Origin of the sequence: uncultured Mesonia sp., assembly GCA_947499595.1 — a bacterium.
Taxonomy (GTDB): Bacteria; Bacteroidota; Bacteroidia; order Flavobacteriales; family Flavobacteriaceae; genus Mesonia; species Mesonia sediminis.
Genome location: CANMOY010000005.1, coordinates 57,672 through 115,342 on the forward strand (window position 1 = coordinate 57,672; position 57,671 = coordinate 115,342).

Genomic DNA, 57,671 nt, shown 5'->3' on the forward strand with positions numbered 1-57,671 from the left:
GACATTGATCAAAAACAAGTATATTAAGGCAATTAGTCTTCTATGCTTTTTGATTCTAATGGTTATCCTATTTCATGAAAGTCTCTACGATTGATTCACGTGGTTGTTCTTCACTTTAATGCTGTCGATATATTTATCACCTAATTTTAAAGCAAAATATTCTGCTAATTTTCAAATCGCAATCTTCGCCTTAATCAATAGCCTTTTATTTGCATTTCTTCATTTTGCTGATGACATTTTGAATTGGGAGAATTTATTTATTAGCTACAGTTTTTTTGCTTAGTTGGTTAACCCTTAATTATTCTATTACTCTTGCTATTTTATTTAACATATTAAACAATATAAAAGCCACCTTAAGTGATGTTTCCTTTACAAATCATGAAGTAAAAGCAAGAGAGTATAAAAACAACACCTCGGTAAAATGGCGTGAAAAATCACTTTTTAATATCGATTACCCCTAGGCTAAGGTTAACGATACAAGCTATATTTATAATGCTGCAGAGATTAATTCTTTTACCCAAGAAGATTCTTTGAAAAAATACATTCCACCAAAAGAATTAGGTAAATATAAAATTGAAATTACAAGTGACACCCTTATTGCCAATGAGCTTTTCTTTGAAGTTATGACTGATCTTAATATACTTAAAAAAATAAAAGATTAACTAAAAATGGTTTGGTTTTCCCCTAGCGGATTTCCTAAAATAACCCATAAGCAAAGAATTTTCTTTCTTAAAGTCAAAATTTTAATACAACTTATAGCGAATTAAGATTGGTCTGGAAAGAGCACATTCGCTTAAATACCTTTACTGCAAAGCACTAATTTATTCAACCCATTTTATTGCCCAGTCGGCTTGATTTGGTTAACTTTACGGCTACCAAAAAAACAAAATAAACCTATGAAACCCGATTTATTTCAAGCCCCTGATTATTACCAAATAGATGATTTGCTTAGCGACGAACACAAAATGGTACGTACTGCCGCCCGAGACTGGGTTAAAAAAGAGGTGTCGCCAATTATAGAAGATGCCGCTCAAAAGGCAGAATTCCCAAAATCAATTATTAAAGGTCTAGCCGAAATTGGTGCTTTTGGTCCTTATATTCCGGCTGAGTATGGCGGTGCGGGCTTAGATCAAATTTCATACGGCTTAATCATGCAAGAAATTGAACGAGGAGACAGTGGTGTGCGTTCTACGGCCTCGGTGCAATCTTCTTTGGTGATGTACCCTATTTTTAAATACGGTACCGAAGAGCAACGTCAAAAGTATTTACCCAAATTGGCCAGTGGCGAATGGATGGGAAGTTTTGGTCTTACTGAACCTGACCACGGATCTAACCCTGGAGGGATGACTACCAACTACAAAGATATGGGCGACCATTATTTATTAAATGGAGCCAAAATGTGGATTTCTAACTCGCCATTTTGTGACGTAGCCGTAGTATGGGCTAAAAATGAAGAAGGCCGCATTCACGGACTTATAGTAGAGCGTGGTATGGAAGGCTTTAGTACTCCCGAAACACATAATAAATGGTCGCTTCGTGCATCTGCCACCGGAGAGCTTATATTTCAAGACGTAAAAGTACCTAAAGAGAATTTATTACCCAATAAATCTGGTTTAGGGGCTCCACTTGGTTGTTTAGATTCTGCTCGATACGGAATTTCGTGGGGCGCAATTGGTGCCGCAATGGATTGCTATGATACGGCTTTGCGCTATGCCAAAGAGCGTATACAATTTGGTAAACCTATTGCCAGCTTTCAGTTGCAACAAAAGAAGCTTGCCGAAATGATTACCGAAATTACCAAGGCTCAACTAATGGCTTTGCGTTTGGGACAACTTAAAAACGAAGATCGAGCGACTACAGCGCAAATATCAATGGCCAAAAGAAACAATGTTGAAATGGCTATTAATATTGCACGTGAAGCTAGACAAATGCTAGGTGGCATGGGAATAACAGGAGAATACAGCATAATGCGTCATATGATGAATTTAGAAAGTGTTATCACCTACGAAGGAACGCACGATATTCACCTTTTAATTACCGGTGCCGATATAACAGGAATCCCAGCTTTTAAATAGTCGAATCTTACATAAAACCTAAATAAAGAGGCAAGGCTGAAACCCTTGCCTCTTGTTTATGTGCTTATTGGTGGAAATATAATTTAATAGAGCAGCTGATAAAATATAGAAGAATCACTTTTTAGGTCTCCATAAAATAAAAAGGTCGTTATTTTTTAATAACGACCTTTATAAAATTCCATATTTATTTCAGTCAATCACCAACAAAAGTGGTAGTTAAGACTCTGGTGCTAATTCTATTTCTAATCCCTCCATCTCTGGAGTAAGTTGTATTTGACAACCCAAACGGCTGTTTTCTTTCGTATAAAATGCTTCCGAGAGCATGGCTTCTTCATCATCCTGCATATCTGGCAACTCAATTTGAGGCGTTAAAATATAGCATTGGCAAGAGGCACACATGGCCATTCCTCCGCAAACACCAATAGTACCTTCAGGAGCCAACTCATACGAACGAACTAGCTCCATAATGTTCATATTCATATCGGTTGGGGCTACCACTTCGTGTTTTTGACCCTCACGATCTGTAATAATTATATTTATATCTGGATTCATAACTTAATTTATTGCCTTTACTACAGCTTTGGGGGCTTCTTTTTTGCTACCATCAAAACCAGTAACTCCTCCTACAGTTGTATATTTCATTACGTATTTTTTATCGGGAAAAATACGTTGGTATGCACTTTGGCACATTAGAGTAGCTTCGTGAAAACCACAAAGAATCAGTTTTAATTTACCAGGATAGGTATTTACATCGCCAATAGCGTATATACCAGGAATATTGGTTTGGTAATCGAGGCTATTGTCAACCTTAATCGCATTTTTCTCTATTTCTAATCCCCAATCAGCTATAGGTCCAAGTTTTGGAGACAAGCCAAAGAGAGGAATAAACTCATCTACTGGCAACCAAAATTCTTCTTTCGCCTCGTTGCTTTTTCTTATAAGTACCGCCTCGAGATGGTTTTCACCTTCCAACTGTACAATTTCGGCTGGGGTAATCAAATTGATTTTTCCCAAATCTTTTAATTCCTTCACCTTATCAACAGAATCTAAAGCCCCTCTAAATTCATTTCTTCGGTGCACTAAAGTCACCTCTTCTGCCACATCGGCTAAGAAGATACACCAATCTAAAGCCGAATCGCCACCCCCTGCGATGACTACTTTTTTATCACGGTAAAACTCGGGGTCTTTAATCATATAGCGAACGCCTTTATCTTCGTAATGCCCTAAATTTTCAATCAAGGGTTTACGAGGCTCAAAACTACCTAGACCACCTGCAATAGCCACCACGGGAGCGTGGTGTTTTGTACCTTTATTGGTTGTTACGATAAAAGTACCATCGTCTAATTTTTCGATGGTATCTGCACGTTCTCCCAGCGTAAAACCGGGTTCAAAAGGTTTGATTTGCTCCATCAAGTTATCTACTAAATCTCCGGCTAAAACCTCGGGAAAAGCTGGAATATCGTAAATAGGTTTTTTGGGATATATTTCTGCACATTGCCCGCCAGGCTGTGGCAAAGCATCTATCAAGTGGCATTTTAATTTGAGTAAACCGGCTTCAAATACGGTAAAAAGTCCGGTTGGACCTGCACCGATTATAAGAATATCTGTTTTAATCATAGCTTATTTAATCGCTTAGTACTTTATACAAAATTAGCGGTTATAGATTTGACAAAGAATGACAATTATCAATTTGATAATTCGGGAGCAACGTTGATTACTTTATCAATTTGCGGAGCATATTTTTTGATGGTCATTTCTACTCCAGATTTTAAAGTCATTTGATTTACACTACAACCCACGCAAGCTCCTTCAAGTTGCACGCGCACTATATTTTCTTTTTCGTCGATATCAAGCAAAGAAATATCTCCCCCGTCATTCTTTAAGAAAGGTCTAATTTCTTCTAGTGCCTTTTCTACCTTTTTCCTAAGTTCTAAATTCATTCTCTTTCCTATTTTTTTACAGCACTGCAACCTGCCATAGTGGTTATTTTGATAGCTTCGGTAGGTGGCAATCCTTCGTTTCTTGCTACGGTTTCTTGCACTACCTGCTTGGTAATAGCCTCAATTGCTTGAGCGCTTGGCGTTTCTTTCTGTAACGCAGCCGGTCTACCTATGTCGCCAGCTTCACGAATACTTTGCACCAACGGAAGTTCTCCTAAAAAAGGAATTTCTAGGTCTTCTGCTAAGTTTTTAGCTCCGTGTTTTCCGAAGATGTAATATTTATTGTCTGGTAATTCTTCAGGCGTAAAATAGGCCATATTTTCAACTATACCGATAACAGGAACATTGATACTTTCTTGTCTGAACATCGCCACACCCTTTTTTGCATCGGCCAATGCTACATTTTGCGGTGTGCTTACCATTACTGCTCCTGTAATAGGTAAAGATTGCATGATAGACAAGTGGATATCTCCTGTACCTGGAGGCAAATCGATTAAAAGAAAATCAAGCTCACCCCAATCGGCATCAAAGATCATTTGGTTTAAAGCTTTCGCCGCCATAGGTCCGCGCCAGATTACCGCTTGGTTGGGTTGGGTAAAAAATCCTATTGAAAGAATTTTTACTCCGTGATTTTCAACTGGCTTCATCTTAGATTTACCATTGACTTGTACAGACAGCGGTCTTTCGCGTTCTACGTCAAACATAATGGTTGCCGAAGGGCCATAAATATCCGCGTCAAGCAGACCCACTTTAAATCCTTTACTGGCTAAACTAACCGCTAGGTTAGCGGTAACAGTAGATTTACCTACCCCACCTTTACCAGATGCCACCGCAACAATATTTTTAATACCGGGTATAGGTTTACCTTTAATTTCATTTTTTGGTTTAGAAGGAGCGTTTACTTTCACGTTCACTTTTACCTTAGCTTTGGCATACACATGTTCATGAATTGCCTTCATCACATCTACCTCTGCTCGTTTTTTTATGTGCAAAGCCGGTGTGGTCAACTCAAGATCGACCACAACCTCATCACCAAAAGTAACGATGTTCTTTACTGCACCACTCTCTACCATATTTTGGCCTTCACCAGAAACGCTTATTTTTTCTAGGGCCTTATAAATATCTTGTTTATTTAATTTCATGAAGTATATCTATTTTATAATGAGCACTTAATTTGGATTAAGTCTAAATGCAAATATAAGATTTAAGCTTCTAACTATAAAGCCCTTTAAGAGGCATTTATTAATTATCTAAAGACAACATAGGAGGCTGCCAAAAATACTTTTGAAAGTTATGCACTTGGTTGTTTTTAACGCTAATTCCTTCTGCTTCAAGCTGGGCTTGCATGGCTTGAGAACCCATAAAATGAGCTTTACCTGTGAGCATTCCGTTTCTATTGACTACACGATGAGCTGGAATATCTATATTGCCGGCACTGGCATTTAAAGCATAACCTACCACCCGAGCACTTTTAGGCGAACCAATAGCTTTGGCTATGGCGCCATAGGAGGTTACTCGCCCGTAGGGTATTTGACGAGTCATATGGTAAACGCGTTCATAAAAATCGCTTTGCGCCATAGTTTTTTACTTAATAAAAAATTCGGAGTAAAGTAATTACGACCAAAATAAACATTAATCCAGCCATAAAGTAATTGCTGTATTTAGAGAAAGACTGATTGTGTTTTTCTATTTTCATAAAAGAAACCACATACATATACAAAGTAGTGAAAGTTCCTAAACTGGCAGCTAAAGCAAAAAGAACTATGGTCGTACGGCTAAAATTAAAATCATCTGCGTGAAAGGCGGCACTTATGGTTACAAAATAGGGTATAGGAAACACGTTTACAGCAGCAATCATCATACCTTTTACCAGATTGCGGGTTGATTCTTGTTTTTTAAGGGCTACCTTTTTATTGGGTTTGCGTGCGGCTATAAAAAAATAAACGCCCATAATCAAGAAAACCACTAGACCTGCTCGCAAAATCATCTTTTGAACATAAGGATGATTAAATATGTATTTGGCCATTAGAATGGCTACCAAAGCTTGAAAAAAAACAACTAAGGAAGCTCCCACAGCTACCCGTAAACCACTGCGTTTACCTTTGTTAACACAAGTTTTTGCCACCGTCATATTAACTAATCCCGGAGGAATAACGCCCACCATGGCAGCAAAATAAGTGATTACAATAAATTGGGCCGTGTCTAACAAATCTTAGTTTATCTTAAATCGAATATACGTAATTGGTTTGTTTTTTTCAAGATATTGTTTTTCATAGAAGGTCTGTATACCTACCACTTCTGGTGCACTGTATTCATTTTTATACACATCGTGATTGGCTTCGATAATCTCGTGCCCTTCTCCGTGTAGTAGACCTAAAGTATAGCCGTGCATAAACTCACTATCTGTTTTAAGGTTTACAACGCCATCTTCTTTTAAAATTCCTTTATATTTCTGCAGAAATTCTGTATTGGTTAAGCGGTGCTTAGTACGCTTGTATTTTATTTGCGGATCTGGAAAGGTAATCCAAATTTCATCAACCTCTCCGGGTGCAAAAATTTGATCTATTAATTCGATTTGCGTACGTAAAAAACCAACCCGTGTGTTGTTTTCCGTTAAGGCGGTTTTGGCCCCACGCCAAAAACGCGCGCCTTTAATATCAATACCCAAGAAGTTTTTTTCGGGATACATCGCCGAGAGTCCTAAACAATATTCTCCTTTTCCACAACCTAATTCCAGCACTAAGGGTAAATCATTTTTAAAGAAATCTGATTTCCAATTGCCTTGGTATTTAAAGTTACCCGAGGTAATCTCTTCTCGACTTGGTTGTATTACATTTTCAAAACTTTCGTTTTCTCTAAATCTTTTTAATTTATTTTTGCTTCCCACTGCTGCATTAATTTTTGGCAAAATTAAACAAATTATACGCAGCTTTAAGAATTGTTTTCAATATTGCAGGATGTTGTATTTTTAAGCGATGCAAAAACCAAAAATTTTAGTAGTTGTTTTAAATTGGGGGCTGGGGCATGCCAGCCGCTGTATACCCTTAATCGCAGCACTCGAACAACAAGGTTTTGAACCTATTGTGGCTTCAGATGGCTTGGCTTTAGCTTTGCTCACAAAAAACTTTCCGCATCTTAAGTCTTATCGCTTGCAAGCTTACGAAGTACGCTATAGCCGAAAACCTGCCTTTTTAAAAGCCATCTTGGCTTTCCAGGTGTTTAGTTGGATTAAGAATAATTATTTTGATAAAAAACAGATTCTAGCCATACACAAAAAAGAAAAACTTTCTGGAGTAATTAGTGATAACCGACCCGGAGCGGTGCTATTGGGCATACCCAGTGTTTACCTCACCCATCAAACCAGTATTTTGGGCGCTGGCCAATCTATTGCCAATATGCTACACTGGCACGTCATTCGAGCACATTCGCATTGTTGGATTCCGGACTTCACGCATAAGTTGGCTTTTGCAGGAAAGCTGAGTCAACACAAAACCTCAAAACAAGTTAAGATAAAAAAAATCGGTTTATTAAGTCAGCTTAAAGCGGATACTCACCCCGTTGCGAAAAAACACATTTGCATACTATTGTCTGGCCCAGAGCCGCAGCGTAGTGAGTTAGAAGTCATTTTACTTAAGGCGATTGAATTTAGCAAAATACCCGTTGTTCTTATCCGCGGAAGCGATAAAAAATTAAAACTAGATAAAGTTCCTAACCACCTAGAAATAATTGATTTTGCTACTAGAACCGAAGTACAGCATGTTTTAGAACGCAGTCATTTTGTTATTGCCCGTTCTGGTTATAGTAGCTTGATGGATTTTTGCGCTTTAGGCCTTAAGGCATTTTTAATTCCCACACCGGGGCAACCCGAACAAAAGTATTTAGCAAGCTATTTCTCGAAGCAAGGCTGGGCGGCAAGTTGCACACAAGAGGCCTTTACATGGCGCAAATTAGAGGCACTAAAAAATATAAAAGGATTTCCTACTTTTGAGGCTCCCGATTTTAAAGCTTTGTTTTCGATTTTTCGAGCGTAAAAGAGAATTCACTGCCTGTTCCAAAATCGCTCTCTACGTAAATGCTTTCTTGATGTGCCTCGAGTATATGTTTGACTATAGCTAAACCTAGTCCTGCACCACCCTCTTTTCTAGATCCGCTTTTATCTATGCGGTAAAAACGTTCAAAAATGCGGTTAAGGTTTTCTTTCTGTATTCCTTCGCCATTATCTGTAATGCGCACAATCAATTTATTTTTCACCAAAGGTTCAATCGCTACTTCGGTAGTGCCTCCGTGTTTTCCATATTTTATCGAATTTACAAACAAATTGATTAAAACCTGTTGTATTTTATCTTTATTGGCACGCACATAAATAGGCGCATTATAGTCGGTATCAAAAGTAAAACTGATGTCTTTTTTATGGGCTTTCATTTCTAACAAATCGAATACATTCTGTATTAAAGCCACCAAATTAAAATCTTGTTTTTCTAATTGTATATCCTCCATCTCGAGCCGGGTGATCAAGTCGAGGTCTTTCACAATATAAACCAATCTGTCAACGCCTTTGCTTGCGCGTTGTAAGTATTTTTCACGAACTTTTTTGTCGTTAATCGCGCCATCTAATAGCGTTAAAATATAGCCTTGCACGGTAAAAAGCGGTGTTTTAAGCTCGTGAGAGATGTTACCCATAAACTCTTTGCGGTAATTTTCACGATCTTTTAAGGTCTCTATTTCAAGTTTTTTAACTTCGGCAAAATGCTCGAGTTCTTGAATTAGGGTATTCATATCGGTTGTGATTCTAGGACTTTTAATGGCAGAGCTTTCAATTAATTCAACCTTATCATAAACCTCTTTAACCCGTTTAAAGATGTAACTTTCTAACCGCAATTGAATCAGTAAAAAGGTGGTCACCCACGCGAGTACAAAAAACAGGATACTTGGCCCGATATGCACCTCGATATAAATGGCTTGTAGGAGCACTGCTAAGCCTAGCATTACTACACTAATGAGGCTGGCACTAGCGGTTGCAAATTTATAGGATTTTTGTATTTCTTTACCCATAGTTTTTTACACTACAAATTTATAGCCAACACCTTTGACGGTTTTAAAGCGCTTATCGCCCATTTTCTCGCGTAATTTCCTGATGTGCACATCTATGGTTCTCCCACCAACAACCACCTCGTTGCCCCAAACATTAGCTAGAATATCTTCGCGCTTAAAGACTTTTCCTGGTTTAGATGCGAGCAAAGCTAATAGTTCGAATTCTTTTCGGGGTAAAATCAATTCTTTTTTGCCTAGCATTACTTTATACTCTTCTTGATTGATGGTAATATCACCAATTTCTGTAATTCCCTGATCGCTATTTGAAGGTTGAGTTCGTCTCAATAAAGCCTTAACCTTACTCACCAGCACCTTAGGTTTTATAGGCTTGGTTATATAATCATCTGCTCCAGCATCAAAACCTGCCATTTGAGAATAGTCTTCTCCTCTAGCGGTAAGAAAACAAATCAAACTATCTTCTAATTGGGGCTCTTGACGAATTTTTTCGCAAGCCTCCATGCCGTCCATTTCGGGCATCATAACATCTAAAACAATTAATTGGGGTAGATGCTTTTTGGCTTTTCGAACTCCTTCTTTCCCGTTTTCAGCCGTCAACACTTGATACCCCTCTTGCTTTAAATTATAGCTTATGATTTCTAAAATATCGGGTTCATCATCGACTAACAGAATCTTTATATCACTTTTATTCATGTTTTATACAATATTTATGCTGGTGTAAAAATAGTTAAAATTAGGCTATCCACTTTGTTAAGAATTAACGTTACCAACTTAACATAGATAACCATTTGCTAACATAGGTTTAAAGATACTTAACAACGGGATAACTTTTTTCTTGTGATTATAAAATTTCTTTGCAGCGTAAATGAAAACTGCAATGAAAACTACATTAACATTATTATTATTTTGCCTAACACCCCTGGTCTGGGCGCAAGAATTTGGAAGTATTAGCGGTAACCTTACCGATGAGGAAGTGAACAATGAACCGCTACCTTTTGCCAATATTACCTTAAAGAATACCAATAAGGGTACCACCTCTGATTTTGATGGGAATTATGAAATAACCCAAGTACCTGAAGGTACCTATACAGTTGTATTCAGCTTTGTTGGGTACGAAACCGTAAGCATTCCTGGAGTTAAAATTAAAGCCAATCAAACTACGCGTTTAAGCACTGGGTTAAAATCGAGTGCAGCAGCATTAGAAGAAGTAATGATTACTGCAGTAAAGAGCAGAGACTCTGAAGTAGCACTTTTACTTGATCAAAAAAATGCGATTCAGATGCAGCAATCGATTGGTGCCGAAGAATTATCGCGAAAAGCTGTAAGTAATGTAGAACAAGGCGTCTCTAAGGTGTCGGGAATTACTATGGTTCAAGATCGTGGGGTCTTTGTGCGCGGATTAGATGACCGTTACAACTACCTACTGGTAAACGGCTTGCCATTAGCCTCCTCTGATCCCGATTTCAAAATCATTCCGCTTAGCTATATCGCCACTTCGATTGTAAGTTCGGTTGATGTCTTAAAAACTTTCTCTCCCAATTTGTATAGTGATTTTGCGGGAGCTACCTTTAAAATAAATACACCAAAAGCTCCTGCTAAGCCTAAAACACAAATAAATTTTGGCGTAAATTATAATACTAAAACCACTTTTAAAGATTTTTATACCGATGATGCTAGCGGAACCGAATTATTCGGTTATACGGGAGACTCGCGTGCATTACCTTCTGAAATTGGCGACCTGAGTTACAGTGCTTCACCGCGTGAATCGGGTGAGCTTTTTTCGACCTCTTGGACCCCTAAAAAAAGAAAAGCACCCCTAGACACACGCTTTGGGATTACCCACGGTCAGCGCCTTTTTAGTTCAGATAATAGTAATCTTGGTATGGTTTTAAGTATGAATTTTAGAAATTCACATCGCGCCCAAGACGGTGTTGAACGTACTTTGAACTCTGAAGGTACAGCCGGACAAGATTTTACCTCATCTACCTATGAATACCGTACACAAAAATCGGCTTTGCTAAGTTTAGACTACAATTTATATGAAAAATTAGATCTAACCTTTAATACAATTTACCTACAAAACAGTTCTAATTTCATTCGAGAAGCCTATGGCCGAAATGATGGATTTACCCAGTTGAATAATCGAGATTTCTTTATTCGAGATATGCGGTATACCGAGAATCAGCAAGTAAATTTTCAACTTTTAGGTAAATATGCTCTAGACGGAAAAAGGCAAGAATTGCACTTTGCCAGCGCTGTGGGTCTCGGAAATAATCAAGTACCTGATAGACGTGTACTACGTGCTGCTGGAGTAGGTGAAGATGCAGAGTACATTACCACTAATGGGATTAATCCTTTTAAGTTTTACCAAGAATTAGACAACCAAAACTTTAATGCTAGAGTGGCTTACCGCTTAGGATTACTCCCTACAGAATCAGAAGAATTTATGGGTCATCTAGAGATAGGTTATCAAACCGATCTAATTGCCTATGACTTCTTTAATAAATTTATTACTGCCCAAGTTAATACCAACAATCTTCCCGCATTGAATACCAACAACCCACAAGATTTCTTCGAGACAGGATTTGCCAACGGGTTTTTAAGTTATTCGAGTACATTTGATCCGACTGCCAAAAGTGAAATCACCCAAGGTATTCATGCGGGTTATTTACAATTCAACAGACAGTGGGAAAAAATAGTCTTAGAAGCAGGGGTACGCGTAGAAAAAGCTATACGAGAGATCAGCTATCGTGAGCCTTTAGACCGTCCCGACACCCCCTTTAGCAAGATTAAGTATGATCCGCTAGACATCAATCCATCTTTAAACATAAAATACAGTTTAAACGAGTTGTCTAATTTGCGTTTCACCTCATCAATTACCAATACCAGACCACGCTTACGCGAAATTTTACCCACAGTATACCAAAATGGTGACGGTAACCAAGTAATTGGTAACCCCGATTTATTAAACTCTACCAATTATAACCTAGACATCAAGTACGAAATTTTCCCTAGTAATGCCGAGCTACTTGCCGTAACCGCATTTGGTAAGTATTTAAAAAATCCTATTGAGCGTTTGGCGCGTTCTACCTCGGTTGGTTACCGTACCTTTTTCGACAATTTTGAAAGCGCACACCTTTACGGATTGGAATTTGAAATGAAATTAAACCTAGGGAATGTAAGTAAAATTGATCAGCTTAAGCCTTGGCAATTTGGTTTAAATGCCATACTAATGAATTCAAAGGCTCAGGCCGATGAGAATGACCCTCGTTTTGCAGTGGTTACCCATAAAGAGAGAAAATTACAAGGTGCTTCTAACTGGGGCTTAAATGCCGATTTAGGCTATCAATTGTTTGATAAGGAGCAACTAGAGTCTAAAATCAACCTGATTTTTAACACCTACGGAAAACGTATTTATGCCGTTGGAGTTGAAGGTGCAGACGAGATTTATGAAAAACCTCTCAACCAATTAGACCTTACCTGGAACACTCAATTCAACAAGAAGTTTGGCGTTAAGCTAACCGTGCGTAACCTCTTAAATGAAGAAACTTTATTTACACAAGACCCAACGCAAAACGTTCGTTTTCCCGACCGCTTTAGCAATCAAATTGAACGTTTTGACCAGGGAATTACTTTTGGATTAAACTTTACATATACATTTTAACCTTTAAATTTTAAAACAATGAAAAAAACAATCAGCAAAACCATTTTAGCCACAGCCCTTTTGGGTATGCTGTTCTCGTGCAGCAGCGATGACGAAGGAAACTCAAGCAACAACCCTGTGAATGAGGATATTCTTCAAGGTGACGTACTTACAGGTGAAATCACGCAAGACTTATTTGTTCCTAAAGGAAATTACGCTCTTCGCGGAGCGGTCTCTGTTAAAGATGGTGCTACTTTAACCATAGAAAAAGGTACTACTTTTACGGTAACTGCCGAAGATCAAGCTGCCGGAATCAACCTTTTGTTCGTTGAGCAAGGTGGTAAAATAATGGCTGAAGGTACAGCACAAGAGCCAATTGTATTTACTTCTGAGAATAAAAATGCAGAAGGAGGCGATGGCGATTGGGGTGGTATTGGCATACACGGTAAAGCTAAAATGAACGCTCCTGGCGGCACTTCTTTATCTGAAGCAGGACAATTGCCTTACGGCGGAAACGACGATAACGACAACTCTGGAGTTTTACGATATGTTCGTGTAGAGTATGCCGGTCAAGCCTCTTCAGATGGTCAATTTGAATTCAATGCTTTCTCGTTTTTTGCAGTGGGAAGCGGTACTGTAGTAGAGTATTGCGAAGCATTTGAAGGTGCAGATGACGGTTTTGAGTTTTATGGAGGTACGGTAAATGCCAAGAACCTTTCAGCCGTAGGAATGGAAGATGATTCAATCGATTGGGATGAAGGTTTCCGCGGAAGCTTAAACAACGTTGTGATTTACCAATACGATGCTACTGGAGATTTTGCTTTTGAATTAGCCAACAGAAGTGGAGAGAACAATGCTAGCCCACGCTCTAAAGCCCAAGTGAGTAATGTTACCCTACGAGGACACAATAGACCTGGTAAAGCTGCATTTGACTTAAAACAAGGTACGGCGGGTATTTTTGACAATATTGTAGGATATAATTATGACAGCATGATTTTTGTAAACGATCAAACACAAGAAGTAACTAATGGTGAATTATCTTTTACCAATACTTTCTTTGACCAGTACAACAACTTAGTGGTTAATAACGTAGATCAGACCGACATTGCCACTCAATTAATCGATGAAAACCCTGCGGCAAGTGGTGCAGATGAAAGCGCTTTTGCCAATTGGACTAATTTCTCGGCTCAAGGCGGATTCAATCAGTAAATCAAACAATAACAGTGGGAAAGTTTTAAATCTTTCCCACTGTTAAATAAATAAACCCTAAATTTAGTTTTTAATCAATTAACAATCAGGTCTATATATTATCGCCTAATAAGTTAAGAAATAAAAAAATTGATTAAAATCATACCAAATCCTAGTACATATTTGTACCTTTGATGACATCATTAAATAAATTTATTATGCAAAAAATTACTTTTTTAACTTTCATGCTCCTTACAGGCTTATTTAGTTTTGCTCAAGGACCTATTATTACCATGATTTCCGATGGGGATTGTTCAGGTGGTAATCCTAAAGTATTAGAAATCTACGCTCAAGGTACTGTAGATTTTTCTTTGTACTCTTTAGAGAACCAAACCAATGCCAATACCACTTGGGGTAACGCTTTAAACTTAGCTTCTCTTGGTACCCTTACCGATGCTTTTGCTTATGTGTATGCAGATGACCCGAGTTTTGCAACTGAGTTTCCTAGCGCAACCAATACCTTTGCTACTACGGCAAGTGTGATGAATTTTAACGGTAATGACCGTATTCGCCTAGTTTTAGATAGTAACCCAAGCGTATCTGTAGATGAGTACGGCGTAGACAGCCAAGACGGTACAGGAGAAGTTTGGGAATACAAAGATGGCTACGCGAAGCGTAAGTCTGGTACTACGGCTGGTACATTTGCCGCAGCCGATTGGGATTTCTATAACGGAGCCTTAGATGGTTTAGGTGCTTGCCAAGGTGGTGCAACTTTTGAGAGCATCATTGGTTTAGGAACTTATACTACAGCTGGTACTCCATGCCCATTAAGCTTTACTATTACAGACGTAAGCTGTGATGCAAAAACTAGTGGTACAGACACGTATACCGTTACTGCTTCATTTTCAGGTGGAGGAACAGAAACTTATACGCTTAGTCTTAATGAAGGTACCTTAGGAGGTGACGATGCCAATACACAAGCAACAGGTACGGTTACTATTTCAGGTATTACCGAAGGAACCGACTTGAACTATACCATTACTAGTGCCAACTGTAACATTTCAGGAACCATAACTTCTCCTGCTTGTGACCCGTCTACCCCTGTTGCAGATTTAGCTACCTTAAGAACACAAACCTTAAACGAGAAATACATCTTAACCGGTGAAGCTGTACTTACTATGCAACAGTCTTTTAGAGGTCAGAAGTATATTCAAGATGCTACTGCTGCAATCTTAATCGATGATAACAACGGTGTAATTACTACTACGTATAACATCGGTGACGGAATTACAGGAATTGAGGGTACCTTAACCGAGTTTGGTGGCATTATGCAATTTGTACCAGAAACCGATCCAGGTGCAGCTACTTCAACAGGTAATAACGTTGCTCCACAAATTCTTACTATCAGTGCTTATAATGCTAATCCTGAGATGTATGAGTCTGAGTTAATTGCATTTCAAAATGTAACCATTACTGAAGCAGATGGTACAGCTACTTTTGCAACTGGCACCAACTATACTTTAAACGATGGTAATGACAATACAGTATTAAGAACCAACTTCTACAGTGCAGATTATATTGGTACCGTAATCGCGGGACAATACCAAAATGTAGTAGGAATCGCTTCATCTTACGATGACGGAACAAACGTAACTGCTCAAATATTCCCAAGAAGTTCTAACGACTTTAACGCTGCCTTATCTACTCAATCTGTTGAGTTATTAAGCAAAATCAATATGTACCCTAACCCTGCTAACGGATCTGTGGTTAACTTTGAGTACCGCGATTTAAATCAGGTAGAAGTGAGTGTTTACACGATTTTAGGAGAGCGAATTTTTAAGGCAAATAACGCTGTAAAAAGTATCGACGTTTCTAACCTTGCTGCTGGTATGTACTTGGTACAAATCAAAGCAGATGGTAACACTGTAACCCAAAAGCTAATTGTAGAATAATTTAATTCGTTTCTCAATTAAAAAAAGCGCTCTACACCAGAGTGCTTTTTTTATTCGTAATTTTACCGCAAATGCATTCGCAAAATGACGAAATTAGAAAATAAAATATTTGCCATTTCCAATCAGCGTACTTTTGACGAGGTTTGTCTTGAAGTTTTCCAATATCAATACCATAAAGTACCAATTTACAAACAGTTTTGCGATTACCTTAAGGTAGCACCAGAACAGGTAAACCAAAAAGAGGAGATTCCCTTTTTACCCATTCAGTTTTTTAAATCGAATAAAATTTATAGTGCAAGCACCTCTGCCGAAGTAGTCTTTAGTAGTAGCGGGACCACAGGACAGACAACTAGCAAACACTATGTAAATGAACTTAACCTTTATAAAAAAAGCTTTAGAACTACTTTTAAACAATTTTACGGCAATATTAAAGACTATGCTGTACTAGCTCTGTTACCTGCGTATTTAGAAAGAGAAGGCTCCTCTCTCATTTTTATGGCGCAAGATTTAATCGCAGAAAGCAATCATGCTAAAAGCGGATTTTACCTCAACAATTTAGAAGAATTAGTGCAAACCTTAAAATTGCTAGAGTCGCAAAAACAAAAAACTTTATTATTAGGTGTTTCTTTTGCCTTATTGGATCTAGCCGAGCAATTTCCGATGAAATTAGAGCACACAATAATAATGGAAACAGGAGGCATGAAAGGCAGACGAAAAGAAATGATTCGGGAAGAATTGCACCAAGTAATTGGTAGAGCATTTAATTTATCAAACATTCATAGTGAATACGGAATGACAGAACTGCTCTCACAGGCGTACTCGAAGGGAGAAGGAATATTTAAACCAGCTGCCTGGATGGATATTTTAATACGTGATCCTGAAGAACCCACTAGAATTCTTAAAAACGGAAAAACTGGAGGTATAAACGTAATTGATTTAGCCAATGTGCACTCATGTTCTTTTATTGCAACACAAGATCTCGGAAGTAAGCTCAACACCAATGAATTTAGGGTTATTGGGCGCTTTGACGCAAGTGATATTCGCGGTTGTAATTTACTTTTATTATAAAATTTTGTTAAAGTTATTTTTAAGTGTAAGTTTTTTGCCTTAAATTCGTCTTATATTATGCTAAGATGAAAGTTTTTTCATAATAGATTGGTTAGTTAGTAGGAAACCCCAGCACTGCTGGGGTTTCTTTTTTTATACCGGTATTTTAAAACTTCGGTTTAATCCGCAATAGCGATAATATAGGTATTCTTCTTTCCTTTATTAAGAATCACATATTGATCATTGATTAGATCTTCTAGTTGAATAACAAAATCCTCCTTTACTTTTTCTTTATTTACCGCAATACTATTGGCTTGAAGAGCTCTTCTCGCTTCACCATTACTAGATAAAAAATTAGTCTTAGCCGAGAGAGCTGCAATCATATCTAAGCCTTGCTTAATATCGGCTCTGCTCACCACTGCCTGTGGCACTCCTTCAAAGACATCTAGAAAAGTAGCTTTATCTAATTGTTTTAAGTCTTCTGATGTGCTCTTTCCAAAAAGGACTTTTGAGGCCTGAATAGCTTTTTCATAATCCTCTTCGCCGTGCACCATTTTGGTCACCTCTTCTCCTAATCGTTTTTGAAGTAAACGTAAATGAGGAGCCTCCTGATGTTCTTTCAAAAGGTTCTGGATTTCTTGCTGACTTAAAAAGGTAAATATCTTAATATATTTTTCGGCATCTTTATCGCTAGTATTTAACCAATATTGGTAAAATTTGTAGGGTGAGGTACGCTCTTTATCTAACCAAATATTACCCCCTTCTGTTTTTCCAAATTTTGTACCATCAGCTTTTGTAATCAACGGACAGGTTAAAGCATAAGCTTTACCTTTCCCGATTCTTCTTATCATTTCTGTACCCGTAGTAATATTACCCCATTGGTCGCTACCTCCCATTTGTAGGGTGCAATCTTTTTGCTGATAAAGGTGTAAAAAATCATAACCTTGAATCAATTGATAAGTAAATTCAGTAAAACTCATCCCTTCTTTAGATTCAGCACTGAAACGTTTCTTCACAGAATCTTTTGCCATCATATAATTTACTGTGATATGTTTACCTATATCACGTGCAAAGTCTAAAAAAGAAAAATTCTTCATCCAGTCATAGTTATTGACCAAAATTGCATTGTTTTCTCCTTCAGAAAAATCAAGAAAACGTTCTAATTGCTTTTTAATGCTGTCCTGGTTATGCTTAAGCGTTTCTTCATCTAATAGATTACGCTCTGCCGATTTACCCGAAGGATCTCCAATCATACCCGTGGCACCACCTATTAAAGCCATTGGTTTATGTCCTGCCAGTTGAAAGTGACGCAGCATCATAACACTTACCAAATGGCCAATATGCAACGAATCTGCGGTAGGATCTATACCTACATAAGCCGAACGCATTTTTTCAAGTAGATGCTCTTCTGTTCCTGGCATCACATCATTTAACATACCTCTCCACTTGAGTTCTTGTACAAAGTTTTTATTCTCCATTGTTACTGATTTATCTTGGCAAAGATACTGGTTTCTGTATTTATTAAACACAAAAATTCCTATATTTACACTATGATTTTAGTGACGGGAGCAACAGGTTTGGTGGGCACACACCTGCTGGCTGAACTGCTTGAAAAGCAAGAAAGTAACATACGTGCGATTTATAGAGAAGATTATAAAAAAGAGTACAGCTTAAGGCTATTAGCTTCTTATTATCAACTTTCTCATTCGCTTTTAGAACGGATACATTGGGTTAAACTTTCTATTCTAGATATCCCTCAACTAGAAAAGGCTATGCAAAACGTAAAATGGGTATTCCATTGCGCAGGTTTAGTAGCCGACGAACCATCGAATCGTGGCTTTAAGGAATTATACAAAGTTAATGTGGAAGGTACGGCTAACGTAGTAAACCTATCGCTTACAGCAGGGGTACAAAAGCTATGTCACGTTAGCTCTATTGCCACTTTAGGGCAAGAGATAAAACCTACAATACCAATCACTGAAACCTCTATAAGAGAAAGCAATCAGGTTTACAGCAATTACAGCATCACTAAGTATGGTGCCGAAATGGAAGTATGGCGAGCTTCTCAAGAAAAATTACCAGTAATAATTGTTAATCCTGGAGTTATACTAGGAGCAGGATTCTATGAACAAAGTAGCGGTAGGTTATTTCAAAAAATTGCAAAAGGTTCAAAGTTTTACATTAACAAAAAAACAGGTTTTACCGACGTTCAAGACCTTTGTAGTATTATGGTCTTACTAATGCAGAGCCCTATACAAAATGAGTCGTATATCGTTGTTAACCAATCGCTAAGCTTTAAAGAGTTTTTTACGGAAGCAGCACAGCAATTGGGGGTGCCGGCCCCAAAATTTGAAGCCAAGAAACCTATACTATATTTGTTGTGGCTCATTCAATTTTTAGGTAGAAAACTATTGGGCACACGCCAACACATCAGTAAAACTTTTGTACGAAACAGCGATACCATGAGGCTATATAGCTCAGAAAAATTATTAAAGCACTTAGATTTTCAATTCACCGATTTGAGTCAAAGCATCAAACGAATTTGCCAGCATTATCTTCAACAAAAATAGTAATGAATATTAGGGTAAGGCATTTGCCTTCTCAACCTCTTTTTCTTTTCTCAATAAGCTATCATTAACCGCCTTTTTAGCTTCTAAACGCTCTAAAACTTCTCGATAGATTTGTTCGTTTCTTTCGGCATCTTCAAAATAGTAATTCGCGTTTTCTACAAAAGTAAGACTGTCTATATTGTATTTTTTCAAGATTAACTTATTCACCTTTATGTCCCGTTGCATAAACTTGGTGCCGCTATACCCTTGAATTGCATCTGTATAATGCAAATCAAATAACAAATTTACCATGGTTTCTTCATCTATAAGCGAATCTGGCTTTGGTGCCTCTTCGATATTCTGACAACCAGTTATTACCAAAAAAACCATTAGAAAAAGTGCAACTAGATGTTTCATGATCTTTGAAAACTTAAAGCTTGTGCATTTCGAACATCTAATACTTTAAAATTATGGTAAACCAATGCACCATTTACAAAAGTATGTGTGATTCGTGACTTAAAAGTTGTTTTTTCAAATGGCGACCACCCGCATTTATATAATATATTTTCTTTTTGCACTGTCCAAGGCGCATTTAGATCGACTAAAACCAAATCGGCTTTATAGCCTTCACGGATAAAACCTCTCCTTTCAATTTGGAAAAGAATAGCCGGATTATGACACATTTTTTCGACAATTTTAGGCAAGGTAATCTTACCTTGATGATAAAACTGAAGCATGGCCGGTAAAGCATGCTGTACTAAAGGCCCTCCACTTGGTGCTTTGGTGTAGACATTATTTTTCTCTTCTAATGTATGTGGCGCATGGTCTGTAGCGATAACGTCTATTTTGTCTTGCAATAAGGCCTTAAACAAGGCTTCCTGATCTTGTTGTGTTTTAACGGCAGGGTTCCACTTAATCAAGGTTTTTTTATCGGCATAATGGGTGTCATTAAACCAAAGGTGATGTATACAAACCTCGGCGGTTATCTTTTTATCCTTTAAGGGCTTTTTCCCATCAAAAAGTTCCATTTCCTTAGCTGTACTCAAATGAAACACGTGAAGTCTTGCACCGGTTTCTTTGGCTAAAGCAATAGCGCGAGATGAAGATAAATAGCAGGCCTTTTCACTTCTAATCTTGGGATGATTCTCTATGGGGATGTCCTCTCCATATTTGCTTATATACTCTTCTAAATTATTTTTTATGGTAGTTTCATCTTCACAATGTACGCAAATCAAAACAGGAGATTGCGTAAAAATTTCTTTTAAGACTTCTTCATTATCTACCAACATATTACCAGTAGAAGAACCCAAAAATAACTTTAGCGCTGGGGTGGTTTTTGGATCAATTTTTTTGATTTCCTCTAAGTTATCGTTGGTACCGCCAAACATAAAAGAATAATTGGCGTAAGCGGATTTAGCTGCTATAGCAAACTTTTCTGCAAACCTCTCATGTGTAGTGGTTTGTGGTTGAGTGTTGGGCATCTCTATGAACGAAGTTATTCCTCCTGCAACAGCTGCCTTACTTCCGTGTTCTATATCTTCTTTATGCGTTAAGCCGGGCTCTCTAAAATGAACTTGATCATCAATGGCTCCAGGTAATAGATATTTCCCTTCGGCATCTACCACATGAACATCTTGCGATTTAACACTGATGATTGGCGCCACCTCAACAATGGTATCATTTTCAATGTAAACCTCACCTTCTTCAACTTTGCCCTCGTTTACAATCTTAGCATTTTTAATCAATATCTTTTTCATAATTCTTTACCGAATAAACTCTTAAATTTCATTTTTAAAACGCCAAAAATCGCTTCCGAAATTATGCGCCCGTTCATTTTTGACTTTCCTCTTTCTCTGTCTGTAAAAATAACTGGAACTTCTACAATCTTAAATTTCTTCAAATATGCTTTAAATTTCATTTCAATTTGAAAAGCATAGCCTATAAATTGTATTTTATCTAAATTAATACCTGTTAATACTTCTCGCTTATAGCAGACAAAACCAGCCGTAGTATCGTGGATGGGCATACCGGTTATGAACTTAACATATTTAGAGGCCGTATATGACAACAGTATACGTTTCATAGGCCAGTTAACAACATTAACCCCAGTAACATAACGCGAACCTATGCTCACTTGAGCGTCATTTTCTTCGCAAGCATTAAACAAACGTACTAAATCTTTTGGGTTGTGAGAAAAATCGGCATCCATTTCAAAAATATGAGTATAACTTCGCGCTAGAGCCCACTTAAATCCGGCAATATAGGCCGTACCCAATCCTGATTTATTTGACCTAGAAAGCAAATGAATGCAATCTTTGTACAGTTGCTTTTTCTCTTCTACCAAGGTTGCAGTACCATCTGGCGAATTATCGTCTACCACCAAAACGTCAAAGCTAAGCGGAAGGCGCAAAATAGCATCCAGAATATGCCCAATATTCTCGGCCTCGTTATAGGTAGGTATGATGACTAAGCGATTGGACATATTTTTTGGTGACAAATGTACTTATTTTTAGGATGAAATATTAAGCCCTATCCGTCAATTTAGTCTTAAATTTGCAAATAAATTGTGTAGCTTGGATATCAGCCTTAGAAATTTAATACCGCAAGATTGGATTATTATTGTTCTACTTATAGCTATGGCTCTTATAGCCGGTACGGCTCGTGCCTTTGGAAATCGGTTTATTCAATTTAAGGAGTTGTATCGTTCAAATGTTTATTTCACACAATACAAAAAAAGCCCAAATGTTGTAAGCCTGTTTAGTCTGCTTTTGTTTTTAGCTCATCAACTAATTGCCAGTTTAGGTTTATTTGTTTTATTCAAAGCAACCGATTTACTTTCTACAACATACAATTTTAATTTATACCTTCAAATTCTTGTGATTTTTGCTGCGCTAAGTATTTTAAAATATTTGGTTGAGAAAATAACGGCCGTAGTATTTAAAATCGAACCCTTAATCGATAATTATATTTTTTATAAAATCACTTATCGCAACCTTTTTAGTTTATACTTCATACCCTTATTATTTTTATTGATTTATACGCTAAACTACCATAGATTAATCAGTTTAATCTGCATTGGAATGATGGTTCTTCTGCAAACAGGTGGCTTGATTGTTTATTACATAAAACAGCAAAAGTCGCTTATATTGTATTGGTATTATTTTATTTTGTACCTTTGCAGCCTTGAAATCGCTCCCTATATTATTTTATATAAAGTGATTACATAAAAAACAGCATTTAACAAACAGCTTATCGATGAAAGTAAAAACAATTCTAATTTCTCAGCCAGAACCAAAGATGGAGAACTCTCCCTATACAGAGTTGGAGGAGAGACAAAAGGTGAAAATTGATTTTATTCCTTTTATACACGTAGAAGGGGTAACCTCAAAAGATGTTAGGCAGCAAAAGATAGATCTGAGTCAATTCACGGCTATAATTCTAACAAGTAGAAATGCAGTAGACCATTTCTTTAGAATTGCCAAAGAGATGCGCTATGAGGTACCTGACACTATGAAATATTTTTGCCAGAGTGAAGCTGTTGCCTATTATTTACAAAAATACGTAGTATACCGCAAGAGAAAGATTTACGTGGGTAAGCGTACTTTTCCTGAGCTTATACCTTTAATTAAAAAGTACAAAACCGAAAAGTTTTTACTCCCTTCTTCAGACATGCTTAAACCACTTATTCCAAAAGAACTAGATAAGATAAAAGTAAACTGGAAACGAGGTATATTTTATAAAACTGTTGTTAGCGATCTTTCTCATTTAGAAAAAGTTTTTTATGATGTATTGGTATTTTTTAGTCCGAGTGGTATTAAATCACTTTTCGAGAATTTCCCAGACTTTAAACAAAATAATACGCGTGTCGCTGTCTTTGGAAATTCTACAATTAGAGCAGCCAAAGAGCATGGCTTGGAGGTAAATATCAAAGCTCCAACTCCAGAGACTCCATCAATGACAATGGCTTTAGAAAAATATATTAAAGAGCATAACAAAAAATAGTTTCAAGTTTTTATTATTATTACAAAAAAGAGGCGGTCTTACAACCGCCTCTTTTTTGTAATAATACATTTAAAGTTTATGCCTTGGGTCCGCCATTCATAATTTCTTCATTGGCGTATTCTTCAAACTTCTTAAAGTTATTTTTAAAGAATAAAGCTAATTCTTTGGCTTTAACATCATAAGCTTCTTTATCTTTCCAAGTATCTCTTGGATTAAGCACCTCATTGGGTACATTAGGGCAAGTTTTTGGCATTTGTAGACCAAATATAGGATGCTCTTGATACTCCACATCAGATAGTAATCCTTCTAAAGCAGAAGAAATCATTTCACGCGTGTATTTTAATTTCATCCTAGAACCGATTCCGTAAGGGCCACCTGTCCACCCCGTATTAATCAACCAAACATTTACATTTGCCTCTTGCATTTTATGGCTTAGCATTTCTGCATAACGCGTTGGATGTAGTGGCATAAATGGCGCTCCGAAACAAGCAGAAAAACTAGGTACAGGCTCTGTAATACCTGCTTCTGTTCCGGCCACTTTTGCAGTATAACCACTTATAAAATGGTAAGCTGCCTGCCCTGGTGTAAGTTTACTGATGGGAGGCAATACTCCAAAAGCATCTGCAGTTAAAAAGAAAATATTTTTCGGGTTTTCTCCTACCGAAGGCTCTTTAATGTTGTTAATATGATAAATAGGATAACTCACTCTAGTGTTTTGAGTAATACTAGTATCATCAAAATCTACCTCTCCATCTTTTATGATTACGTTCTCAAGAATGGCTCCAGGTTTAATAGCACCATAGATGTCTGGTTCTTTTTCTGAAGAAAGGTTAATTACTTTAGCATAGCAACCTCCCTCAAAATTAAAGATCTTGTTTTCGGCTGTCCATCCGTGCTCATCATCACCTATAAGTTTACGCTCTGGATCGGCCGACAAGGTAGTTTTACCCGTACCCGATAAGCCGAAAAATATTGCCGTATCACCTGCCTCGCCCACGTTTGCAGAACAATGCATAGGTAGCGTATTTTTATTTACGGGTAAAATAAAGTTTAGGGCAGAAAAAATACCTTTTTTGATTTCGCCGGTATAACCAGTACCACCTATAAGCGCAATTTTCTTTTTAAAGTTTAAAATAGCAAAATTATGCTGCCTTGTACCGTCTATTTCTGGATCGGCCATAAAGTTAGGTGCGTTTACCACCGTCCATTCTGGAGAGAAATCTTTTAATTCTTCTTCGGTTGGTCTTAAAAACATATTATGCGCAAACATATTGCTCCAAGGCAACTCATTGATAACGCGAATGTTTAATTGGTATGATTTATCTGCACAAGCATATGCATCTCTTACAAAAATTTCTTTACCCGATAGGTAATCTACAACCTTTGCATAAAGGGCATCAAATTTAGCTGGGTCAAAAGGTATATTTACATCTCCCCACCATACCTCATCTTGTGTTACATCATCTTTTACAATAAATCGATCTTTGGGCGATCTTCCTGTAAACTCTCCCGTATTTACGGCCAGAGCACCAGAGTTCACCGTTACACCTTGGCCTTTTTGCACAGTGATTTCGTGAAGCTCTTCAGAAGAAAGTTGATAATTGATTTTTGCGTCTTTTATACCGTAATTTTCTAGCGAAAATTCTTGCGTGGTTTTATTATTGTCCACCATAAAAAATTTTGAGTTGTGTTCTTTGAACAAAAATAACAATATTCACTAACATATAAAGAATTAGCTTTCTTTTATTTAGTTTTCATTTTTAGTACCTGAAATAAAATCAGCACCCAAGCGCTAATCAGAAGCAAGCCTCCTATTGGCGTTAGTAGCGCAATTTTGGTAAAATCAAAGCCAGTTAAAGCGTTGGTTGCCAACCCATAAATTGACCCTGAAAATAATGTTACCCCAGAGAGCAAGAGTACAAATAAAGTATTTTTGGCTTTATTAGGTATAAATGTGGTGCTCCCCAGAATTAACGCTAAAAAGGCATGGTAAAACTGGTAACGCACCCCTACTTGAAAGGTTTCAAGCTGTTCATTAGTTAATAATTTTTCTAAACCGTGACTAGCAAAAGCGCCTAAAATTACTCCCAATAGACCTAGTACGGCACCCAAAATCAATAATTTCTTTTGCATATTTTTAAGCCGAATTAAATTTTATTACTTTCGGAAACGAAACACAAATTTAATCAACTTAGTTTAACTTATGAGAAGTATTCTTATTATTGGTGCCGGAAAATCAACCTCGGCTCTTATACAATATTTACAAAACAAATCAGACCAAGAAAATTTAAGGTTAGTAATCGCAGACTTGAACCTAGAACAAGCCCAAAAACTGGCTGGCAACCATAAGAATTCTAAAGCCTTAAGCTTAGATATTTTTAATGAGAATGATCGAAAATCCGCTATAAGCGAAGCCGATATTGTGATTTCTATGCTTCCCGCTCGCTTTCACATCGAGGTTGCTAAAGACTGTATTAGCTTAGGAAAAAATCTAGTAACTGCCTCTTATGTGAGTAAGGAGATGGAAACCCTAAGCGAACAAGTAAAAAGCAAAGGGCTTATTTTCATGAATGAAATAGGTGTTGACCCTGGAATTGACCATATGAGCGCTATGCAGGTGATTGATCGCATACGCCAGTCTGGCGGCAAAATGCTCTTATTCGAATCGTTTACAGGAGGCTTAGTTGCTCCCGAAAGCGATAATAATCTTTGGCATTATAAATTTACTTGGAATCCTAGAAATGTAGTGGTGGCTGGACAAGGTGGCGCTGCTGAATTTATTCAAGAAGGCCAATACAAATACATTCCCTATCACCGCCTTTTTAGAAGAACCGAATTTCTTGAAGTGGAAGGCTATGGTAAATTCGAAGGCTTAGCCAATCGCAACTCGCTAGCGTACCAAAAGGTTTACGGATTAGAAGATATTAAAACCCTTTATCGTGGAACGCTACGCCGAGTAGGCTTTAGTAAAGCTTGGAATATGTTTGTTCAACTTGGAATGACTGATGACACCTATACTATGCAAAATTCGGAGCATATGAGCTATCGTGATTTTGTGAATGCTTTCTTACCTTATTCTCCTACAGACTCGGTAGAGTTGAAAATGCGCCATTCTTTAAAAATTGATCAAGATGATTTGATGTGGGAAAAGTTACTTGAACTTGATTTATTTAATAAAAATAAAACCATAGGTATAAAAGATGCAACGCCTGCACAAGCGCTTCAAAAAATCTTAGAAGAGAAATGGACTTTGGCTCCAGATGATAAGGACATGATTGTTATGTACCATAAATTTGGTTATGAACTAAACGGGGAGAAAAAACAAATTGACTCTACTATGGTGCATATTGGCGAAGATCAGACTTTCACCGCGATGGCTAAAACGGTTGGCTTACCGGTGGGTATTGCCACTTTAAAAATACTTAATAAAGAAATTAAAACCCCAGGTGTTTTACGCCCTATAAGTCAGGAGGTGTATGAACCCATTTTAAAAGAGCTAGAAGACTTTGGGATTGTATTTAAAGAAAAGGAAGTTCCGTATCTAGGCTACAATATTGATAATGTAGTAGGATAAAAAAAAGCCGACTTACCCGGTGGTAAGTCGGCTTTTTTTTATTAATTATCCTTTTAATCTCTACTCATATAAACACTTACAAAATACAATAGCGTAGCTAATGAGCCTACAGCTGCCACCACATACGTTCTAGCGGCCCATTTAAGCGCATCTTTAGAATCATCATATTCTGTAGAGGTAACAATTTGTTTCTCTTCGAGCCAAGCCAGAGCACGGTTACTGGCATCATATTCTACAGGAAGCGTAATAAAACTAAAGAGTGTACCCAAACCAAACATAATAATTCCGGCCAATAATACAGTTTTACCTACTCCCAAAGAAACAGCAGACATTAGTATAAGACCTCCCATAATCACCCATTGACTATAATTTGCAGCCACACTTACTATGGGAACTAGTTGACTTCTCATTGTTAACCAGCTATAAGCCGTCGTGTGTTGTACTGCGTGTCCGCATTCATGTGCTGCCACAGCTGCCGCAGCAGCATTTCGTTGATTATACACCGCCTCACTGAGATTAACGGTTTTGTCTTTAGGATTGTAATGATCTGTTAGTTGTCCTGGTGTTGATATTACCTTAACATCATAAATTCCATTATCCTCTAGCATTTTGCGTGCTATTTCTGCCCCGCTCATACCGTTTTGCAAATGCGTTTTGCTGTATTTTTTAAATTTAGTTTTTAATTTATTACTTACATACCAGCTTACAAGCATAATTAAACCAGCAATTACATAATATCCCATCATGGTCGATTAACTTTTATTGTTTAGCACTCAACTAGCAAAAATAGCACCAATTTTAAAATTTAAAAATAACCTGACAGACAATAAATATTTCCTCAAGTTTTTTAACAAGTATTTATAAACAAAAATTTCCGCAAGGCTTAACACTAGTGTATCTTTAATAAAAAGTATTTTATGAAATCTTTTTTGTTTGATAAAAGCAAGGGAATTTGCCTTTTTGATTTTGAGCACACTACTGCCGAAGCCAATGCGCAAGCCATACAGAACATGCGCAATTTGCTAAATATTCACAAGATGAGCATTCACGATTTAAATTTAGAGTTAGCAGACGGCATCTTGACGGTTTATGGTGAAGTAAATTGCCAAAAAACTAAAGAAATAATTATATTACTTTTAGGAAACGCCAAAGGTATTGCTTGTGTGAATGACAAAATGTCTCTTTACCAAGAATCAACTAGCGGCGAAGCTAACGCTAAGAAACCTTCACAGTTTTATGAAATAACTCCTAATGACAATTTAAAAAAAATTGCCAAACGATTTTATGGGGATGAAAGCTATATCGATAAAATAATAAATGCTAATAAGCCACTTTTAACAGCGCCCTCTGATATTTTTACAGGTTTAGTAATTCGTATACCGAATTAAAAAAAACGCGCTACTTTTAAGCAACGCGTTTTGACTTATGTGGTGATGTATTTAACCTACAATATTCACAATTTTACCTGGCACAATAATAACCTTTTTAGGGGTACGTCCTGCTAATTGTTTTTGGGTTCTCTCATCTGCCATAACGATTTGTTCAATTTCATCTTTAGAAAGCTCTAAACTTAACTCTAGGGTAAATCTCATTTTTCCATTAAAAGAAATAGGATAATTCTTCGAACTCTCTTTCAAAAATTTTTCTTCGAAAATAGGATAATCGGCAAAGCTAATGCTTTGTTTATGACCCATTTTTTCCCAAAGCTCTTCGGCAATATGAGGGGCATAAGGAGCGATTAATATGGCCAGTGGTTCTAAAACTGCTCGAGCATTACATTTCAAGGTAGCCAATTCGTTCACACATATCATAAAAGTAGAAACCGATGTATTAAAACTGAACGCCTCTATATCTTCTCTAACTTTTTTAGTAGTTTTATGTAAAATTTTTAAAGCATCATTGCTAGGTTGCTTTTCGCTTATCACAAACTCATCTCCTTTATGGTATAGCTTCCATAATTTCTTTAGGAAATTATGAACTCCAGAAAGACCCGCTGTATTCCAGGGCTTAGATTGCTCTAAAGGTCCTAAAAACATTTCATACATACGCAAAGTGTCTGCACCATATTCCTGGCATATCACATCAGGATTTACCACATTGTATTTAGACTTAGACATTTTTTCGACCTCACGCCCTACTTGATAAGTCCCATCACCTTCAGTAATAAAAGTAGCATCTTTATATTCCTCACGCCAATTTTTAAAGCCTTCTATATCTAGCTCATTTGAGTTATTCACCAAAGATACATCTACGTGTATAGCTTGTGTGTCGTAATTATCTTTTAATCCGGCACTAACAAATTTGTTTTGATTTGCTATACGGTATACAAAAGCACTTTCTCCTAAAATCATACCTTGGTTGATCAACTTTTTAAAAGGCTCATTAACGGGTACAAATTGCCGATCATTTAAGAATTTAGTCCAAAACCTAGCATATAATAAATGACCGGTTGCGTGCTCGCTTCCACCAATATATAAATCTACATTCTCCCAGTAATTTAACCCTTCCGCGGAAGCAAAAACATTATCTCGTTCTGAGTTTTCTTCATGTTTACCAGCCTCCATATACCTAAAGAAGTACCAAGAGCTACCTGCCCATCCAGGCATGGTGTTTAACTCTAAAGGGAAAATAATTTTATGGTCTATTTCTTGCTTACTCACCACTTGGTTTTTAGCGGTATCCCAGGCCCAAATATCTGCACGACCTAGCGGCGGCTCTCCACTTTCTGTTGGTAAATACTTTTCTATCTCGGGTAATACTATAGGAAGATGCTTAGGTGCAATTGTTTGAGGCAACCCGTTTTTGTAATATACAGGAAAAGGCTCGCCCCAATAACGTTGTCTACTAAAGACAGCATCACGTAAGCGATAATTTGTTTTTCCTGCTCCTTGTTTTTCCTGCTCTAATTTTTCTATCGCTTTTTGCATACCCGATTCATAGGTCAAGCCATTTAGAAAATCAGAGTTAGTAAGTTTAACCTGATTATCTTTTTCTGTAAAAGCCTTTTGGCTAATGTCTACACCTTCAAAAATATTTAGAATAGGTATGTCAAAATGTTTAGCAAAATCATAATCACGCTGATCGCCACAAGGAACCGCCATAACTGCCCCTGTACCATAACTAGCTAATACGTAATCACCCACCCAGATAGGAATAGGTTCTTGCGTAAAAGGGTGCAAGGCATATGATCCAGTAAATACACCAGAAATATGTTTTACATCGGCCATTCTTTCTCGCTCACTTCTTTTGGCTGCAGCTTCTACATACTGCTTCACAGCCTCTTTTTGCTTTCCTGTAGTTATTTTTTGAACCAATGAATGTTCTGGAGCTAGGGTCATAAAGCTAACACCAAAAATAGTATCTGGTCGGGTAGTAAACACTTCGATAAAAGCTTCATCATTTTGCACCTTAAATTTTACCTGAGCCCCAGTTGACTTTCCTATCCAATTGCGTTGAGTTTCTTTTAAGCTCTCTGTCCAGTCTAATCTTTCTAAATCCTGTAAAAGTCTTTCGGCGTAAGCAGAAATGCGCATACTCCACTGCTTCATTTTTTTTCTAACTACGGGGTGTCCACCGCGTTCAGAAACACCATTCACAATTTCGTCGTTAGCTAATACCGTACCCAATTCAGGGCACCAATTTACTTCTGTTTCTGCCAAGAAAGCTAGGCGGTATTGCAATAAGACTTCCTCCTGCTCTGCCTTACTCCATTCTTTCCATTGTGCTGCCGTAAAACTAGGAACTTCTTCATCACAAGCCACATTGACTTCTTGGTTACCACTTGCCTCAAACGCTTGTACTAACTCATTTATCGGCCTGGCTTTGTTAACATCAAAACAGTAATAAGACTCAAAAAGCTGTATAAAAATCCATTGAGTCCACCTGTAATACTCGGGGTCACTGGTACGCACCTCCCTACTCCAATCAAAAGAAAAACCAATTTTATCTAATTGATTTCTATAACCAGCAATTTGGTTTCCTGATTTATCTGTTCCTCCTTCAATATTAACTTTGGTAGTATCGGCAGGGTGTTGTCCTGTTAAAATAGCATATTGTTCGGCGGGAAGCCCAAAAGAATCATAACCCTGCGGATGCAAAACATTAAAACCTACATGTCTTTTATATCGTGCAAAAATATCACTAGCGATATACCCCAAGGGGTGTCCTACATGCAAGCCTGCCCCAGAAGGATAAGGAAACATATCTAACACATAATATTTTGGTTTATTACTGTTATTACTAGCTTTAAAAGTATGGTTTTGCTCCCAGTATTTTTGCCATTTGGCTTCTATAGTATTAAAATTATAACTCATGGTAAACGCTTTCGATAAATGCCTATAATTATTATTTTGAATGGCAAAAGTACTATTAATGTACGAAAGTGAAAAGTTTGAACGTTTTAAAGAAACTAGTTTCAATTACTTTATTATTTTTACAAAAATTACAAGCCTATTCTTTATGAGTTCTTCGTTTGAAAAATACCAAAAAAGGCGTTTGATATCCTCCTACTTTTCGGTAGTTATAAGTATTGCCTTGGTATTGTTTTTATTAGGTTTATTAGGGTTGCTGGTATTAAACACCAAAAAAGTAGCCGACCATTTTAAAGAGCAAATCGCCTTAAGCATCTTTTTAAAAGATAGTGCCAAAGAAGTAGAAATTAATCAATTAGAGAAAAGCTTAGCTTTAGCCGATTACACCAAATCTACTCAATTTGTTAGCAAAGAAGATGCCGCTAGAGCGCATAGTCAAGAAATCGGTGAAGACTTTATGGATTTTTTAGGGTATAATCCCTTAAAAAACTCAATAGATGTTTACTTTAAAGCCGATTATGTTTCTGAAGCTAAGATTGCAGAAATATCGAAAGATCTTAGCAATAAAAATTTTATTGAGGAAGTGGTGTATGATAAGCCGTTAATAGCCCTGCTCAATGACAACATTAAACGCATAAGCTTTTGGATTTTAATCATTAGTGGTATTTTCACCTTTATAGCCGTATTGTTGATCAACAGCAGTATAAGACTCTCGGTGTACTCCAAGCGATTCACGATTAAAACAATGCAAATGGTTGGCGCTACCAAGGGGTTTATCCGCAGACCGTTTATTTGGAAAAGCATAAAGCTAGGAATTATTGGTTCTATTTTAGCGCTCTCGGGAATGGCTGCAGTTCTTTACTATTTAGACAAAGCCTTTCCTGAATTGCAATTACTAACCGATCATCGATTACTTATTGCTATATTTGCCGGTGTATTCATTTTAGGCTTGATTATATCTTGGATTAGCACCTTCTTTGCTACCTCAAGATTTTTAAACTTAAAAACAGACGAATTATATTATTAAGCGCTATCTATAGCTTTAAAATAAATTATGGGAGAGCAAAAAAGACGAGAAAGAGAACAGGAAAAGCCAGAGGCTTATTTCATTTTTGAGAAGAAGAATTACATTTTTATGGCTGTTGGTTTAGCCGTTATTGCCTTGGGTTATTTACTGATGGCCGGAGGCGGAAGCGATAACCCAGAAGTTTTTAATCCCGATATTTACAGTTGGAGACGTATTCACCTAGCACCTAGTCTTGTGCTACTGGGTTTTGGTATTGAGGTTTACGCTATTCTTTTAAATCCAAGTAAAAAGAAATAATGGATGTTTTAGATGCGCTTGTTCTTGGCATTATTCAAGGATTAACCGAGTTCTTACCCGTATCCTCAAGTGGTCATTTAGAGCTAGGCAAAGCGATTTTGGGTGATGATAGTATACCACAAGAGAGTATGCTATTCACCGTTGTGATGCATTTTGCTACTGCGCTGAGCACCTTGGTTATATTCCGTAAAGATATTTACACTATAATTAAAGGCCTGTTAGCATTCAAATGGAACGAGGAAACCCAATTTACTTTAAAGATTATTTTATCGATGATTCCTGCAGCCATAATTGGGTTGCTCTTTGAAGAACAGTTAGAACAATTATTTGGAGGCAGTGTGTTTTTAGTAGGAGCTATGCTAATTATAACTGCTTTGCTTCTATGGTTGGCCGATAAAGCAAAAAGCACTTTAAAGCCCGTTAGCTACTCCAATGCATTTGTTATTGGAATAGCTCAAGCTATTGCTATGCTTCCTGGAATTTCTCGTAGTGGCGCTACTATATCTACTTCTGTTTTATTGGGGAATGACAAAACCAAGGCGGCTCGATTTTCTTTTTTAATGGTAGTCCCATTAATATTGGGGAAAATTGCTAAAGATATACTCAGCGGCGATTTAAGCCATACTGGCAACAGTACGGCATTATTTGTTGGTTTTATAAGTGCCTTTATTGCTGGCCTCTTCGCTTGTACTTGGATGATCGCACTGGTACGAAAAAGCAAACTTTCTTATTTTGCTATATATTGCTTAGTGGTGGGAATCATAGCCTTAGCGGTAAGTTATTAATTAAAATATTATTTTTTTGAGTTTTTTTAGTCTAGAAGATTTTAAGAAAGGCCAAGTTTTATTGTTCGATAAACCCTTGGAGTGGACCTCTTTTCAGTTGGTTAATAAGGTACGCTGGTTAATCAAGAAAAATTATGGCATAAAAAAAATTAAAGTAGGTCACGCAGGGACCCTAGATCCATTAGCTACTGGCTTGTTGATTATTTGTACGGGAAAATTCACCAAAACCATACATGAAATTCAAGGCTTACCCAAGGAATATACAGGGACTATTCGTTTTGGGGCAACTACTCCCTCTTACGATTTAGAAACGGATATTGACAAAACTTATCCGATTAATGATTTGCAACCGGAAATTATAAAAGCAAAAGCGGCCTGCTTTGAAGGAGATATCATTCAAAAACCCCCTGTTTTCTCGGCCTTAAAGAAAGATGGCAAAAGACTGTATGAATATGCACGCAAAGGCCAAGAAATAAAAATAGAAGGTCGCCCTGTTCGCATAGACGAATTTTCTATTGGTAAAATAAATTTACCCGATGTAGAGTTTAAAGTCAAATGCAGCAAAGGAACTTATATAAGAAGCTTAGCTCATGATTTAGGTCAAGCTGTTAACAATGGTGCTCACCTTACCGAGTTAAGACGTACAAAAATAGGCGATTTCAACATTGAAAACGCCTATACTTTAGATACTTTTATTGCCAAATTGCCAAAAGATTTAAGCTAGAAGCAGACTTAATTCTTTCATAACGGTTTTACCTTTGTCTTGGTTGTACCAACGTTGAAGTTCTTCTTTCACCGTGGCATCAACTTGACCGTGCGCGGCTTTATAGTCGGTTATTAATTTTTTAGCTGGCGCCGGACGCTCTCCCCAAACCCCTAAAACCTCGAGCGATTTTTGATCGACCATCACTAATTTAGGAATAGATCTCGCGCCATTGGTCAAGAAATGATCTATAAAAAAGCTATTGTCATCGCGAAGAACAATTTTTAATTCAATGTTCTCATTTAACTCAGCCAACTTATTTATAGCTGGCAAACTATGGGCTACATCACCGCACCAACCTTCGGCTACTACTATCCAAAACACTTTTTTTTGAAAGGCTGCAACTTTATCGGCTAAAGCCTCATCAACCTTTAGGGTTTTATCCCATCGCTTTATCCTTTTTAAATTGAGCTGAGTATAATTTAGTAAATCTTCAGATTGTGTATGCCCCGTTACACGGCCTTCTTCAAAACTATCAACCACCAATTCTTTAAAATCAGTATAAGTCATTGCGTTTTCTAAGGCTTTGGACACTTCGGTTTGTAATTCTTTTACCTTCATTTTTTATTCTATTTTTATCCCCTTTAAGGTTGATTCAAAATTACACAATTATGAGCAAGCAGCGTTGTCTTTGGTGCCAAGGGAATGAATTATATGAGAAATATCACGATTTAGAGTGGGGTGAACCTGAATATAACGACCAAAAGTTATTTGAAATCCTTTCTTTAGAGGTCTTTCAAGCTGGATTGAGCTGGATTACGGTATTAAAAAAACGAGATAATTTTCGTAAAGCCTTTGATGATTTTAATCCGGTTATGGTTGCCCAATATGATTCTAAACGGGTTCTAGCACTACTAAACGATAGCGGAATCATTCGGCATAAAGCCAAAATTGAAGCTACGATTCATAATGCCCAAGTTTTTGTACGGCTGCAACAAGAATTTGGTAGTTTTAGCAAATACATTTGGTCATTTGTTAATCACGTACCAAAAAATAACAACCCCCAAACCTCAAAAGAGGTTCCCTCTAGCACAAAGCTAAGTGCTGATATTTGTAAACATCTAAAAGCGAAAGGATTCAAATTTTTAGGAGCTACAACCGTTTATAGCTTTATGCAGGCAGCAGGACTAGTGAATGATCATCTGGTAAATTGTTTTAAACACCAGCAATCTTAACAAAGCAATTTCTGATGTTTAATTTAATAAAACAACAACTTGAGGTATATTTTCAATAAAAATAGAATAAAGTTAAAAAAAGCAGCTAAGAATAATTATTTTCGCAACTTTAATAAATTGTCAACTTTAGATTAAATAAATCTTAGCTATTATGGCGTGTCTTTGTAAATATAGAAAAAGCTGTTTTGCTTTTATAACCTTGATTTTTATAGGCTTTTCAGCCATGGCACAAACACATTTTGATGGTTTCATTAATCCGGAGATTAATTTAGATCTCAAGACCGAAACGCCTTGGAGTTATACTTTCGGCATCGCACACCGATCGATTGTATTTACCGATATTGAAGATAACAGCCAATTTGATGATCAAGTAAAATACGAAGCTGAGTTTATAGAGTTAAATCAATATACTCATTTTAAACTAGGCGAAAAGGGTAAAGCAACAGTGGCAGCTCGCTATCGCTTTAAAGATATTTTTATCGATAAGCATGACGAGCTAAGACTTCTCCAACAATACAGCCACAAAATAAAATTGAACAGTTTCTCATTAAAACAACGGCTTCGCTTCGCACAACGATTTAGAGAAGAACTGGTTTTAAGATGGCGCTACCGCATAGGAGCTAGTTTTAAATTAAGCCCGGCTTTAGCCGATAAAGAACCTCTGATTTTTAGTGCCTCAACAGAGAGCGTTTGGGAGTTTGGCAAATATAACAAGCCTAGTTTGGGTCAGCGTTTTACAGGAAAATTTAGTTTACCAATTGGCGCAAATTCAAAAGTGGATTTAGGCTTAGAATATCGCCACCGTAATTATACTCACCAACCCTTTACAGAATTGTTTCTGATAAGCGCATTAAATATCAGTCTATAAATTTCACTACAAATAGCTTAAAAAAGCCTGACGATCAATTTCTTCGGCTCCCAGGCTCGCCAGATGATTGGTATGCACTTGGCAATCAATTAAGCTAACTTCGTGCTCTTTTAAAAACTGAACCCAAGTTATAAAAGCATATTTAGATGCATTACTTACTAAAGAAAACATGCTTTCTCCACAAAATACCCTTTGAGGTTTTAGCCAAATTCCGTAAAGCCCTCCCACCAATCTTTCGTTTTGCCAAACCTCTACCGAATAGGCAAATCCTTGCTGGTGCAATTGGGTATAGGCATTTATAATGTCTTTAGTAATCCAAGTTCCGTTTTGGCCTGGTCTTTTTACTTGTGCACAGGCTTGAATGACCTGCTCAAATTCTTCATTAAAAGTGACCTTAAATGTTTTCCTATCAAGAAGTTTCCTCATACTTTTTGACACTTTTAGCTTCTTAGGAAACAAAACCATTCTTGGATTTGGTGACCACCATAATACGGGCTGATCGTTTTCATACCAAGGAAAAATACCTTTTTTATACGCCCTTAAAATGCGTTCTGGGGTTAAGTGACCACCATAAGCAACCAATCCCAATTCGTTTGAAGTATTGGGATGCGGGAAATCTTGCTTTGTATCTAAAAAAGGTATAGACATAAAAAAAGCTGCTTTAAAATGTTTAAAACAGCTTAAAGTTTTTAAGTTATCAATTTAGAACGGTAAATCGTCATTATCGTCATCATTAAAATCGTTTGCGGGTTCAAATTGATCTACAGGAGGTACATTTGCTTGTGGAGCACTACCCCCTAAATCTTCAATACGCCACCCCTGAATAGAGTTAAAGTATTTGGTTTCACCTTGTGGGCTTACCCACTCTCTTCCGCGTAAATTTACACCAATTTTTACCGGCTGACCTACTTGAAAATTGTTCAGTAAGTCGCATTTATCTTGAATAAATTCAATAAGCAAGTGTTGCGGATATTGTTCTTGGGTAGTTACAACAACTTCACGCTTTCTAAATCCGTTGTTCCCGTAAGTTTTGGTCTCGTCTATTTTCTTTATCGTTCCTTGTACTTCCATATTTCTAATTTAATTTTGCTAATAATACCTTCCAGGCTTTCTCTATTTCCTCTTGTTTTAAATACTCTTGGGCTACTGCATGAATTTTCTCTACAGAGCCTTCTTTTATATATTCTACTAAATTCAATTCATTCAAAAAAGAATTGATTTCCTCTTTATTGGGTAAACGCTCAATTGTTCCTAATTTCCCTAGATCATTCCCGGTTAACACGTTACTTGTACGCACATCTTCTGGAAAAGCATCAACACCTATACCCATGGTTGTTTTGGGTTTAGGAATTTCAAACATACCTTTATTGGCACGTGAATAGTAATTACTTCCCATGCGTGCCACTTGATCAATCTTTGTTTGATCGATAATATTTAAATGCTCATCCATAACCTCTTCAGCAACATGCATACGCACAACTTCACACAGCACCACATTACCTGCGCCTCCTTCTTCACCCAAACTTACTACCTCTTTCACCACGCATTCAAATTGCACAGGACTTTCTTTTACTCGAAATGGCTTCACTACATCTGATTCCAGTGGCGTTAGACCAGTTTTCACGAATTCATTAACACCAGTCGCGTAATCTGTACTAGCTAGTGACATTTGCTGCACCATCTCATAATTAACAATATTAATCACCACCTCTCCTTGTGTGCTTACATTATTCAAGGTGTCCTTAGCGCTGCCATCGCTAATGCGTAATAGAGGTGAAAACATAAGCATAGGCGGATTGGCACTTACAACATTAAAAAAACTAAATGGCGCTAGGTTGGCTTGTCCCTCCTCATTTATTGTACTTGCAAAAGCAATAGGCCTAGGTCCTACGCTTCCTGCCATAATACCATAATTTCTAGCAATTTCAACTTCTTTTGGGTTTATTGTCAGCATGAATTAAGATGTTTTTGCAAAGATAACGAAAGTACCGAGCTAATAAAAAATAGCTTTGTTTTTATAAAAAAGATTATCTTTCAATTTTAAAACAATCTATGCTTTACCTTAAAGAACGTAGTTTTGCCCGTTGGTTTGTGACCATAGCCTCTCTAGTAATTGTAGGTTTATTTTTATGGAATGTTTCTATTTTTTTTGAGCGCATCAAAGAAGAAGAGAAAAATAAAATGGAGATCTGGGTAAATGCTTTTACTGAAGTATCAACCCCAAATTCTGGCACAAGTCTCAGTAATAATGTAATTGAAATCTTTAGTTCAAACACAACCACACCAATGTTGGTTTACTCGGTGGGTGACAACAGCTATAATTCCAGAAACATTGAAGAAGATAAAGTTAACACCCTCGAAAAAAAGTTGGCTTTAATCGAAGAGTTTAAAAAACAATACCAACCCATAGAAATTAAAGATGACAACGAAACCATTAATATAGTTTATTATGGCTATTCAGACACCCTGAAGCGACTTACCTACTTCCCAGCTTTTGTCATTTTTATAATTATTCTTTTTTTAAGTATAATTTACTATTTCCACATCACTTCAAAAAGTGAAGAACAAAGTTTGTTATGGGCGGGAATGGCCAAAGAAACTGCACATCAAATCGGTACACCCTTGTCTTCCTTAGTGGGATGGATAGAAATTCTTAAAAGTGAAGACATTAACCCCGATTATGTTCAAGAAATACAAAAAGACATAAATCGGCTACAAACAATAACCGATCGTTTTAGTAAGATAGGCTCTGTTCCTAATTTAACACCTACAAACCTTGTTCAAGCTACACTTGAGACAAGTCAATATTTGCAAATCAGAACCTCAAAACTGGTTCAATTTGATGTAGATTTACCCAACCATTCTATTTTTGTAAATCTAAACGAACAGCTATTCAGCTGGACGATTGAAAATCTAGTAAAAAATGCGATCGATGCAATGAAAGGTAAAGGCATGCTCAAAATTGAGATGCGAGAAGACGCACAATGGGTATTACTATACATTTCAGATACAGGAAAAGGAATTCCTAAATCTGATTTTAAAAAGATTTTCAAACCTGGTTTTACAACCAAAAAAAGAGGCTGGGGTCTTGGTTTATCTTTAGTCAAACGCATTATAGAAACCTACCATAAGGGCAAAGTTAGGGTGCTCAAAAGCGAATTGAATCAAGGTACTTGTTTTGAAATAAAATTAAAAAAAATTAAAAGTTAGAACGTATTGCCTCACAGGTTGTTTTCATCTCTTCTTCATTCATTTTCACTTTGGTTTTAAAGCTGGCGTCCTCCATACGCTGTAGCGGAATTAAATGCACATGCACGTGAGGCACTTCTAACCCGATAACAGCCATACCTACCCGTTTACACGGAATAGATTTCTCTATTGCTTTAGCCACCTTTCTCGAAAACCGCATCAATTCCATATAAGTTTCTTCATCCAAGTCGAATATTTTATCTACTTCTTGTTTGGGAATGCATAAAGTATGTCCTTTTGCATTAGGATTTACATCTAAGAAAGCATAAAATTTATCATCTTCTGCAATTTTATAACTCGGGATTTCGCCCGCCACTATTTTTGAAAAAATACTAGCCATAATTATTTATTTTAAATTTATGTTTTAACATCTAAAGCATCGCGTAAAGCATTTCCTATTAGCATAAAGGCCATGACCAAACTCATGATGGCTAATCCAGGAACCAATGCCAAGTAGGGTTTGCCTAGCAAAATATAACTGTAATGATCTTTGATCATACCGCCCCAACTTGGTGTGGGCGGTTGAGCACCTATACCCAAGAAACTCAATCCGCTTTCAATTAAAATGGCTGCCGCAAAATTAGCTGCAGAGATAACAATTAAAGGCGCTATTACTTGAGGTAAGATATGCTTTAAAATTACTCTGCTGTGCGAGTAACCCAATGCCTTAGCAGCCGTTATATATTGTAATTTTTTCACTCCCATCACCTGCCCGCGAACTACTCGCGCCACCTCAACCCACATCGTTAAACCTACAGCAATAAAAACTTGCCAAAAACCTTTACCCAAAGCTAAGGTAATGGCTATTACCAATAGTAGAGTGGGTATAGACCACATCACGTTAATCAACCACATAATAGTGGCATCTATAAAACCACCAAAATATCCCGCAAGCGCACCCAGACTAAGTCCTATTATCAATGAAATAAAAACGGCAACAAAACCGATAGATAGTGAGATTCTACTCCCAACCAATAAGCGACTAAATAAATCTCTACCGTATTTATCTGTACCCAATAGAAATGTATGTTTTTTAACAAACACCTCTTGTATATCCTCTAAATTTGTCAATCCATTAAAGCGAGAAAGATCAAAACGCTGGGGCAAGCCTAAAGAAGTTTGTGTATCTTTTTTATATGGGTAAACCAAAACTTCATTTTTTTCAATTTTTAACTGACTAAATGGGATTTGTTGTGGCGTATCCTCTTCACCCAATAACCATTCCCAGTTGTTTTTGTGGTGATCACCACTTCTCTGCGGGAGGATTAACATTTCAACTTTAAATCCTGGTGGCTGAGAATGAATGCTCAGATTCATCGTATTTGCATTGACTGAGCTGTCTGGCGCTATAACATATGCGAAAAGAGCCATAAACCCAATGACCATGATATAAATCAAACAAAAAACACCCCAAAAATTTGACTTAAATTTTTGGAGTGCCATTTTGGTTGGTGACCCAGACTCGTATTGCATTAGTCTCTAAAGTTTGCAGCTGTTTTCTTGTTTTGGCTGCCTGCACCCAGGTCTTCTAAAACAAAAATAGCTTCTTCTACATACACATCTTTACTCAAATTTTTATGCCAGCGTTTTCTCTTCTCTTGCAAGGTAGTATCGGTTGCAAACAACATTTCCTCTACCGGTAAAGATGAAAAACTCAAATTGGTTTTATAATCGTTTATACTTTCGAACTCCTCAAATACAGCCTCACTCTGTTCTAAATCTGCTTTATACTCTTCGTAATTTATACTGTATTGATTTAAATCTCTTTGCGCTTTAATCCACTTTGCGTTTTTATCGATTAAATTAAACTGTTTATTTTGAGCAATTCTGCTTTTACTTTTTGCAATCACAGCATCAATATCATCGTATCCATCCCATAAACTATAATTCGCTGGTTGTATTTGGTCCCAAGGCAAGGGGTTGTTTAGATCTTTCTCTCCAAGATCTATGTAACTGTATTTATCGGGCACTACCACATCGCTTTTTACTCCTTCTAATTGGGTAGAACCTCCATTGATTCTGTAAAACTTCTGGCGTGTAACTTTCAAAGCTCCCATATCTCCCAAATCGCTATTTCGCATCCATCTATTTAGGTCAATTACACCTTGCACGGTACCTTTACCATAGGTTTGTTTGCCACCAATAATTACGGCGCGCTTATAATCTTGCATCGCTGCGGCTAAAATTTCTGAAGCTGAAGCAGATAGCTCATTTACCAAAATTACCAACGGACCGTCCCATAGTACTTCGCCATCTTTATCTTTTAAAATCTCTTTGCGTTTATCACCGTCTTGAACTTGAACTACTGGTCCTTTCTCTATAAAAAGTCCGGCAATATCAACAACGGTAGATAAAGAACCTCCCCCGTTATTTCTCAAGTCAATCACCAAACCGTCCATATTTTCTTTCTTGAGTTCAATTATTTCTTTGCGCACATCGCTAGCCGCATTACGTTCATTGGCATCATTTATATTAAAGTAAAACTTTGGCAAATAAATAAGACCAAATTTCTGATCGTCTTTTTCTACCATAGCGCTTTTGGCATAAGTCTCTTCAATTTCCACCACATCACGAACAATTGAAATTTCTTCAATAGCTCCCGACACCTTTTTAACCGTAAGATGTACGGTGGTGCCTTTTGGACCTTTTATTAAACCTACAGCATCATCCAATCGCATTCCTGAGATATCAACGGCCTTTTCTTCATCTTCCTGCCTTACCTTTTGAATTACATCGCCAACCTCAAGTTCTTCTCCTCTCCAGGCGGGACCTCCAGAGATTACATCCATAATTTTAATCTCGTCCATCTTTTTTTGCAAGCGAGCACCAATACCCTCTAGACTACCAGACATTTGTATATCAAAGCGTTCTTTGTCTTGCGGTGCAAAATAAAACGAATGCGGATCAAAACCTTCTACAATGGCATTGACATAAACGGTAAACCAATCTTTGCGTTCTAAATCACCTGTCAAATCAAAAAACTCATCTAAAGAATTTTTCACCTTCTCTCGTGCTTCTTGCTCCAACTCCTTGTCTATTTTTTCAACAAAATCTTCAGTTTCTTTTTCTTTCTTTAGCTTTTGCTCTTCTTTTAGGTCATAAAAGTAACCTAGGGTTGAATATTTTAATTGCTTACGCCAGCGTTCTTTTATTTCTCGCTTAGAGCTGGCAAAAGGTAAATTTTCATAATCTAGATTAATACTTTCTTTTTCCGAAAAATCAAAAGGCTCGTTTAATATTTCGGTGTAATACGATTTAGAATCTTCAATACGCTTTAGAAAACGTTCATAAACCAAATTAAAGAAATCTATATTTCTCGATCTTATCTGATCATCTATTTGCTCTTCATACACCGAAAAATCACCTATATCTGCTGTGGTAAAATAGCGCTTTCGCGGATCGATTTTATTTAAAAAATCATCATAAACAGATTGTGAAAATTGATCGTTTATATTTTTGGGGTCATAATGACCTTTTTCTAAAACATAAGTAATTAACTCAATAAGAACTTGGTCTTTATCTGAGTTTTCATCGGCATCAAACTTTTTGGTGGTAAAACTACAGGAGGCAACCGCAAACAGCAACCCAAGTAACCATATAATTGAATTTCTTTTCATAAACGTTTTTATTTTCATAGAATTTCTTCTTACTACAAGCATAAAAATTATGCCAAGGTCTAAATTAAAAATAATAAATAGTTTTATTGAATAATCAGCTAATAAATTTTTGCTAAAACAGCATTAGCTTAGCAGCCTAGGCTGAATAAGTATTTTGCATTAATCGGTTTAACCGAAACAAGGCATAGCCGTAAAAATAATTGAATTTATCACTTAATAGCTACTTTAATCGTAGTTTCTATCAATTTGCTTATTTTAGCTTAAAAAAAGAATGGAAGACAAAAGGCCTTTGATTCTCGTTACCAATGACGACGGGATTACTGCACCAGGAATACGCACACTTATAAAAATAATGAATAAACTTGGAGATGTGGTAGTGGTGGCTCCAGATAGTCCGCAAAGCGGAATGGGACATGCCATTACGTTAAATGATAACCTCTATTGCGACCCGTTAAACGTTGAAGAAACGGCCAATCATTTAGAGTATAGCTGTTCGGGAACCCCTGCTGACTGCGTAAAAATAGCCAAGCAGGAAATTTTAAAGCGTAAACCAGATTTATGCGTGAGTGGTATTAATCACGGCTCAAACGCCTCAATAAATGTGATTTATTCTGGCACTATGAGTGCAGCCGTAGAGGCCGGTTTAGAAGGCATACCTGCTATAGGCTTTTCTTTATTAGATTACAGTCTGACGGCCGATTTTTCTCCTTGTGAGGATTTTGTGGAACGCATTGCTCGTAATGTTTTAGAAAATAAACTACCCCCTGGTGTGGTTCTAAATGTAAATATACCTAAGCTCAAACGAGAGGAGATTAAAGGAATTAAGGTTTGTAGACAAGCAAAAGCGCATTGGCGTGAAGAATTTGACAAACGCACCAATCCGCAAGGTAGAGATTATTACTGGCTTACCGGCACTTTTATAAACGAAGATGAAGGCGAAGATACAGATGAGTGGGCTCTGGCTAATAATTATATTTCGCTTGTACCTATACAGTTTGACCTTACTGCTCACAAAGCCATTAACACCATAAATAACTGGAATTTAAATGATTAAAAAGGAGATATTTATCGGTTTTGTTGTTGGAATTTTTGCCAACATGGCCGGACTATTTATGTATTTATATTTTTTTTCAGAATATAAAGTTGAGACTTCTTTGACTATGGCTTATGAAAATGGCGTACTAGGAAATGTTATCGCCTTGGGTGCAATTGCTAATTTTTTACCATTTTTTGTATACATTAAAAAAAATAGAATATACCGTGCTCGCGGTGTAATTTTAGCCACCTTACTTGCAGGCTTGAGTATTATATATTTTGAATTTTTATAACCTCAAACGTTTATGAAATATTATTTGATTGCAGGAGAAGCCTCGGGAGATTTGCACGCCGCCAATCTTATGAAGGCTTTATTAAAGCAGGATGCAAAGGCAGAATTTCGATTTTGGGGAGGCGATTTGATGCAAGCTGTAGGCGGAAAGTTGGTAAAACATTACAGAGATTTAGCCTTTATGGGCTTTATTGAAGTGGTAGCCAATTTAAAAACCATTTTTAAAAATATAAAAATTTGCAAAGCCGATATTAGTACTTTTCAACCAGACGTTATAATCTTTGTTGACTATCCAGGCTTTAATTTTAGAATCGCCAAATGGGCCAAAAAACAAGGTTTTAAAACGCATTATTATATTTCTCCACAAATTTGGGCTTGGAAAGAAAACCGGATTAAAGCCATTAAACGAGACATCGATGCCATGTATGTTATTTTGCCTTTTGAAAAAGATTTTTACGAGCAAAAGCATAAGTTTCCGGTGCACTTCGTAGGGCATCCTTTACTTGATGCCATAGATCAACGACCCTCGATTTCTCATCAAGCTTTTATCGCTGAACATAATTTAAACGATTTACCCATCATCGCTTTGCTGCCCGGTTCTCGACAGCAAGAAATTAGCAAAATGCTAAAAACCATGCTCGAAATGGTACCGCATTTTCCCGATTACCAATTTGTAATAGCCGGTGCCCCTAGTCAAGACCTAGCTTATTATGAGCAGTTTTTAGCTAAAAACAGGGTATCTGTTATCAACAATAAAATCTACGATTTGCTCGAGGTGTCTACCGCTGCACTTGTAACATCGGGTACAGCTACGCTCGAAACCGCTTTATTTAATATTCCAGAAGTGGTATGCTATAAAGGGAGTTATATTTCTTACCAAATCGCTAAACTCATTATTAAGCTTAACTATATTTCTTTGGTGAACCTTATCATGGATAAGCCTGTTGTAACAGAGTTGATTCAGAACGATTTTAATCCGCGAAAGCTGCAAGAGGAATTGAATTTAATTCTCCAATCTACAAAACGTAAACAAGTCTTAGAAGATTATCAGCAGTTACGCAAAAAATTGGGAGGTCAAGGTGCCAGCGAAAGAACCGCCAAATTAATTTATAATTCAATAAAAGCATGAAAATAAAAGTCTTTTCTCTACTCTTACTTTTAATACTTTCTGCCTGTGGAAGCAAGCGCGAGGTGGCATCAAAAAATAATAAAAATAAAACCACAACCGAAAAGATCATTTCCTACGCCCGTAGTTTTGAAGGTACTCCATATAAATTTGGCGGAACCACGAAGCGGGGTATGGATTGCTCTGGGCTTATTTACACCTCATTTTTAAGTCAGGATATTAGCTTACCGCGTGTCTCTAGCGAAATGGCTAAAAAAGGGAAAACACTTAGACAAAGAGAGATAAGACCTGGCGACTTGGTTTTTTTTAGAACAAATAAACGCCGTAGACGTATCAATCACGTTGGACTAGTAGTAAATCATAACAAATCTGGCATTTATTTTATACACTCTTCAACCTCTCGTGGTGTAATAGTATCAAAATTAGAGGAAAACTATTGGAAGAAGGCTTATGTTTTAGCAAAAAGGATTTTATAAATTACTATTTTTGAGTAACTTAACCAAATGAAGTTACTCAACACCTCTTTTTTGTGGCTTTTTCTTGCATTTGTAATAGGCATATTCTTAGGGCATAATTACACATGTAATTTTGACTTTGCTTTCTCTTTATTACTTGCCACCCTATTTAGTTGGTTAATTGTATTTCTTTACCAAAAGAGAAGTTGGTTACCCCTAAGAATTTTTAGTGTAACCAGTTTGATAACCTTCTTAGTTATAGGATTTTTTTGTGTCAAATTGCAAAAGCATTATTTATATCAAGAAATAAAAACACAACCTAACCAGCTCTTACATTTAAATTTAAAGCAAGAATTAAAAGGTTCAACTTCTTATAGCAACTATATTGCTCAAATTAAAAACCCAAGCGATGTTAGGCAACATAGCCTCGTATTACTACGCGTATATCTGAAAGACAGTCTTGTAATTTATCAACCTGGAGATGTAATCATTACCAATACAAAATTAACCCCGTTAAAAGAGCCCCAATTTCCCGAACAGTTTAACTACAAACAATACTTAGCCAATAAACACGTGACACGGGAGACTCGGGTAGCTAGTAACGAAATTATTCATCATAAAAATAGTAATCCAACTTGGGTAGACCACTCTGAAGTCATCAAAAAGAAAATAAACTATCAGCTTAAAAAAACTAAATTAAAGCCACGGCATATAGCTTTTATCAATGCTCTAGTTTTAGGAAATAAAGATCTTTTAGAGCGTAGCACTTATCAACAGTTTCAAAAAGCAGGTGTAGTTCACATATTGGCGGTATCTGGATTACACGTTGGGCTCATCGTTTTATTGTTGCAGGGAATTACCTATTTTTTAAAATATAATAAATGGACTCGGGCATTGCGCGTCCTGCTTATAGTTATTGCTCTATGGTTGTATGCCTGGCTGGTTGGTTTTAGTCCTTCTATAACCCGTGCCGTAACGATGTTTAGTTTTTTTATTCTTCTTACTTTAAATAAGCGGAAAACCAATGGGGTTACAAGTTTGGCGCTATCGGCTATGTTGTTACTGTTTATAGATCCTTGGTTGGTATTTGATGTTGGGTTTCAACTCAGTTATTTTGCGGTAGCCTCTATATTATTTTTTTACCCAATTATTTATAACTTATTTTCTAAAAAGACCTGGTTGATTCGTAAGGCTTGGGCATTGGCCTCGGTTACCTTAAGTGCGCAAATAGGAGTACTGCCCTTTACGCTTTATTATTTTAATCAGATTCCAGGATTATTTCTTATTTCTAACCTAATGATTTTGCCCTTCCTATTTTTGGTGCTTCTTAGTTGCATCATAAGTATTTTGGGGAGCTTTTATTTTATTGAATTAGAATGGATTCAAGGGTTAACTGAACACATAATTGATGGTTTAATGTGGGTTATTGAGTTCATCGCCCGTCAAGATGCTTATTACTTTGACCACGTGTATTTTTCTGAATCCATGTTAGCTTTGTCTGTCTTTTCTTTTTTTAGCCTTATCGGATTTTTTTATAGTTCGCAAAAAAGAATATTCGGATTATTTACGCTGGGTGCTTTAATAGCCACACAATTGGTTTATATCATAGACTATCAAAATGCCAAACAAATCCGTAAAGCTATGATTTTACCTTATTATAAAACCGGCACACTAGCTATTCATAACCGTAACGCCATTCAAATATACACCGATTCTATTGTGCCTACAAAGGTTTTAAACAATTATAAAACTAAGTATTTCATCAACGATATTCAGCAAAATAAACGCTTAAATCGGGCTTTAGAAATAGATGGTATATCGGTGCTACGTATTGACAGTGACTTATACGCAGAACCTTCTAAAACACCAGTAGACGTATTGTGGCTAAGTCATTCACCTCGTATAAATCTAGAACGAGTTATAAGACTTGTACAGCCTAAAACCATTGTAGCCGATCAAAGCAATTACAAAAGTTACGTTACCCGTTGGCAAAGAACTGCCTTAAAAGAAAAAATCCCTTTCTTTGACAGCGCAAAGAAAGGGACCTTTTACATAATGTCTAAACCTTAATCTTTAAATTCTCCCTTAAAGTTTTTTTGATAACTTGCCCAGGCCTCGCTCGTTTTTAAATTTTTGTAATCGTCGTTGGCAATCATCTTTAAATAAATCTCAAGCTGAGAAGGGGTATGATATCCCGCTACTGGAGAAATAACTTCTCCTTTTTCATCAAAGAAGACCATACTAGGGTAAGCTGTAATTTTAAGAGCGTGAGCAAAAAGATGCTGACTATTTCTACCTTTTCTTCCCGGCTTATATTTTGGGTTTGTATAGGTGAAATCTTTATAGGTTACTTCCTCTGTTCCCTCTGCATTAAACTTCACCGGATAAAAATGTTTATTCACATACTGCGCAACTTGCTTATTACTAAATGTGTTTTTATCTAGCAATTTACAAGGTCCACACCAATCGGTATAAACATCCATAAAGATCTTCTTTGGATTTTCTTTTTGAGCTTCTAAAGCTTCATTCATGGTCATCCAATTGATTTCTTGGGCTTGCGTGCTAAAACTAAGTAATAAAACTAGCGCCCCTATTATTTTTTTCATACGATAAATTTTAATGCATTAAGAAACAATTATTGTTCCACTTTTTTAATCTACCCCTTTCATTAACTTTTTAATAGGTTTATTCACCGCGATTATCAATAGACCAGCAGCGATTGGGACCACCGTAAAAATTAAGAAAAAAGTAGTTAGTGAATATTCTTCTCTAATATTCTCTAGTTGCCCACCCAATACGGCGGCAAATTTATTACCTATTGCAATTGCCAAGTACCACATACCAAACATAAAGGCAATCATACGGGCAGGAACTAATTTGGAGACGTAAGATAAACCTACAGGTGAAATACAGAGCTCTCCAAAGGTATGAAAGAGATAAGCCAAAATTAACCAGATCATACTAACTTTAACCCCATCTTCTACTCCAAAGGTACCAAAAGCAAGCATACCAAAACCTAGTGCCAATAGGATAAGGCCTATACCATATTTCTGTGGTGCAGAAGGGTTGTATTTGCTTTCCCACCATTTAGAGAATAAACTTGCAAACGCAATGATAAAGAATGAATTTAAAATACTAAACCAAGAAGCAGTAATCTCAACCCAGTGATTTTTAACCTGTGTAACTTTAGCTTGAACCACGCCACTATCTCGACCTAAGTTTTCGGCATTTTTCTTAGCGGCTTCTAATCTTTCTGGAGTTAAATAGCCAAACTTTGCGAAATTTTCATCCTTGGTAATGATATTGATTTCTTGTCCTTCTTTAAAATCACTAAAAGCCTCACCTATCACCACTTTTTTAGTGATAATATCATTTTCAATTTGGGAAATATCTTGATCAACAGAGATTGGTGTTTCCATAAAAATTAACTCACCATTCTTGGCCAATTTAGGCTCATTGGTTTCTTCATCTATAACCGCGACCTTCTGAGCTTGAAACTCTACTTCATAGGCAGTAGTATTAAAATCTCTGTTTAACATATAAATAACCACTCCCCATATTCCGACAAAACAAACCGCTAGAACAATATTTGATCCAGGAATTTTTGCGAAGGTCTGTTTCGCTAGAAGCACCAAAACATAGGTAATTATAGCTAATGGAACTATGGTTAATAATGCGTTTACAATGTTAAAAGTAATGGCTGCATTGCCAATGAGTTCTCGATCGATATAATCACGAGCAAAAAGAACCAAAGAGGTAGCACCCTGCTCAAAACCTAAGAAAAAGAGAACGGTAAAGAATGCGAATACAATAACAGCGTACATTCTATTACGCACGACGGTCGCATATCTGTTTATACGCCCTAAAGTCAAATATAAAAAGAGCACCAAACCAAATAGTACTACTACATACTGCCCTTCCATTCCAAACATCTCAAATGGAAACAAATTGATATCAGCGATTTTAGAAAGCGGATCATTGATGGCGTATGCTAAACCTATTATAGAGGTAATGACTATTAAGATTTTATCTATACTAGTAAACGGATTGTATTTTACTGGTTCTCCGTCACTTTCTACTTCTTGCTTAACGTTTTGCTCTTCTTTAGAAGGTACATCTCCTATTTTCCCAAATAATGGTTTAGCTAACCAAAATTGAAGCGTCCCTAAAAGCATGAAAACTCCGGCTAGACCAAATCCCCAAGACCAGCCTACACGCTCAGCTAAGTAACCACAAAGCATCATTCCGAAAAATGCACCTGCATTTACACCCATATAGAAAATGGTATAAGCACCATCTTTTTTCTTAGGTAAATCTTTATACATTTCGGAAATTATTGAGGTCATTGTAGGCTTAAAGAAACCAGTACCAATAACCAGTAAAGCTAATCCTATGTATAACCAAAACTCAGTTTCAACGGCCATTGCGGCGTGTCCTAAAGTCATTATTACTGCACCAATAACTACTGCCCATCTATAACCTGTAAATTTATCGGCTATAACTCCACCAATAATTGGCGTGATATAAAGCAACATGGCATAGGTACCAAAAAGCGCTCCAGCATTTTCGGTAGTCCACTCCCAACCAGGATTATAACCAATGGCGGCCATGGTTAAGAAGTTAATCAATAATACACGCATCCCGTAAAAAGAGAAGCGTTCCCACATTTCTGTGAAAAATAATACAAATAAACCGGCTGGATGCCCTAAAACTTTACTTTTAAAAAACTCACTGTGCTGAGTATCACTAATTGCTGACATAGGTGTTTAAATTATTCTTTTATTTCTGTATCGGCTATTTCGTAGCCCTCTTGTTCCAATTTTTCTACTTCTTTATCTTCCGCTCCGTGGGTTAGTTTCTTTAGTTTCTTAAGAAACAGGATTACTAAAAATCCGAAGGCCACTGTAAAAATAGTCAAGAACAAAAAGGTATTGTATTCTTGTTCGTTCTGCTCTTCGCTCAAGACAAAAGAAACCTGATAGTTTTTACCATCTCCCTTATTTTCTACTTGCTGGGCGGCATCTGGATCTTTCTCAAATGTTAAGGCCGCGTGATAAGGATTTTCTGCTGTTACTTGATTTTCTTGAAGTGTTGTTTTGAGCTTATTCACCGCCTCATCATCCAATTCAAAAATCGGGTTTAAGATTTCGTCTGCTTGGTATTGCTTAAATTTAACCTGATCATTTTCTAAGAAAACGGTTGATTTAAGGGTGAAATTTTTATCTTGATTTATCGGGTAATCATAAACCGTAACCACTTTATTTTGCTCGTTTTTAATCTCAATGCTATCTTTTGACATAAAAGGAACAATCTGTTCTTTGTTGTATAGCATCGTGCCCGAATAGGGCTCTAACTGAGCAGACTCCCCAATGCTTCCTGCCAATTTATTACCAAAACCAGTGGCTGCAAAATAAACCCCCATCATTATCGAGGCATATTTAAGCGGTGCAAGCTTAGTGATAAAAGATAAGGCTACAGGAGATGTACTCAATTCACCAATAGTGTGAAATAAGTAAGCCAAGAAAATCCAAAACATAGCTGCTTTACCAAAAGTCTCTTGACTGGCTTCTTGTGATGCAAACATCATGAATACATATCCAAGTCCCATAATAATAGTACCTATGGCCATTTTGAAAAGTGAAGAAGACTCTCTACCCTTCTTTTTCCACCATACCCAGAAGGCTCCAATTGCGGTTCCAAAAATTATGATGTAAGCGGCGTTAAGCGATTGAAAAACACCAGCTGGAATCTCTTCTAACCAACTTAAACCAATGCTTCTATCTATTTTAGCATCGGTGTACAAGTTCATTAATCCACCTGCTTGTTCAAAGGCTCCCCAAAAAACAATAACAATCAAGAAAGAAATGAATAAGACGATTACTCGATCTTTCTCTATTTTAGTTAGTGGTCTATTGGCTGCTTCTTTTTCTTCGGCACTTACCAAAGAGCCTCCACTAAATTCTCCAACACCTTTTAAAAACTTTTGTCCCCAAATATAAACGGCTTGACCTAACAACATTCCTATACCAGCTAGACCAAATCCATAGTGCCATCCGTAATAATAGGCCACCAAACCTACACTTATACTAGCTAAAAACGCACCGATGTTAATACCAATATAAAAAATAGTAAAACCACTATCTCTTCTAATATCACCCTCTTCATAGAGACCACCTACCATTGTTGAAATATTTGGCTTAAGTCCTCCTACTCCCAACACAATAAGCAGTAAGCCGGTAAAAAATGCCCAGTCTTGGGGAATCGCTAAAATACCATGCCCTAAACACAGCAGTATACCTCCCCACATTACCGTTTTCTTTTGGCCTAAAAATTTATCGGCAATCCAACCTCCAGGAATTGAGGCAACATATACCAACATAGTATACCAACCGTACAGCCAAATGGCATCTTTACTACTCCATCCCAAACCCGGATCTACCGCTGTGGCCGAGGCCGCAATATACAAGGTTAAAATACTCCGCATTCCATAGTAGGAGAATCGCTCCCACATTTCGGTGAAAAACAAAATAAAAAGTCCTACTGGATGTCCAAAAATTTCTCTTCTTTCTCTCGTAATTGCTGCCATTTATGTTTAGGTTGATTTATAAGTTTTTTAAAATATAATTTGTCATTAATGTATACAAGTGCAAGCGGGTATTACCTCCGTAAATTCCATGGTTCTTATCGGGATAAATACGCCAATCAAATTGCTTGTTTTCCTGCACCAAAGCTTCGATCAATTGCATGGTATTTTGTACATGAACATTATCATCTGCACTACCATGTATAAGCAAAAAATGATTGGTATCGTCAAATTTGCTTACGTGCGTAATGGGTGAATTCTCATCGTAACCCGTAGGATTCTCTTGAGGTGTAGTCATGTAACGCTCTGTATATATAGTATCATAAAAACGCCAGCTTGTAACGGGTGCTACTGCGATGGCTAAATTGAATACATCTCCTGCTCTAAAAATTGCATTTGAAGACATATAACCACCAAAACTCCAACCCCATATTCCAATACGATCTTCGTCTATATAATCACGCTCCCCCAATAATTTTGCAGCAGCGATTTGATCTTCTAATTCATATTTACCCAATCCTTTTTGGGTGACTTTCTTAAACTGAGCTCCTTTAAACCCTGTACCTCGACCATCAACGGTAACAACTATATAACCTTGGTTGGCCAATAATTGGTACCAGTAATCATTAGTAGAAAAGTAAGTATTGGCCACCGATTGCGATCCGGGTCCTGAATATTGATACATCAGCATCGGGTATTTTTTATTCTCATCGAAATCATGGGGTTTAATCATGTACATATTTAAATCTTCGCCGTTTACACGGATGGTGCTTAATTCTTTTGGAGAAAAACCGTAGTCTTTTACTTTTTCTGCTAAAGCACTATTGTCTTGTATTTTACGTACCAACTTGCCATTTTTAGCTTGATGCAAAGTGTAAACGCTTGGCGTATTAACACTTGAATAATCATTGATAAAATAACTATAATCTGCACTAAAGTCTGCATTATTGGTTCCGGTTTTAGGCGTTAAACGCAGCTTATTTTTTCCATTAGCCAAAATGCTATATACATCACGGTTTACGCTACCGTTCTCTGTACTTTGAAAAAAGATTCTTCCCGTATTAGGGTCAAATCCGTAAAATGCCGTCACTTCCCAATCACCTTGAGTTACTTGGTTGATTAACTTACCCTTTTTGCTATAATGATAGATATGATTATAGCCGTCTTTTTCACTTGTCCAGATAAAGCTATTGTTGTTTAAAAAAGTAAGGTTATCGGTTACATCTACATACGCCTCATCACGTTCCTCTAGAATTACATCCGCTTCAAGCGAAGTTGCATTTACAAACAATAAATCCATTTCATTTTGATGTCTGTTTAAGGCCTGTACACTTAAAACATCTTTGTCTTTCGTCCATTTTAAACGCGGCAAATATTCATAATTTTTTGGCAGCTTAACCGACTTACTTTCTTTCTGGTTTAAATCAAAAATATGCAAACTCACTTTAGCATTATCATCACCCGCTTTAGGGTATTTAAACACCTGTTGACTAGGATATAATTGATTGTTATAACTCCCATAAATATCCATTGAAAACTCAGGAACACGGGTTTCGTCAAACTTCAAGTAAGCTATCTTAGAAGCATCTGCACTCCAATCAAATGCGCGAACAAAAGCGAACTCTTCTTCGTAAACCCAATCGGTAATCCCGTTTATGATTTCATTCTTTTTACCATCTTGGGTCAACTGAGTGGTGGTTCCAGAAGCTAAATCTTTAACATAAATATTGTTTTCGTATACATAGGCTACTTTGGTTTCGTCTGGCGAAAACTGTGGCTCTTGAACTGGGTGAGCAGCTAACATGATATTCTCTCCATTGTTTAAATTATAAACAAAGTAAATGGCGCGCGTAGAACGTCTATAGATCGCTTCTGTATTTACCCCCAAAAGCGCGAAATTTTCATTCGGACTTAACTGATAGGTTTCGAAATAATTAAGTTGTTTGATTTTATTTGAAGATAAAATATTTCTCGTTTGCTCGCCCGTCTCGTAACTATAGGCATCAACCCGCATATTTTGGTTACTGCGGTCATAGTGTTGCACTACATATTCTTTTCCGTTGTTTAATGAAGTTAAAGATTCCATATAGGCCGGCCTAAAAGCTCCTCCCCAAATCTCCTCTAAAGTAACTTGCTTATTTTGAGCACTTACCAAAAAAATACCCATAAAAAAAACTAGCGCGAAAGGCCTAAAAATTCTCATAATCTATATTTCATTTTTTTCGAATCCAAGTTTACTAAAAATTAACGGATTTTAACGGGTTTTTGTTGTTAAATACTAAGATTATGTTAAGCAAAAAATTAGCTTCATTATCTTCTTAGCTTTAAATTGAATTGAGCTTAGTATCTTTGCCCAGCAATAATTCAAATTTATAATGAAGCAAATTCAAGGTTTTTCTAAATTAAGTAAGCAAGATAAGATCGAATGGCTAGCAACTCATTTTTTTCAAAATGCAGATTTAGCCAAACAAACTTTGATGCAGTATTGGAATTCGAACCAACAACTACAACAATTACACGACGAATTTACCGAAAACACCATTAGCAACTTATACATTCCCTTTGGCGTGGCGCCTAACTTTTTAATCGATGGCCAATTCTATAGCTTGCCCATGGCCATAGAAGAAAGTTCTGTGGTGGCTGCTGCCAGCAATGCAGCTAAATTTTGGCAAAGCAGAGGCGGGTTTAAAACCGAAATTATAGGAACAGAAAAGGTAGGACAAATACATTTTACCTTTAACGGTCAAGCCGATTTTTTATTCTCACAATTCAATTCTCTAAAACAAAGCTTAATTGAAACGGCCAATGAGGTAAGCGCAAATATGATAAAAAGAGGCGGCGGACTTACGACAATTGACTTAATAGACAAAACCGATGCCTTAGAAAATTACTATCAAATTCATGCTTGTTTTGAAACCTTAGACGCCATGGGCGCCAACTACATCAATTCTTGCCTAGAAGCAATGGCTAAGCTTTGGGAAAACGAGTTGAATGCAGCATTAGCAAATAGCACCCATAAGCTTGAAGTGGTAATGAGTATATTATCCAATTATGTACCCAATTGTCTGGTCAAAGCACAGGTTAGCTGCCCAGTATCGGCACTAGCTGAAGATCAAGATAAAGCCAAACAGTATGCACAAAAATTCGTACAAGCTGTACAAATTGCTCAAGTAGAACCTTACCGTGCGGTGACACACAACAAAGGAATTATGAACGGAATTGATGCGTTGGTTTTGGCCACGGGTAATGATTTTAGAGCCGTTGAAGCCGGCGTGCACGCTTACGCTAGCCGAACAGGCACTTATCGCAGTTTGAGCGATGCGCGCATTGAAAATGATGAATTTATTTTTGAAATGAGCTTACCTCTGGCTTTAGGTACTGTAGGTGGCTTAACTAAATTGCATCCATTGGTTAAATTAGCTTTAGAAATGCTGGGTAACCCGAATGCTCAAGAACTTATGCGTATTGCCGCAGTTTGCGGATTGGCACAAAATTTTGCTGCCCTAAATTCATTGACCACTACAGGCATTCAAAAGGGACACATGAAAATGCACTTAATGAATATCTTAAACCAATTTCAAGCTACCGAAGAAGAAAAAACAACCATCGCCAAAATGTATGAGAACAAAACCATAAGCCATACCCAAGTAGTCGAAACCTTAAACGCCATGCGTGATGCAGCAAATTAGAGCAAACGGTAAGATCTTATTGTCTGGCGAATACGGGGTACTTGATGGAGCTCAAAGCCTGGCACTTCCTACCCAACTGGGTCAAATCTTTAGATTTGAAAAAATTAATGAACCAGAAATTCAATGGAAAAGCCTGTTTGCCGATAACAGCCTTTGGTTTGAAGTTATTTTTAAGCTTGAAAACAACCAGCTATTCGAACAAATAACGCCAGCAACCTCTGAAACAACCCGCTTAAAAGAAATCCTAGAGTACATTTTCATTAGAAAACCAAATTTAGCACAAACTGGCGGTTATAAAATAACCAGCCAGCTAGAATTTGATAAAGATTGGGGCTTGGGCTCTTCTTCTACACTTATTTACGCTTTAAGTAAGTGGGCAGGGGTAAATGCATACGAACTTCTCGAGAATACTTTTGGCGGTAGTGGTTATGATCTCGCTTGCGCGGATGCTAGCACAGCCATACTTTATAAGAAAACCAACCAACCGTATACACCAAGCGTACAACCTATACATTTCGCCCCCGATTTTAAGGAGCAACTCTTTTTTGTTTATTTAAATGAGAAAAAAAATAGTCGGGAGGCTATTGCGCATTATCAGCAGCTAAAAAAAAGTCAGCGCACCCATCTTATCGAAGTACAAAATAGGATAACCCAAAATTTATTGACTGCCCAAACCCTAACCGATTTTGAAGCTGTGTTAGAAAAAAGCGAATCGGTTTTAAGTAGAGTCTTAGGTATTAAAACGGTAAAAGAAGAGCGCTTTAAGGATTACCCCTATAGCATAAAAAGCTTAGGGGGCTGGGGAGGAGATTTTGTATTGGTAACCACGAGAAAAGCAAAAGATATGGACTATTTCATTCATCAGGGTTACACCAATTATTTTTCTTTCGAGGACTTTATAAAATAAAAAAAGCAACTTTAAAAGCTGCTTTTTTTATTTATAAACCTAGATCTAAGTCAAGGACTTAGTAAAACTTAGCTCTTTTATCTTCGATTTCTGCCGAATTCTTCAAAGCTTTCATCAAAGCATTAGTAGCTTGGTTGGCTCTTTCTTTCGACTCTCTCTCTGCAATCAGACGGTATGAATCTAGGGGTGTAGCAGCCGTTCTGCCAGTTACTTCTACAACATATATACCCTTTTCACCTTTAATTGGAGCGCTTGGTTTACCTTCAGGTAAAAAGAAAGCTGCACCCACTACTTGTGGTTCAGAACCTGCTCCTGGTAAGAACGGATTCTCTAAATTAACAGCGTTAGCATTTTTCACCCCAACCTGCTGGCTAGATGCTAAGTCTTGTAAACTCTCAAAGCTACCTATCTTATCAAGAAGAATTTTTGCTTGCTTTTCTTTTTTGATAATTGGTGTAACTTCTTCTGAAGCCT

55 protein-coding genes (1 of these 55 only partly in view) are annotated in these 57,671 nt (G+C 37.0%); 26 read left to right on the forward strand and 29 right to left on the reverse strand.

Annotated features, from left to right (window positions below):
- The first annotated feature begins 530 nt into the window (after positions 1–530).
- Together ACH2AZ_RS07370 and ACH2AZ_RS07375 are read left to right on the forward strand one after the other, a co-directional pair.
- Positions 531–662 carry a hypothetical protein gene (locus ACH2AZ_RS07370; protein ID WP_394907312.1) on the forward strand — a complete coding sequence of 44 codons (132 nt, stop codon included), beginning with the start codon at positions 531–533 and terminating at the stop codon, positions 660–662.
- Positions 663–896: 234 nt separating this feature from the next.
- Positions 897–2,075 (forward strand): acyl-CoA dehydrogenase family protein, encoded by a 1,179-nt coding sequence (locus ACH2AZ_RS07375; RefSeq protein WP_379048055.1) that lies wholly within the window; start codon positions 897–899, stop codon positions 2,073–2,075.
- A gap of 216 nt (positions 2,076–2,291) precedes the next feature.
- On the opposite strand, the gene ACH2AZ_RS07380 is transcribed toward ACH2AZ_RS07375, so the two are convergent.
- From ACH2AZ_RS07380 to trmB, 7 genes are all read right to left on the reverse strand, one after another.
- Entirely contained in the window at positions 2,292–2,627 is a 336-nt protein-coding gene (locus ACH2AZ_RS07380) for a ferredoxin (protein ID WP_379048052.1), read from the reverse strand.
- A gap of 3 nt (positions 2,628–2,630) precedes the next feature.
- Positions 2,631–3,692, reverse strand: a complete 1,062-nt coding sequence (locus tag ACH2AZ_RS07385; protein WP_394907313.1) for an NAD(P)/FAD-dependent oxidoreductase — start codon at positions 3,690–3,692, stop codon at positions 2,631–2,633.
- A gap of 68 nt (positions 3,693–3,760) precedes the next feature.
- Positions 3,761–4,015, reverse strand: coding sequence for a NifU family protein (locus ACH2AZ_RS07390; protein WP_147862316.1), 255 nt, complete (start codon positions 4,013–4,015; stop codon positions 3,761–3,763).
- 8 nt (positions 4,016–4,023) lie between these two features.
- The gene (locus tag ACH2AZ_RS07395) at positions 4,024–5,157 is read right to left on the reverse strand and encodes a P-loop NTPase (RefSeq protein ID WP_394907314.1); all 1,134 of its coding nucleotides are present in this window, start codon (positions 5,155–5,157) and stop codon (positions 4,024–4,026) included.
- A 100-nt stretch (positions 5,158–5,257) separates the two neighbouring features.
- A complete protein-coding gene (locus ACH2AZ_RS07400; RefSeq protein ID WP_394907315.1) occupies positions 5,258–5,593 on the reverse strand; it encodes an MGMT family protein in 336 nt (111 codons plus the stop codon).
- Between the two features lie 10 nt (positions 5,594–5,603).
- Complete coding sequence (locus ACH2AZ_RS07405) at positions 5,604–6,224, reverse strand: LysE family translocator (RefSeq protein WP_394907316.1); 621 nt, start codon at positions 6,222–6,224, stop codon at positions 5,604–5,606.
- A gap of 3 nt (positions 6,225–6,227) precedes the next feature.
- Positions 6,228–6,902: a tRNA (guanosine(46)-N7)-methyltransferase TrmB gene (trmB, locus tag ACH2AZ_RS07410; RefSeq protein WP_394907440.1), complete on the reverse strand. Its 675-nt coding sequence runs from the start codon at positions 6,900–6,902 to the stop codon at positions 6,228–6,230.
- A gap of 88 nt (positions 6,903–6,990) precedes the next feature.
- Here trmB and ACH2AZ_RS07415 point away from each other — a divergent pair, with 88 nt between their 5' ends.
- A complete protein-coding gene (locus ACH2AZ_RS07415; protein ID WP_394907317.1) occupies positions 6,991–8,046 on the forward strand; it encodes a glycosyltransferase in 1,056 nt (351 codons plus the stop codon).
- On the opposite strand, the gene ACH2AZ_RS07420 is transcribed toward ACH2AZ_RS07415, so the two are convergent.
- Entirely contained in the window at positions 8,015–9,067 is a 1,053-nt protein-coding gene (locus ACH2AZ_RS07420) for a sensor histidine kinase (protein ID WP_394907318.1), read from the reverse strand. The genes ACH2AZ_RS07415 and ACH2AZ_RS07420 overlap by 32 nt on opposite strands.
- Before the next feature lie 6 nt (positions 9,068–9,073).
- Positions 9,074–9,757 (reverse strand): response regulator transcription factor, encoded by a 684-nt coding sequence (locus ACH2AZ_RS07425; protein ID WP_379048031.1) that lies wholly within the window; start codon positions 9,755–9,757, stop codon positions 9,074–9,076.
- A 184-nt stretch (positions 9,758–9,941) separates the two neighbouring features.
- Here ACH2AZ_RS07425 and ACH2AZ_RS07430 point away from each other — a divergent pair, with 184 nt between their 5' ends.
- The 4 genes from ACH2AZ_RS07430 to ACH2AZ_RS07445 all read left to right on the forward strand — a co-directional run bounded on the left by ACH2AZ_RS07430 (position 9,942) and on the right by ACH2AZ_RS07445 (position 16,915).
- Positions 9,942–12,728 carry an outer membrane beta-barrel protein gene (locus ACH2AZ_RS07430; RefSeq protein ID WP_394907319.1) on the forward strand — a complete coding sequence of 929 codons (2,787 nt, stop codon included), beginning with the start codon at positions 9,942–9,944 and terminating at the stop codon, positions 12,726–12,728.
- Between the two features lie 18 nt (positions 12,729–12,746).
- Positions 12,747–13,916, forward strand: coding sequence for a hypothetical protein (locus tag ACH2AZ_RS07435; RefSeq protein ID WP_394907320.1), 1,170 nt, complete (start codon positions 12,747–12,749; stop codon positions 13,914–13,916).
- A gap of 197 nt (positions 13,917–14,113) precedes the next feature.
- Positions 14,114–15,847, forward strand: a complete 1,734-nt coding sequence (locus ACH2AZ_RS07440) for a T9SS type A sorting domain-containing protein (RefSeq protein WP_394907321.1) — start codon at positions 14,114–14,116, stop codon at positions 15,845–15,847.
- A gap of 84 nt (positions 15,848–15,931) precedes the next feature.
- Positions 15,932–16,915 carry an acyl transferase gene (locus tag ACH2AZ_RS07445; protein ID WP_394907322.1) on the forward strand — a complete coding sequence of 328 codons (984 nt, stop codon included), beginning with the start codon at positions 15,932–15,934 and terminating at the stop codon, positions 16,913–16,915.
- A 158-nt stretch (positions 16,916–17,073) separates the two neighbouring features.
- On the opposite strand, the gene tyrS is transcribed toward ACH2AZ_RS07445, so the two are convergent.
- Complete coding sequence (tyrS, locus tag ACH2AZ_RS07450) at positions 17,074–18,372, reverse strand: tyrosine--tRNA ligase (RefSeq protein ID WP_394907323.1); 1,299 nt, start codon at positions 18,370–18,372, stop codon at positions 17,074–17,076.
- Positions 18,373–18,444: 72 nt separating this feature from the next.
- On the opposite strand from tyrS, the gene ACH2AZ_RS07455 reads away from it, so the two are divergent.
- Entirely contained in the window at positions 18,445–19,464 is a 1,020-nt protein-coding gene (locus ACH2AZ_RS07455) for an NAD-dependent epimerase/dehydratase family protein (protein WP_394907324.1), read from the forward strand.
- A 9-nt stretch (positions 19,465–19,473) separates the two neighbouring features.
- Here ACH2AZ_RS07455 and ACH2AZ_RS07460 read toward each other — a convergent pair whose 3' ends face one another.
- Genes ACH2AZ_RS07460 through ACH2AZ_RS07470 form a run of 3 tightly spaced genes read right to left on the reverse strand, consistent with a single transcriptional unit; the run spans position 19,474 to position 21,925 of the window.
- A complete protein-coding gene (locus ACH2AZ_RS07460; protein WP_394907325.1) occupies positions 19,474–19,860 on the reverse strand; it encodes a DUF4296 domain-containing protein in 387 nt (128 codons plus the stop codon).
- Positions 19,857–21,200, reverse strand: a complete 1,344-nt coding sequence (locus ACH2AZ_RS07465; RefSeq protein ID WP_394907326.1) for a dihydroorotase — start codon at positions 21,198–21,200, stop codon at positions 19,857–19,859. The genes ACH2AZ_RS07460 and ACH2AZ_RS07465 overlap by 4 nt, the downstream gene beginning before the upstream one ends.
- A complete protein-coding gene (locus tag ACH2AZ_RS07470; protein WP_379048004.1) occupies positions 21,197–21,925 on the reverse strand; it encodes a polyprenol monophosphomannose synthase in 729 nt (242 codons plus the stop codon). Before ACH2AZ_RS07470 ends, ACH2AZ_RS07465 begins: the two co-directional genes overlap by 4 nt.
- 91 nt (positions 21,926–22,016) lie before the next feature.
- Here ACH2AZ_RS07470 and ACH2AZ_RS07475 point away from each other — a divergent pair, with 91 nt between their 5' ends.
- Positions 22,017–22,670 (forward strand): DUF4271 domain-containing protein, encoded by a 654-nt coding sequence (locus ACH2AZ_RS07475; protein WP_394907327.1) that lies wholly within the window; start codon positions 22,017–22,019, stop codon positions 22,668–22,670.
- Positions 22,671–22,698: 28 nt separating this feature from the next.
- Entirely contained in the window at positions 22,699–23,445 is a 747-nt protein-coding gene (locus ACH2AZ_RS07480) for a uroporphyrinogen-III synthase (RefSeq protein ID WP_147862300.1), read from the forward strand.
- Between the two features lie 76 nt (positions 23,446–23,521).
- On the opposite strand, the gene pckA is transcribed toward ACH2AZ_RS07480, so the two are convergent.
- Together pckA and ACH2AZ_RS07490 are read right to left on the reverse strand one after the other, a co-directional pair.
- Positions 23,522–25,117, reverse strand: coding sequence for a phosphoenolpyruvate carboxykinase (ATP) (pckA, locus tag ACH2AZ_RS07485; protein ID WP_394907328.1), 1,596 nt, complete (start codon positions 25,115–25,117; stop codon positions 23,522–23,524).
- Between the two features lie 71 nt (positions 25,118–25,188).
- Complete coding sequence (locus ACH2AZ_RS07490) at positions 25,189–25,578, reverse strand: DUF423 domain-containing protein (RefSeq protein WP_394907329.1); 390 nt, start codon at positions 25,576–25,578, stop codon at positions 25,189–25,191.
- A 70-nt stretch (positions 25,579–25,648) separates the two neighbouring features.
- Here ACH2AZ_RS07490 and ACH2AZ_RS07495 point away from each other — a divergent pair, with 70 nt between their 5' ends.
- Positions 25,649–27,019: a saccharopine dehydrogenase family protein gene (locus ACH2AZ_RS07495; protein ID WP_394907330.1), complete on the forward strand. Its 1,371-nt coding sequence runs from the start codon at positions 25,649–25,651 to the stop codon at positions 27,017–27,019.
- Positions 27,020–27,072: 53 nt separating this feature from the next.
- On the opposite strand, the gene ACH2AZ_RS07500 is transcribed toward ACH2AZ_RS07495, so the two are convergent.
- Positions 27,073–27,765 (reverse strand): zinc metallopeptidase, encoded by a 693-nt coding sequence (locus tag ACH2AZ_RS07500; RefSeq protein WP_394907331.1) that lies wholly within the window; start codon positions 27,763–27,765, stop codon positions 27,073–27,075.
- Between the two features lie 171 nt (positions 27,766–27,936).
- On the opposite strand from ACH2AZ_RS07500, the gene ACH2AZ_RS07505 reads away from it, so the two are divergent.
- Entirely contained in the window at positions 27,937–28,407 is a 471-nt protein-coding gene (locus tag ACH2AZ_RS07505; protein WP_394907332.1) for a LysM peptidoglycan-binding domain-containing protein, read from the forward strand.
- 51 nt (positions 28,408–28,458) lie between these two features.
- Here the strand turns inward: ACH2AZ_RS07505 and leuS are convergent, their stop codons facing one another.
- Entirely contained in the window at positions 28,459–31,332 is a 2,874-nt protein-coding gene (leuS, locus tag ACH2AZ_RS07510) for a leucine--tRNA ligase (RefSeq protein WP_394907333.1), read from the reverse strand.
- Positions 31,333–31,477: 145 nt separating this feature from the next.
- Between leuS and ACH2AZ_RS07515 the strand changes: the two genes are divergently transcribed.
- The 4 genes from ACH2AZ_RS07515 to truB are packed head-to-tail and all read left to right on the forward strand — an operon-like array spanning position 31,478 to position 34,162.
- A complete protein-coding gene (locus ACH2AZ_RS07515) occupies positions 31,478–32,356 on the forward strand; it encodes a cell division protein FtsX (RefSeq protein WP_394907441.1) in 879 nt (292 codons plus the stop codon).
- A gap of 27 nt (positions 32,357–32,383) precedes the next feature.
- Positions 32,384–32,653, forward strand: coding sequence for a DUF3098 domain-containing protein (locus tag ACH2AZ_RS07520; protein WP_147862293.1), 270 nt, complete (start codon positions 32,384–32,386; stop codon positions 32,651–32,653).
- Positions 32,653–33,438 carry an undecaprenyl-diphosphate phosphatase gene (locus tag ACH2AZ_RS07525; RefSeq protein ID WP_394907334.1) on the forward strand — a complete coding sequence of 262 codons (786 nt, stop codon included), beginning with the start codon at positions 32,653–32,655 and terminating at the stop codon, positions 33,436–33,438. The genes ACH2AZ_RS07520 and ACH2AZ_RS07525 overlap by 1 nt, the downstream gene beginning before the upstream one ends.
- Before the next feature lie 10 nt (positions 33,439–33,448).
- On the forward strand, positions 33,449–34,162 hold the full coding sequence (truB, locus tag ACH2AZ_RS07530) for a tRNA pseudouridine(55) synthase TruB (protein ID WP_394907442.1): 714 nt from the start codon (positions 33,449–33,451) through the stop codon (positions 34,160–34,162).
- Here the strand turns inward: truB and ACH2AZ_RS07535 are convergent.
- Positions 34,154–34,762 (reverse strand): thioredoxin family protein, encoded by a 609-nt coding sequence (locus ACH2AZ_RS07535; protein WP_394907335.1) that lies wholly within the window; start codon positions 34,760–34,762, stop codon positions 34,154–34,156. The genes truB and ACH2AZ_RS07535 overlap by 9 nt on opposite strands.
- Before the next feature lie 50 nt (positions 34,763–34,812).
- Between ACH2AZ_RS07535 and ACH2AZ_RS07540 the strand changes: the two genes are divergently transcribed.
- Both ACH2AZ_RS07540 and ACH2AZ_RS07545 read left to right on the forward strand, forming a co-directional pair.
- Positions 34,813–35,376, forward strand: a complete 564-nt coding sequence (locus ACH2AZ_RS07540) for a DNA-3-methyladenine glycosylase I (RefSeq protein ID WP_394907336.1) — start codon at positions 34,813–34,815, stop codon at positions 35,374–35,376.
- Positions 35,377–35,599: 223 nt separating this feature from the next.
- Positions 35,600–36,244 (forward strand): DUF2490 domain-containing protein, encoded by a 645-nt coding sequence (locus ACH2AZ_RS07545; RefSeq protein ID WP_394907337.1) that lies wholly within the window; start codon positions 35,600–35,602, stop codon positions 36,242–36,244.
- A 6-nt stretch (positions 36,245–36,250) separates the two neighbouring features.
- Here the strand turns inward: ACH2AZ_RS07545 and aat are convergent, their stop codons facing one another.
- From aat to ACH2AZ_RS07560, 3 genes are read right to left on the reverse strand one after another with little or no spacing between them, the layout of a single operon-like run.
- Positions 36,251–36,892, reverse strand: coding sequence for a leucyl/phenylalanyl-tRNA--protein transferase (aat, locus tag ACH2AZ_RS07550; protein WP_394907338.1), 642 nt, complete (start codon positions 36,890–36,892; stop codon positions 36,251–36,253).
- 54 nt (positions 36,893–36,946) lie between these two features.
- Positions 36,947–37,315: a DUF3127 domain-containing protein gene (locus ACH2AZ_RS07555; RefSeq protein WP_394907339.1), complete on the reverse strand. Its 369-nt coding sequence runs from the start codon at positions 37,313–37,315 to the stop codon at positions 36,947–36,949.
- Positions 37,316–37,319: 4 nt separating this feature from the next.
- The gene (locus ACH2AZ_RS07560) at positions 37,320–38,198 is read right to left on the reverse strand and encodes a flavin reductase (protein WP_394907340.1); all 879 of its coding nucleotides are present in this window, start codon (positions 38,196–38,198) and stop codon (positions 37,320–37,322) included.
- A 98-nt stretch (positions 38,199–38,296) separates the two neighbouring features.
- On the opposite strand from ACH2AZ_RS07560, the gene ACH2AZ_RS07565 reads away from it, so the two are divergent.
- Complete coding sequence (locus ACH2AZ_RS07565) at positions 38,297–39,454, forward strand: sensor histidine kinase (RefSeq protein ID WP_394907341.1); 1,158 nt, start codon at positions 38,297–38,299, stop codon at positions 39,452–39,454.
- Here ACH2AZ_RS07565 and ACH2AZ_RS07570 read toward each other — a convergent pair.
- Genes ACH2AZ_RS07570 through ACH2AZ_RS07580 form a run of 3 tightly spaced genes read right to left on the reverse strand, consistent with a single transcriptional unit; the run spans position 39,444 to position 43,110 of the window.
- Positions 39,444–39,833 (reverse strand): HIT family protein, encoded by a 390-nt coding sequence (locus ACH2AZ_RS07570; RefSeq protein WP_394907342.1) that lies wholly within the window; start codon positions 39,831–39,833, stop codon positions 39,444–39,446. The genes ACH2AZ_RS07565 and ACH2AZ_RS07570 overlap by 11 nt on opposite strands.
- A gap of 17 nt (positions 39,834–39,850) precedes the next feature.
- The gene (locus tag ACH2AZ_RS07575; protein ID WP_394907343.1) at positions 39,851–40,966 is read right to left on the reverse strand and encodes an ABC transporter permease; all 1,116 of its coding nucleotides are present in this window, start codon (positions 40,964–40,966) and stop codon (positions 39,851–39,853) included.
- Positions 40,966–43,110: a carboxy terminal-processing peptidase gene (locus tag ACH2AZ_RS07580; protein ID WP_394907344.1), complete on the reverse strand. Its 2,145-nt coding sequence runs from the start codon at positions 43,108–43,110 to the stop codon at positions 40,966–40,968. The genes ACH2AZ_RS07575 and ACH2AZ_RS07580 overlap by 1 nt, the downstream gene beginning before the upstream one ends.
- A 271-nt stretch (positions 43,111–43,381) precedes the next feature.
- Between ACH2AZ_RS07580 and surE the strand changes: the two genes are divergently transcribed.
- Genes surE through ACH2AZ_RS07605 form a run of 5 tightly spaced genes read left to right on the forward strand, consistent with a single transcriptional unit; the run spans position 43,382 to position 48,088 of the window.
- Positions 43,382–44,164: a 5'/3'-nucleotidase SurE gene (gene surE, locus ACH2AZ_RS07585; protein WP_394907345.1), complete on the forward strand. Its 783-nt coding sequence runs from the start codon at positions 43,382–43,384 to the stop codon at positions 44,162–44,164.
- On the forward strand, positions 44,157–44,438 hold the full coding sequence (locus ACH2AZ_RS07590; protein WP_394907346.1) for a hypothetical protein: 282 nt from the start codon (positions 44,157–44,159) through the stop codon (positions 44,436–44,438). The genes surE and ACH2AZ_RS07590 overlap by 8 nt, the downstream gene beginning before the upstream one ends.
- 12 nt (positions 44,439–44,450) lie before the next feature.
- Positions 44,451–45,566 (forward strand): lipid-A-disaccharide synthase, encoded by a 1,116-nt coding sequence (gene lpxB, locus ACH2AZ_RS07595; RefSeq protein ID WP_394907347.1) that lies wholly within the window; start codon positions 44,451–44,453, stop codon positions 45,564–45,566.
- Positions 45,563–46,039, forward strand: coding sequence for a C40 family peptidase (locus ACH2AZ_RS07600; RefSeq protein ID WP_394907348.1), 477 nt, complete (start codon positions 45,563–45,565; stop codon positions 46,037–46,039). The genes lpxB and ACH2AZ_RS07600 overlap by 4 nt, the downstream gene beginning before the upstream one ends.
- A gap of 27 nt (positions 46,040–46,066) precedes the next feature.
- Entirely contained in the window at positions 46,067–48,088 is a 2,022-nt protein-coding gene (locus tag ACH2AZ_RS07605; protein ID WP_394907349.1) for a ComEC/Rec2 family competence protein, read from the forward strand.
- Here the strand turns inward: ACH2AZ_RS07605 and ACH2AZ_RS07610 are convergent.
- The 4 genes from ACH2AZ_RS07610 to ACH2AZ_RS07625 are packed head-to-tail and all read right to left on the reverse strand — an operon-like array spanning position 48,085 to position 54,804.
- Positions 48,085–48,624, reverse strand: coding sequence for a thioredoxin family protein (locus tag ACH2AZ_RS07610; protein ID WP_379047928.1), 540 nt, complete (start codon positions 48,622–48,624; stop codon positions 48,085–48,087). The genes ACH2AZ_RS07605 and ACH2AZ_RS07610 overlap by 4 nt on opposite strands.
- Positions 48,625–48,669: 45 nt before the next feature.
- Entirely contained in the window at positions 48,670–50,778 is a 2,109-nt protein-coding gene (locus tag ACH2AZ_RS07615; protein ID WP_379047925.1) for a peptide MFS transporter, read from the reverse strand.
- Between the two features lie 11 nt (positions 50,779–50,789).
- Positions 50,790–52,604: a peptide MFS transporter gene (locus ACH2AZ_RS07620; protein WP_394907350.1), complete on the reverse strand. Its 1,815-nt coding sequence runs from the start codon at positions 52,602–52,604 to the stop codon at positions 50,790–50,792.
- 16 nt (positions 52,605–52,620) lie between these two features.
- Positions 52,621–54,804, reverse strand: a complete 2,184-nt coding sequence (locus tag ACH2AZ_RS07625; RefSeq protein WP_394907351.1) for a S9 family peptidase — start codon at positions 54,802–54,804, stop codon at positions 52,621–52,623.
- Positions 54,805–54,973: 169 nt separating this feature from the next.
- Here ACH2AZ_RS07625 and ACH2AZ_RS07630 point away from each other — a divergent pair, with 169 nt between their 5' ends.
- Both ACH2AZ_RS07630 and ACH2AZ_RS07635 read left to right on the forward strand, forming a co-directional pair.
- The gene (locus tag ACH2AZ_RS07630) at positions 54,974–56,290 is read left to right on the forward strand and encodes a hydroxymethylglutaryl-CoA reductase, degradative (protein ID WP_394907443.1); all 1,317 of its coding nucleotides are present in this window, start codon (positions 54,974–54,976) and stop codon (positions 56,288–56,290) included.
- On the forward strand, positions 56,277–57,197 hold the full coding sequence (locus ACH2AZ_RS07635) for a GYDIA family GHMP kinase (RefSeq protein ID WP_394907352.1): 921 nt from the start codon (positions 56,277–56,279) through the stop codon (positions 57,195–57,197). Before ACH2AZ_RS07630 ends, ACH2AZ_RS07635 begins: the two co-directional genes overlap by 14 nt.
- Before the next feature lie 58 nt (positions 57,198–57,255).
- Here ACH2AZ_RS07635 and ACH2AZ_RS07640 read toward each other — a convergent pair whose 3' ends face one another.
- Positions 57,256–57,671 carry the end of a SurA N-terminal domain-containing protein gene (locus ACH2AZ_RS07640; protein WP_394907353.1) on the reverse strand. 1,705 nt of this gene lie beyond the right edge of the window, so 416 of the gene's 2,121 nt are visible here — the last part of the coding sequence; its start codon lies beyond the right edge, outside the window; it ends in the stop codon at positions 57,256–57,258.

What these genes read in the sequence shown, in the direction of transcription:
- ACH2AZ_RS07375 (WP_379048055.1), top strand. Translation starts at nt 897, where the DNA reads ATGAAACCCGATTTATTTCAAGCCCCTGATTATTACCAAATAGATGAT.
- ACH2AZ_RS07380 (WP_379048052.1), bottom strand. Translation starts at nt 2,627, where the DNA reads ATGAATCCAGATATAAATATAATTATTACAGATCGTGAGGGTCAAAAA.
- ACH2AZ_RS07385 (WP_394907313.1), bottom strand. Translation starts at nt 3,692, where the DNA reads ATGATTAAAACAGATATTCTTATAATCGGTGCAGGTCCAACCGGACTT.
- ACH2AZ_RS07390 (WP_147862316.1), bottom strand. Translation starts at nt 4,015, where the DNA reads ATGAATTTAGAACTTAGGAAAAAGGTAGAAAAGGCACTAGAAGAAATT.
- ACH2AZ_RS07395 (WP_394907314.1), bottom strand. Translation starts at nt 5,157, where the DNA reads ATGAAATTAAATAAACAAGATATTTATAAGGCCCTAGAAAAAATAAGC.
- ACH2AZ_RS07400 (WP_394907315.1), bottom strand. Translation starts at nt 5,593, where the DNA reads ATGGCGCAAAGCGATTTTTATGAACGCGTTTACCATATGACTCGTCAA.
- ACH2AZ_RS07415 (WP_394907317.1), top strand. Translation starts at nt 6,991, where the DNA reads ATGCAAAAACCAAAAATTTTAGTAGTTGTTTTAAATTGGGGGCTGGGG.
- ACH2AZ_RS07420 (WP_394907318.1), bottom strand. Translation starts at nt 9,067, where the DNA reads ATGGGTAAAGAAATACAAAAATCCTATAAATTTGCAACCGCTAGTGCC.
- ACH2AZ_RS07425 (WP_379048031.1), bottom strand. Translation starts at nt 9,757, where the DNA reads ATGAATAAAAGTGATATAAAGATTCTGTTAGTCGATGATGAACCCGAT.
- ACH2AZ_RS07430 (WP_394907319.1), top strand. Translation starts at nt 9,942, where the DNA reads ATGAAAACTACATTAACATTATTATTATTTTGCCTAACACCCCTGGTC.
- ACH2AZ_RS07435 (WP_394907320.1), top strand. Translation starts at nt 12,747, where the DNA reads ATGAAAAAAACAATCAGCAAAACCATTTTAGCCACAGCCCTTTTGGGT.
- ACH2AZ_RS07440 (WP_394907321.1), top strand. Translation starts at nt 14,114, where the DNA reads ATGCAAAAAATTACTTTTTTAACTTTCATGCTCCTTACAGGCTTATTT.
- ACH2AZ_RS07445 (WP_394907322.1), top strand. Translation starts at nt 15,932, where the DNA reads ATGACGAAATTAGAAAATAAAATATTTGCCATTTCCAATCAGCGTACT.
- tyrS (WP_394907323.1), bottom strand. Translation starts at nt 18,372, where the DNA reads ATGGAGAATAAAAACTTTGTACAAGAACTCAAGTGGAGAGGTATGTTA.
- ACH2AZ_RS07455 (WP_394907324.1), top strand. Translation starts at nt 18,445, where the DNA reads ATGATTTTAGTGACGGGAGCAACAGGTTTGGTGGGCACACACCTGCTG.
- ACH2AZ_RS07460 (WP_394907325.1), bottom strand. Translation starts at nt 19,860, where the DNA reads ATGAAACATCTAGTTGCACTTTTTCTAATGGTTTTTTTGGTAATAACT.
- ACH2AZ_RS07465 (WP_394907326.1), bottom strand. Translation starts at nt 21,200, where the DNA reads ATGAAAAAGATATTGATTAAAAATGCTAAGATTGTAAACGAGGGCAAA.
- ACH2AZ_RS07470 (WP_379048004.1), bottom strand. Translation starts at nt 21,925, where the DNA reads ATGTCCAATCGCTTAGTCATCATACCTACCTATAACGAGGCCGAGAAT.
- ACH2AZ_RS07480 (WP_147862300.1), top strand. Translation starts at nt 22,699, where the DNA reads ATGAAAGTAAAAACAATTCTAATTTCTCAGCCAGAACCAAAGATGGAG.
- pckA (WP_394907328.1), bottom strand. Translation starts at nt 25,117, where the DNA reads ATGGTGGACAATAATAAAACCACGCAAGAATTTTCGCTAGAAAATTAC.
- ACH2AZ_RS07490 (WP_394907329.1), bottom strand. Translation starts at nt 25,578, where the DNA reads ATGCAAAAGAAATTATTGATTTTGGGTGCCGTACTAGGTCTATTGGGA.
- ACH2AZ_RS07495 (WP_394907330.1), top strand. Translation starts at nt 25,649, where the DNA reads ATGAGAAGTATTCTTATTATTGGTGCCGGAAAATCAACCTCGGCTCTT.
- ACH2AZ_RS07500 (WP_394907331.1), bottom strand. Translation starts at nt 27,765, where the DNA reads ATGATGGGATATTATGTAATTGCTGGTTTAATTATGCTTGTAAGCTGG.
- ACH2AZ_RS07505 (WP_394907332.1), top strand. Translation starts at nt 27,937, where the DNA reads ATGAAATCTTTTTTGTTTGATAAAAGCAAGGGAATTTGCCTTTTTGAT.
- leuS (WP_394907333.1), bottom strand. Translation starts at nt 31,332, where the DNA reads ATGAGTTATAATTTTAATACTATAGAAGCCAAATGGCAAAAATACTGG.
- ACH2AZ_RS07515 (WP_394907441.1), top strand. Translation starts at nt 31,478, where the DNA reads ATGAGTTCTTCGTTTGAAAAATACCAAAAAAGGCGTTTGATATCCTCC.
- ACH2AZ_RS07520 (WP_147862293.1), top strand. Translation starts at nt 32,384, where the DNA reads ATGGGAGAGCAAAAAAGACGAGAAAGAGAACAGGAAAAGCCAGAGGCT.
- ACH2AZ_RS07525 (WP_394907334.1), top strand. Translation starts at nt 32,653, where the DNA reads ATGGATGTTTTAGATGCGCTTGTTCTTGGCATTATTCAAGGATTAACC.
- ACH2AZ_RS07535 (WP_394907335.1), bottom strand. Translation starts at nt 34,762, where the DNA reads ATGAAGGTAAAAGAATTACAAACCGAAGTGTCCAAAGCCTTAGAAAAC.
- ACH2AZ_RS07540 (WP_394907336.1), top strand. Translation starts at nt 34,813, where the DNA reads ATGAGCAAGCAGCGTTGTCTTTGGTGCCAAGGGAATGAATTATATGAG.
- ACH2AZ_RS07545 (WP_394907337.1), top strand. Translation starts at nt 35,600, where the DNA reads ATGGCACAAACACATTTTGATGGTTTCATTAATCCGGAGATTAATTTA.
- aat (WP_394907338.1), bottom strand. Translation starts at nt 36,892, where the DNA reads ATGTCTATACCTTTTTTAGATACAAAGCAAGATTTCCCGCATCCCAAT.
- ACH2AZ_RS07555 (WP_394907339.1), bottom strand. Translation starts at nt 37,315, where the DNA reads ATGGAAGTACAAGGAACGATAAAGAAAATAGACGAGACCAAAACTTAC.
- ACH2AZ_RS07560 (WP_394907340.1), bottom strand. Translation starts at nt 38,198, where the DNA reads ATGCTGACAATAAACCCAAAAGAAGTTGAAATTGCTAGAAATTATGGT.
- ACH2AZ_RS07565 (WP_394907341.1), top strand. Translation starts at nt 38,297, where the DNA reads ATGCTTTACCTTAAAGAACGTAGTTTTGCCCGTTGGTTTGTGACCATA.
- ACH2AZ_RS07570 (WP_394907342.1), bottom strand. Translation starts at nt 39,833, where the DNA reads ATGGCTAGTATTTTTTCAAAAATAGTGGCGGGCGAAATCCCGAGTTAT.
- ACH2AZ_RS07575 (WP_394907343.1), bottom strand. Translation starts at nt 40,966, where the DNA reads ATGCAATACGAGTCTGGGTCACCAACCAAAATGGCACTCCAAAAATTT.
- ACH2AZ_RS07580 (WP_394907344.1), bottom strand. Translation starts at nt 43,110, where the DNA reads ATGAAAAGAAATTCAATTATATGGTTACTTGGGTTGCTGTTTGCGGTT.
- surE (WP_394907345.1), top strand. Translation starts at nt 43,382, where the DNA reads ATGGAAGACAAAAGGCCTTTGATTCTCGTTACCAATGACGACGGGATT.
- ACH2AZ_RS07590 (WP_394907346.1), top strand. Translation starts at nt 44,157, where the DNA reads ATGATTAAAAAGGAGATATTTATCGGTTTTGTTGTTGGAATTTTTGCC.
- lpxB (WP_394907347.1), top strand. Translation starts at nt 44,451, where the DNA reads ATGAAATATTATTTGATTGCAGGAGAAGCCTCGGGAGATTTGCACGCC.
- ACH2AZ_RS07600 (WP_394907348.1), top strand. Translation starts at nt 45,563, where the DNA reads ATGAAAATAAAAGTCTTTTCTCTACTCTTACTTTTAATACTTTCTGCC.
- ACH2AZ_RS07605 (WP_394907349.1), top strand. Translation starts at nt 46,067, where the DNA reads ATGAAGTTACTCAACACCTCTTTTTTGTGGCTTTTTCTTGCATTTGTA.
- ACH2AZ_RS07610 (WP_379047928.1), bottom strand. Translation starts at nt 48,624, where the DNA reads ATGAAAAAAATAATAGGGGCGCTAGTTTTATTACTTAGTTTTAGCACG.
- ACH2AZ_RS07615 (WP_379047925.1), bottom strand. Translation starts at nt 50,778, where the DNA reads ATGTCAGCAATTAGTGATACTCAGCACAGTGAGTTTTTTAAAAGTAAA.
- ACH2AZ_RS07620 (WP_394907350.1), bottom strand. Translation starts at nt 52,604, where the DNA reads ATGGCAGCAATTACGAGAGAAAGAAGAGAAATTTTTGGACATCCAGTA.
- ACH2AZ_RS07625 (WP_394907351.1), bottom strand. Translation starts at nt 54,804, where the DNA reads ATGAGAATTTTTAGGCCTTTCGCGCTAGTTTTTTTTATGGGTATTTTT.
- ACH2AZ_RS07635 (WP_394907352.1), top strand. Translation starts at nt 56,277, where the DNA reads ATGCAGCAAATTAGAGCAAACGGTAAGATCTTATTGTCTGGCGAATAC.